The sequence below is a fragment of the Paenibacillus xylanexedens genome (genome assembly GCF_007676705.1).
Classification (GTDB): domain Bacteria; phylum Bacillota; class Bacilli; order Paenibacillales; family Paenibacillaceae; genus Paenibacillus; species Paenibacillus xylanexedens_C.
In genome coordinates this window covers 57,672-115,342 of record NZ_VEBF01000010.1, presented here as the reverse complement: position 1 = coordinate 115,342, position 57,671 = coordinate 57,672, and the positions used below count along the sequence as shown (strand labels likewise).

The window sequence follows — 57,671 nt, the reverse complement described above, 5'->3', positions numbered from 1 at the left end:
CTTCTTTGCGTATGAGCAACACATTTAGGTGTTGATTAGTACGTTAAATGTTGATTGCGTTAACGCAGACCGTGGTCTACTAGCAATTAGATGCCTTGTGAACCTACCTTTTCGAGAACCTTATCAATGATACCATATTCTGCCGCTTCAGCAGCACTCATGAAGTAGTCACGATCTGTATCTTTCTCGATCCGCTCTAGTGGTTGACCAGAACGTTCAGCAATGATGCGGTTCAATGTATCACGCATTTTCAGGATACGGCGAGCACGGATTTCGATGTCCGACGCTTGACCTTGAGCACCACCAAGAGGTTGGTGAATCATGACTTCGCTGTTAGGCAACGCAAAACGTTTACCTTTTGCACCGGCATTCAACAAGAATGCACCCATGGAAGCCGCCATACCTACACAGATGGTAGATACATCCGGTTTGATGAATTGCATTGTATCGTAAATGGCCATACCAGCTGTAATCGATCCGCCTGGGCTGTTGATGTATAAGTGAATGTCTTTCTCCGGATCTTCCGCAGCTAGGAACAACATCTGTGCCATGATGGCATTCGCCACAACGTCATTAACATCGCTACCAAGGAAAATAATACGATCCTTCAGCAATCTGGAGTAGATGTCGTAGGCGCGCTCACCCCTGTTGCTCTGTTCAACGACCATAGGAATAAAACTCACGTGAAAAACCTCCTCGGAAATGTAAATGTTATTGGTGTTTCTACTTAAACTGTTACCGTATTACCCACATAATAAACAATTCCAAACAAAAAGTCAAAGAAAGTCAAACTAACTTACAAAAAAAAGAAACCTTTCCGGTTTCATTGGTTAAAAGGGTTATGAGCTGTTAAATAAAAATGGCGCGCCCGCCAAGAATCGAACTTGGATCTCAGGCTTCGGAGGCCTACGTCATATCCATTGGACCACGGGCGCACATTATGTGACAGCAATAATGATTATAGCTCATGAAAAATGTAATTGCAAGCAGTTCATTGTGGATGTGGTTTGGATTAGCCTAAAAATGATCATGATGAAGAAGAGTGGATAAAGAGTGTATTTAAGTAAATGCTATTAGAGGTTTTGGACATGCCGTATAAAATGTAATTCTGAGCGATATGTAGATGAGAAAAATGTATTCCTTCTATATATGGTATACGTGTGGCAGTCCTTGATCATGGAAGTCTAGGATTGTGAAAATAGGCGCGTACAAACGCTTGGAAGCGTGTCGAAATAACATGTTGAAACACTTGCATGTCACGTCAGTTTTAGGTAGAATAGACGTGGGACTTAAAAAGTTAACCCGGGACGTTTTAGGGCCACGAAAGAGAGCTTGGAACGAGAACTTGCGGGAGTGGAAAGCATGCGAACGATTTTAGAAGTACAAAAGCAGCTTCTGCCTGATCTCATGGATATCTTGAAAAAGAGGTATACGATTCTGCAACAGATCATGTTATCGGATGTGATCGGACGGAGAACGTTAGCTAATTCCATGCAGATGACCGAGCGGGTTCTGAGGGCTGAGACCGATCTGTTAAAGGCTCAGGGACTTATTGAAATTGACAGCGCAGGAATGAAGATCAGCGAGGCAGGGTATGATTTGCTGCAGCAGTTAGAGCCCGTAGCCAAAGAGTTGTTCGGATTATCCGAGCTGGAAGAGCGCATCAAGCAAGCCTACGGTCTGCAAAAGGTAGTTGTGGTTCCTGGTGATTCGGACGTATCTCCGTTTGCCAAAAGGGAACTGGGCAGAGCCGGAGCGAAGGCTCTCGGCAATATCATGAGTGACAACGACGTTGTCGCCGTTACTGGCGGATCAACAACGGCCGAAGTCGCAGAGCAACTTAATCCACCAACATCGCTCAAAGGTGTCTGGTTCGTACCGGCACGCGGTGGACTGGGAGAAAGCCTTGAAATTCAGGCGAATACGATCGCATCCACAATGGCAAAACGGGTAGGAGCGCAATACAAACTCCTGCATGTACCGGATTTGCTTAGTGATCATGCCTACGAATCATTGATCCAGGACCCCAGTGTTCAGGAGATTCTACAGCTGATCAGGCAATCACGGATTGTTATTCATGGAATTGGTGATGCCGTGGAGATGGCAACGAGACGCAAACTTGCAACGGAGATTATAGATGAACTTCAGGAGCAAGGGGCCGTATCTGAATCTTTCGGTTATTACTTTAATGATCAGGGTGAAGTGGTACATACCATGCTTACACTGGGTATGCGACTTCAGGATATTGAACGAACCGATGTCGTGATCGGAATTGCAGGTGGCAAAAGCAAAGCTGCTGCGATACACTCCGTGTTGCGATTTGGTCAGGAAGATATTCTGATTATTGATGAGGCTGCTGCCGAAGTCATCGTTGCCGAAATGGAATAAGAGTTTACTTTTCACCACAACCATTGTTGTCTTGACGGACTTTACCGTCTGTCTTGAATATATAAGTTTCATAAAAAAAATTAATCAAAACTTGGGAGGAACTTACTCATGATTAAAGTAGGTATTAACGGTTTTGGACGTATTGGACGCTTGGCATTCCGCCGTATTCAAAATGTAGCAGGCATCGAGGTAGTAGCAATCAACGACTTGACTGACGCTAAAATGCTGGCTCATTTGCTCAAATATGATACAACTCAAGGTCGCTTCGATGGCGATGTTGAAGTACACGATGGCTTCTTCAAAGTGAACGGCAAAGAAGTTAAAGTATTGGCTAACCGTAACCCGGAAGAACTTCCTTGGGGCGACCTGGGCGTAGATATCGTTCTGGAATGTACTGGTTTCTTCACAACAAAAGAAGCAGCTGAGAAACACTTGAAAGGTGGAGCTAAGAAAGTTGTTATCTCCGCACCAGCTACTGGCGACATGAAAACCATCGTTTACAACGTAAACCATGAAATCCTCGACGGTACTGAAACTGTAATCTCCGGCGCATCTTGCACAACGAACTGCCTGGCACCTATGGCAAAAACGCTGCAAGACAAATTCGGAATCGTTCAAGGTTTGATGACTACAATTCACGCTTACACTGGCGACCAAAACACGTTGGATGCTCCACACCCTAAAGGTGACTTCCGTCGTGCTCGCGCAGCAGCTGAAAACATCATCCCTAACACAACTGGTGCTGCTAAAGCAATCGGTCTGGTAATCCCAGAACTGCAAGGCATCCTTGATGGTGCAGCTCAACGTGTACCAGTAGCTACTGGTTCCCTGACTGAGCTCGTAACTGTTCTGAACAAAAAAGTAACAGCTGAAGAAGTTAACGCAGCAATGCAAGAAGCTTCCGATCCAGAAACTTTCGGATACACTGAAGACGAAATCGTATCTTCCGATATCCAAGGAATCACTTTCGGTTCCCTGTTTGATGCAACTCAAACTAAAGTTCTGACTGTTGGCGACCAACAATTGGTTAAAACTGTAGCTTGGTATGACAACGAAATGTCCTACACTGCTCAACTGGTTCGCACTTTGGAGCACTTTGCAAAAATGATTAAGTAATATCTGCAATAACATAGAGCGGAAACAGATGCTATTGTTTCCGCTCTTTATATATCTACATTTTGCAAATTTCTCAAAAACACCAGGATTGACAGGGGATTCTAGCTCTTGATTGGTCCACCAAATACATGGGTGCGGAGGAAATACAGATGAACAAAAAAAGTGTACGCGATATCGAATTGACAGGAAAACGGGCTTTTGTCCGTGTAGATTTCAATGTGCCGCTCGAAGATGGTAAAATTACAGATGACAAACGTATTCGTGCAACGCTTCCTACAATCAACTTCTTGATTGAAAAAGGCGCTAAAGTCATTTTGGCAAGCCACATGGGTCGTCCTAACGGCGAAGTGGTTGAATCCTTGCGTTTGACTCCAGCAGCTGAGCGTTTGTCTGAATTGCTTGGTAAAACAGTTGTTAAAGCTGACGATTCCGTTGGTGACGCTGTTAAAGCTCAAATCGCTGAACTGAACAACGGCGACGTATTGTTGCTTGAAAACGTTCGTTTCCACGCAGGCGAAGAGAAAAACGATTCGGAACTCGCAAAACAATTTGCTGAACTGGCTGATGTTTTCGTTAACGATGCGTTTGGCGCGGCTCACAGAGCACACGCTTCGACTGAAGGAATCGCTCACTTGCTTCCAGCAGTGTCCGGTTTGTTGATGGAGAAAGAACTTGAAGTGTTGGGTAAAGCAATCTCCAACCCTGAGCGTCCTTTCACAGCCATCATTGGTGGATCCAAAGTTAAGGACAAAATCGATGTAATCGACAACCTGCTGAACATTGCAGACAACGTGATCATCGGTGGCGGTCTGACTTACACGTTCTTCAAAGCACAAGGACATGAAATTGGACAATCCTTGCTGGATGATTCCAAACTTGATGTTGCTCTCGGTTTCATCGAAAAAGCGAAAAAACTGGGCAAAAACTTCTACCTGCCGGTAGATATCGTTGTGTCTGACGATTTTAGTGCGAAAGCAAACACACAAATCGTTGACATCGATGGCATCCCAGCAGATTGGGAAGGCATCGACATCGGTCCTAAAACACGTGAGATCTATGCTGATGTAATCAAAAACTCCAAATTGGTTGTATGGAACGGACCAATGGGCGTATTTGAAATCGAGCCATTCTCCCACGGTACTCGTGCAGTAGCAGAAGCTTGCGCAGAGACAGAAGCTTACACTGTAATTGGTGGCGGCGACTCCGCAGCAGCAGCAGAGAAGTTCAAATTGGCTGACAAAATGAACCACATCTCTACAGGTGGCGGTGCATCGCTCGAGTTCATGGAAGGTAAAGTACTTCCAGGCGTAGTGGCATTGAACGACAAGTAAGTTTTAGTAGTCTATAGCATGAAGGAGTTGAAACCCATGAGAACACCGATTATCGCAGGTAACTGGAAAATGTTCAAAACCGTTTCCGAATCCAATGACTTCATTCAGGAAGTTAAAGGAAAAGCGGAAGTTGAAGGCGTGGAGACTGTAATCTGCGCACCGTTTACAAATCTGCCATCCCTGGTAGAAGCCGTTAAAGGCACAAACATCAAAATTGGTGCACAAAATCTTCATTTTGAAGACAACGGTGCATTCACAGGTGAAATCAGCGGTGTAATGCTGAAAGACCTGGGTTTGGATTACGTCATTATTGGTCACTCGGAGCGCCGTCAATATTTTGCGGAAACCGATGAGACTGTCAATAAAAAGTTGCATGCAGCATTCCGTCACGGATTGACTCCAATCTTCTGTCTTGGTGAGACGCTTGAAGAGCGTGAAGCGAACCAAACAAAAGACGTATGCAAAGTGCAAACGGTAGCTGCTTTTGAAGGTCTGTCCGCAGAGCAAGCGGCACAAGTCGTTATCGCTTATGAGCCAATCTGGGCGATTGGCACAGGCAAATCCTCAACTTCCCAAGATGCGAATGAAGTTATTGCTTACATCCGTACGCTGGTGAAGGATCTGTACAACGAGACGGTTGCGAGTGCAGTTCGTATTCAATACGGCGGCAGTGTTAAACCAGAGAACGTAACAGAATACCTCGGACAAAGCGACATCGACGGCGCACTTGTTGGCGGTGCCAGCTTGCAGCCGGCTTCGTTCATCGCGCTTGTTGAGGGGGCGAAGTAAGATGACAGCTCCAAAACCTGTAGCATTGATCATCATGGATGGCTTTGGTCTGCGTAACACGGTGGAAGGCAACGCGGTAGCGCAAGCCAAGAAACCTAACTATGACCGTTTCATGAGCCAATTCCCACATACAACGCTCACTGCTTGCGGTGAGGCTGTAGGTTTGCCAGAAGGGCAAATGGGAAATTCCGAGGTAGGTCACCTGAACATTGGTGCCGGCCGGATCGTATACCAGGATTTGACCCGTATCTCCAAATCCATTCGTGACGGTGAGTTCTACGACAATGAAACACTTGTCAAAGCTGTTCGCGAAGCGAAACAAAGCGGTAAAAAACTTCATCTCTACGGTTTGTTGTCCGATGGCGGCGTACATAGTCACATCGACCACCTGTTTGCTATGCTGGATCTGGCCAAAAAAGAAGAAATGAACGATGTATATATTCATGCCTTCATGGATGGCCGTGATGTTATGCCAGACAGTGGTAGAGACTTCATGCAGAAGCTGATCGCCAAGATTGAAGAAGTTGGTGTAGGGAAAATCGCAACGGTTCAAGGTCGCTATTACGCGATGGACCGTGACAAACGTTGGGAACGGGTTGAGAAATCATACCGCGCCATCGTTTATGGAGATGGACCGAAATACACTGACCCACTCAAAGCGGTTGAAGAATCGTATGAGAAATCCGTATTTGATGAATTCGTTGAACCAACGGTTATCGTCAAAGCGGATGGTGAGCCGGTAGGTTTGGTGGAAAGCGGCGATTCCGTCATCTTCCTCAACTTCCGCCCTGACCGTGCGATCCAGTTGTCGCAAGTATTCACGAACCAAGATTTCCGCGGTTTCGATCGTGGTCCGAAGTTCCCTGTGGGCTTGCACTTTGTTTGCTTGACTTTGTTCAGCGAGACGGTTGAAGGTTATGTGGCTTATTCGCCGAAGAACCTCGACAATACGTTGGGTGAAGTTCTGGTACAGAACAACAAAAAACAACTGCGTATTGCAGAAACTGAGAAATACCCGCACGTTACCTTCTTCTTCAGCGGCGGTCGTGATGTGGAGCTTCCGGGCGAAACTCGCGTACTGATTAACTCACCAAAAGTTGCAACGTATGACCTGCAGCCGGAGATGAGCGCGTATGAAGTGGCTGATGCATGTGTTCGCGAGATTGAAGCAGACAAACATGATGCCATCATTCTGAACTTTGCTAACCCTGATATGGTTGGACACTCCGGCATGCTGGAGCCTACCATCAAAGCGGTTGAAGTAACAGATGAGTGCATGGGTCGTGTTGTAGATGCAGTACTTGCCAAAGGCGGCGTTGTACTGATCACGGCGGATCATGGTAACGCGGATATGGTGTTCGATGAGCAAGGACGTCCGTTCACAGCTCATACAACGAACCCAGTTCCATTCATCGTTACCGATGCAAATGTAACCCTGCGTGAAGGCGGAATCTTGGCGGATATCGCGCCAACGATCCTTGACCTGATGCAATTGCCTAAACCTGCTGAGATGACAGGTACATCCGTCATCGCTACCCGTAAATAAATTACGCAGCAACATATATAAATTGGACGGTTTGGCGTTTGCACATTGAACGAAGGCAACAGAAATAGTCTGAAGAAGCAACGCGTTCGCCTTTATCACATGATTTCAACTTATGAAAATAAGTTCAAAGGAATCAGGGGATAACAGCGATCGGAAGACGATTCTGTTGACGTAGTGAAATAAGGGCAAACACAAGTTGGTCCAAAATTAAATCCCAACTATAAAGGAGATTATCAAAAATGACTATTATTTCTGACGTGTACGCTCGCGAAGTCCTCGACTCCCGCGGTAACCCTACAGTAGAAGTTGAAGTATACCTGGAGTCCGGCGCAATCGGACGCGCAATCGTTCCATCCGGTGCATCCACTGGTGCCCACGAAGCAGTTGAGCTTCGCGATGGTGACAAATCCCGTTACCTCGGTAAAGGCGTTCTGCAAGCTGTTAAAAACGTAAACGAAACAATCGCTCCAGAAGTTATCGGTATGGATGCATTGGATCAACTGGGTATCGACAAATTGATGATCACTTTGGATGGTACGCCAAACAAAGGTAAACTGGGTGCTAACGCAATCCTGGCTGTATCCATGGCAGTAGCTCGCGCAGCTGCTGACGCTCTGGACCTGCCATTGTACGTTTACCTGGGCGGATTCAACGCTAAAGCATTGCCAGTTCCAATGATGAACATCATCAACGGTGGTGAGCATGCTGACAACAACATCGACGTTCAAGAGTTCATGGTTCTTCCAGTTGGAGCACCAAGCTTCAAAGAAGCTCTTCGCGTAGGTGCAGAGATCTTCCACAACTTGAAATCCGTATTGAGCTCAAAAGGATTGAACACAGCTGTAGGTGACGAAGGTGGTTTCGCACCGAACCTTGGTTCGAACGAAGAAGCAATCACTACAATCATCGAAGCAATTGAAAAAGCAGGTTACAAACCAGGTGTTGACGTATTCCTGGGTATGGACGTTGCTTCCACTGAGTTCTATAAAGATGGTAAGTACACACTTGCTGGCGAAGGTAAATCTTACACTTCCGCTGAGTATGTTGACCTTCTGGCTTCATGGGTTGAGAAATACCCAATCATCACAATCGAAGACGGTATGTCCGAAGATGACTGGGATGGTTGGAAATTGCTCACTGAGAAATTGGGAGACAAAGTACAACTCGTTGGTGATGACCTGTTCGTAACAAACACTGAGCGTCTGGGCAGAGGTATCGACGAAGGTATCGGTAACTCCATCTTGATCAAAGTTAACCAAATCGGTACATTGACTGAAACATTTGATGCAATCGAAATGGCTAAACGCGCAGGATACACAGCTGTAATCTCCCACCGTTCCGGTGAGTCCGAAGACAGCACAATCGCTGACATCGCTGTTGCAACTAACGCTGGTCAAATCAAAACGGGTGCTCCTTCCCGTACAGACCGTATCGCGAAGTACAACCAATTGCTCCGCATTGAGGATCAACTGGGTGAACTGGCTCAATACAATGGTCTTAAAGGGTTCTACAACCTTAAAAAATAAGCTGGATATCCAGCTTTTACGGGCAAGCCGGGTAACCGGCTTGTCTTTTTTATTAAAACACAGTAATGCTATACCGTATGGATCGGGTAGATGGTGAAATTTAGGGAATTGCTTGAACTGCAATACTTGTATCACAACAATAGCTATGTTACAATTAAAGTAACTGTTTTTATGGTGAGATGTTATGCCCACATGGGTAGGAGGTGGAAAGAATGGATATTGCTTTGAAACTGCTGCTCGTTGTCTTCTCGATCGGTCTAATCACTGTAGTATTGCTGCAGCACGGGAAAAGCGCTGGTTTGGCGGGTGCCATCTCCGGTGGTGCGGAACATCTTTTCGGTAAAACGAAAGCGCGCGGATTGGATCTCTTCCTGCAACGTGCAACGGTGGTACTGGGTGCAGGATTTATGATTTTGTCTATTATTGTTACGGTTGTTTCCAAATAAGAATTGGATCAGCACGGCAATGAATAGCTTTTAAGCTAATGGCTTAATTGATAAACCTTCGTTTCGTGGAGAAACGGGGGTTTTTTAATAAATTCTTACGCGTCCAAACTTTTCCAATGACTAATAGACTCCATGATTTCGGTCTTCTTCTCAACTTCTGTTCAGAATTCCTTCCTTAGCGTGAAACACCCCTATCATGCATGGTATGTCCCTCGCTTATTCGTTACGCGAATTCACTCCTTATAATGAATGTCATGTGTACAGAAAACTTTTCGGGTCTAGTCCTTTTCCAGATGCGTACTGTATATGTGCCGCATAAAATGTCTGTAGAGATATGTGAAAGCGTGATTATAGCGGAGTGTCAGGCCACTGTGGTTTTTTTGCGAGGTACGGATGGTCCGGATTGAATTCGTGTATACTAGGGTATGAGATAGTATGGTTGCACTACTACACTCTACACGAGAATGGCAATATGTATCATGAAAATGGTAAGAATTCCGATACATAAAGAGATGAGACTTGATTACACTTTTATGTTTCCCGAGGTGAATATATTAATGATAACAGAACAACAATTGCTCGACTTCATGCGGGAGACCGCTTATAAACCCATGACTTACCAGGAGTTGGAACAGCACTTCGCGATCGAAGATGCAGCTGATTTCAAAGCCTTTTTGATTATGCTTAATACGCTGGAGGAATCCGGTAAAGTTTTGCTGACCCGTAACAATCGCTATGGTATGCCAGAGCGCATGGACTTGGTACGTGGACGTTTACAGGCTCATGCCAAAGGGTTCGCTTTCCTCATTCCTGAGGATCGGGAGCACCCGGATGTGTACATTCACGCCAATGATATGAAGAGTGCGATGAATGGTGACACGGTATTGGTTAAAGTCACGTCTCAAGGACCTTCTGGCGGTCGCCTTGAAGGTGAAATCGTTCGCATTGTTACTCGCGCTGTGACACAAGTCGTTGGTGTGTTCCAAAGCCATGAAGTGTACGGTTTCGTTATTCCGGATGACAAACGGATTAATCGCGATATTTTCATCCCGCGCACTAACTTTGCAGGGGCTGTTGATGGACAGAAAGTCGTAGCAAAGATCGTCAGCTATCCGGAGGGCCGTGCTGCAGCTGAGGGTGAAGTAATTGAGATCCTCGGTCATAAGGATGAGCCGGGTATCGATATTTTGTCCGTTATTCGCAAGCATCAGCTGCCCGAAGCTTTCCCGGACGAAGTGGTCCATGAAGCTGAGAAAGCTCCAGACTCCATCACCGATGAAGAGATTGTCCAACAGGGCCGTCGAGATCTGCGTGGACTTAACATTGTCACAATTGATGGTGAAGATGCCAAGGACTTGGATGATGCTGTTAACGTAGAGAAACTGCCTAATGGCAACTATCGTCTGGGAGTACACATTGCCGACGTTGGCTATTATGTGCAGGAGAATTCTCTGTTGGATCAGGAAGCATACAACCGCGGATGCAGTGTATATCTGGTGGACCGGGTTATTCCAATGCTTCCACAGCGTCTGTCCAACGGGATCTGTAGTTTGAACCCGCAGGTAGACCGTTTGACCCTGTCTTGTGAGATGGAGTTCAACGACCAGATGAAGGTCGTGAAACATGACATCTTTACGAGTGTAATTAAAACCAAAGAACGTATGACGTATTCTAACGTTCGTAAAATCCTTGAAGGTGAAGAGCCGGAATTGCTCGAGCGTTATAAGGATCTGGTGGATGATTTCCATCTGATGAAAGAGATTGCTTTGAAACTGCGTGCTATGCGTATGCGTCGCGGCGCGGTTGACTTTGATTTTGAAGAATCCAAAATCATTGTGGACGCCGAATGCAAACCGGTCGATATCGTAAAACGGGAGCGTTCAATTGCGGAGCAAATCATTGAGGAATTCATGCTTGCGGCCAATGAAACGGTAGCAGAGCATTTCCACTGGTTGAAGGTTCCTTTCATTTATCGTGTGCATGAAGACCCAGATCAGGAAAAACTGCAAAATTTCCTCGCCTTTGCGGCGAATTTCGGACATCAGGTCAAAGGACGTGGCAACGCGATTCATCCACGGGCACTTCAGTCGTTGTTGGAGGATATTAACGGTACGAAAGAACAGACCGTGATCAGCACGATGATGTTGCGTTCCATGAAACAGGCGAAGTATGATTCCGAAATGTCGGGTCACTTTGGCCTTGCAGCAGAATTCTACAGTCACTTTACGTCTCCGATTCGTCGTTATCCCGATCTCGTGATTCACCGGGTGATTCGCGAAGTCATTGAGAACAAAGGCGCTTTGCCGGAGAACCGTCAGGAGTATCTGGCTGGACGCATGTCCGATATTGCCCAGCAGTCTTCGGAACGTGAACGTGTGGCCGTAGAAGCTGAGCGGGATACAGAGAAAATGAAGAAAGCCGAGTACATGCTCGATAAAGTAGGCGAAGAGTTCGAAGGCATGATCAGCAGTGTGACCAGTTTCGGTATGTTTATTGAGTTGGAAAACACGGTTGAAGGCCTGATTCGACTGAGCGCGCTCACGGACGACTATTACCATTTTGACGATCAGCATATGGCTCTGATTGGTGAACGTACCTCGAAAGTTTTCCGCATCGGTGATGAAGTGAAGATCCGTGTGGCACGTGTAAGCATGGAAGAGTATACGATTGATTTTGAAATGGTGGATATGAAACCTCGCGGTGAACGTCCTGGCGGCTTCGGTGGCGGACGTGGCGGTAAAGGTGGACGTCCTAGTAGCGGCGGCGGACGCGGCGGTGCCAAGGGTGGACCAGGTGGATTCAGCGGTTCGCGTGGCGGCAAAGGCGGCTCATCCGGTGCTGGAGGAAACCGTGTTGGCAGATCACCAGAAGATAGCAGCAAAGGTGGACGTGGCGGTCGCAGTGGTGCTGCGAGTGCAGGAGCCGGCGCAGGCTCATCGGGTGGCTATGCTGGTAAAGCCGGAGGCAAACCGAAGGGTGAGCGTCGTGCTGGTGAAGCTGGCGGATCGACTGGCCGGGGCAAAGGCGCGGTAAGTTTTGGTTTTGGCTCAGGTAAAGGTGGTTATAGCTCTACAGCGGGTGGACCGGATAGTGGTTCAGCGGGTGGACAAGGAAGTGGTCTGAACAGCGGCAGCGGTCGTGGTGAAGGAAGCTTCAAGTCCGGCAAGGGCGGCGGTAAAGGTGGCAAAGGCGGAAGTGGACGCAAGAACACTTCACCAAGCGGCGTGTTTATCGGAGAAGCAGCAACACCTGGTGGCGCTCAGGAAGGCGGAGCACCACGTCGCAAGCGTAAGAAGAGCAAAGGTGCAGCTGGTAACGGCACCGCAGCTTTTGTACGGAAAAAGAAAAAATAAAGCTAACGTAACTTGGAGAGATGGATGGTTCCTCCAAGTTAAGTGTGAGAGAGATAATCACTTCAGTTGTGTGTTGTTTCGCACAGTTCGAAAGTGGTGTAATTAGGAGGGGCGGCAGAGGCCGCCTCTTTCTTGATTTTAACAGCCGTACTTGCTACAATTAAGGTCTGGCATGTGGTACCTTGGTGCAACATTGGGTGCGCTGCTATAGAGCATGGTACCGGCATATTTTACGGAGAAGGAGTGAGGACATGGGCAAGAATGATGGACAGAGTAAAGTGCTCGCACAGAATAAAAAGGCTTCCCATGACTACTTCATTGAAGATACGTATGAAGCGGGCATGGTGCTTACCGGAACGGAGATCAAATCTCTTCGCAACGGCCGTGCGAATATTGGTGATGCATTTGCCACAATTCGGAACGGTGAGATTCATATTCACAATATGCATATTAGTCCTTTTGAACAAGGAAACCGAAATAATCCACTCGATCCAACACGTACGCGCAAGTTGCTGATGCATAAAGTGCAGATTCACAAGCTGCTCGGTCTGTCGAAACAGGATGGATACAGCATTGTGCCGCTGAAGATCTATATCCGCAACGGGTATGCGAAGCTGCTGCTTGGACTGGGTAAAGGTAAGAAACAGTTCGACAAACGGGAGACTGCAGCCAAGCGGGATGCACAACGTGATATCCAACGGGCAATGCGCGAGAAGCAGAAGATTGCACGTTGATTGGATCCCTTGGCGTGAAAAGCTGCATCTTAGGCATATAAGATAGTTTCCGTGATGGAGCTAGGAAGAATGATGTACGAGGTAAGGAGTCTCAAGTTTTGTCCTGTAAGGGGCAAGATTGAGGCTTTTTTTATTTGTTTTGGGGAAGGTACTGTTATGTGAGTTGCTGAAGTGTACTGTGGTGAATTTGGCTGTTATGCATTGGAGGACTAGAAGCATGAGCTTGGTAGGTGCTGAAATATGAAATATCAGACTGTTGCGTAGTTTACTTTAATCATGGGTAAGTTACTTAGGTGCAGTTGTTCGTGATCTGATCTGGGTAAACTTTACTTCCGATTGGTGACGAGGTATAATATGTAGACGATTGAGCCATCTGTTGCATTGGATATACTTGCACAGTTGCTCACCTGTTGGAACGTCTTCCAGCAATCTGTACTATTTCGGTGATGTGTCCTGTGTTATGATTACTCATGTAGCAGACAGGAATGCCGAGTTTGAAAGAAGCATCTTTTTACCTTGGAGGAAAAAGATGTGCAGCACCTTTGCTCCGTATTCACGGATTAATCCTGGAGCCCTTCTTAATTGAGGGGGCGTTTATGGATTCGACGGGGATAGTTCGAGCATGGGTAGCGGGTAGTGGGGACGCGTCCGCTTCATCAACGCTAAAGCCTATTAAACGGCAAACAACAAACAAACTACGCTTTCGCAGCCTAAGAAACTGTGTGCGTGCTTCTAACCTGCATCGCCCATGTGACAGGATTAGGGGCTAACAAGTAGTGGGATACGCTGTCACATCTCCGCCTGGGGTGTGCTGAAGAAGACAATCAGGCTGACCCAACGTATAGCCGGTTACGGGGCGATACTCGGGTGACATCAAAACTGTGACTACACCCGTAGAAGCTTATGTGTCGTTATCTTCGGACAGGGGTTCGACTCCCCTCGCCTCCATTAGTAAGCAAAAACCACCAACCAGTGTTCTGGTTGGTGGTTTTTCAGTTTATGATATAATAAGCATAAATTTAGATTGGGGGACTCAAGATGTTTGAAAATCGAGAACAGCTCCAAGCAATTTTAAAAAAAGCAAATCAACATGCAAGGAAGCAGGCTAAAGAGTCTGGTGCTTCTATTTATTATATAAAGAATAACAAACGCGTTCGTGAGGATGCTGAAGGTAATAAATTCGAAATTATATTCGATGCTACTGGGAAACGCCAGGAGTTTGATTATCATGAGTGAAACGAAACCAGTCATGACTGTGTTTGCTGGGACCAATGGAGCAGGGAAAAGTACACTCAGCATGCAAATGAGAGAGTGGCTCGGTGAACTGGTTGATCCTGATCAGATTGCACGGGAGTTGAAGCCAGAGGACCCACGTAGTGCTGACCTGTCTGCTGGAAGGGAAGCTGTGAAAAGAATCCGATCACTCATAAAAAATGGTGAAAACTTCGCTATTGAAACGACATTATCTGGATCATTTGTTTTGAAACACATGCAAATTGCAAAAGAAAACAGTTACGAAATTGTCGTATACTATATCGGCCTTGAGGACGTTCAAATGCATATAGATCGTGTTGCATCTCGTGTTGAACAAGGTGGACATTGGATTGCAGAAGAGGACATTCGTTATCGATATGGTCAGTCGTTGAAGAACCTTAAACCTGCTCTATCCATCGCAGACCAGGTTATCATCATTGATAATACATATGAGCCTTTAATTGTTGCCGAAATCACGCAGGGTAACTTGATCTATTGTGTTGAGTCAATACCTAGTTGGTCTAATCCTGTTCTTGTTGGATACTGATACTCGGGTGATATTAAAACTGTGACTATGCCTATTGAGGATTATATGTCGTTATCTTCGGGTCAAGGGTTCTATGCCCCTCGCCTCCATTAGAGTCAAGAAACCATCAATCAGTAATCTGGTTGGTGGTTTTTTTGTTTATGCTATAATCTTTTTAAATTATGCTGATGGAAGCCGTAATTACTCCGTAATCTCCCAAAGGAGGCAAAGAAACATGAGCCAAACACAGCAACAGATCCGCGAGTTTGTTGCAGGGATACAAGCATATGTCTCGCCAGTAAATGTGATTAATCCTTGGAGAGATTATGTGACGGGCTATGATATCGGCCCCGAAGCGGTGAAGATTCGTTCTGAACATTTGGTCAGGTATTTGGAACCAAGAATGTCCAAGGCTCGGTACATTTTTATTGCTGAAGCCGTGGGCTATCAAGGGGCGAGGTTCTCTGGCGTACCTTTGACGTCCGAGCGAATGGTTACCGGGAATCACTTGCTGGTGGATCACCAAATGATTTTTCCAGGCGAGCCTGGTGTCCGGACAAGTCTTCCCAATATCGCTAAACCTAACCGGAGTCAGGCACAGTATGGATTCGCAGAACCAACAGCATCCATTATATGGGATGTAGTTCTATCCGGTCAGAAGTGGAAGCCAACAGACTTTATATTTTGGAACATGTATCCCTTTCACCCTTATCAATCTTCTCAAAACATGATGACGAATCGAACGCCGACTTCTGCAGAGTTAGAGGATGGTCTGCTATATGCTAGGGAGCTTATCGGACTGAATCCTGATGCTCAGATTGTGGCTATTGGCAGAAAATCAGCAGACACGTTAAGTCTCTATCGAATCAAGCATGACCATGTTCCACATCCTGCGAATGGAAGGGCAGTATTATTTCGAGAAGCAGTGCGGATGATTATTTAGTCCTAGTCCTTTTTTCGAAACTGGAGAGAACTTCATTTATACCTTGGCTGGTGAAGCGGACTGCTGCCATTGTTTATTCTTTTAAAGAATCTGAGCTTGTTGAACAGCTACTGGTCACTGATCATTCCCTATGTGGCATTCGGCATCATTGGTGCGGGACTGATGATTACGACGGTGCCAACGGTGGTCATCTATCTGCTGCTAAATAAACAGGTGCAGAAGAGCATGATCGCAGGTGCGATCAAAGGTTAGATTAGAAGGCGATGAAGTTATGATCACTGGACTAGACCGGAGCCTACGTCCATGGAATAATAAGAGGGTAACAGCCAGATCGTTGCAGAGAGGAGTCATGATTTCATGGTCAATATCGCGTTGGTAGAGCAGGAATCTGTTCAAGAAAAGGTTGTGGCGTTCACATTTGATGATGGTCCACATCCGGTGTATACACATCAAGTGCTTGAGATTTTCCGCCGTGCCGGTGGGAGGGCAACATTTTTCATGATTGGCAAAGAGATGGAGGCCCACCCGGAGATTGCGGCGGAGGTGCACCGTGAAGGGCATGAGATCGCCAACCATACATATACGCATCCGGATCTGACCAAGCTGACACTGGAGGAGGCAGGGGGCGAGCTGCAACGTGCGGAAAACCTTGTTCAAGAAGTCACGGGACAACCTGCCCGCTGCTTTCGCCCGCCGTATTTTGGTGTAAATGATGATATTCTATCTCTGGCGGCGGAGCGTGGATATCGAACGATTGGTGCGGTGAACGGTGAAGCGAAAGATTGGGACAATCCCGGCGTTGAGCATATTTTGGAGCATAGCCGATCTGCGGTGAAACCCGGTAGCGTGTTAATATTTCATGATGGGTACGGGGATCGTTCCCTGACGGTGGAGGCGGTTCGTGTGCTGGTGGATGAAATGGTTGCGGAAGGATATCGTTTGGTGACGGTGAGTGAGTTGTTGGAACTAGCTGAGGACATGCAATAAAATCAAATGAGATTAAATAGAACGGGCCTATCATTCTGTGGAATGACAAGGTCCTTTTTTGTTTGGGAGAAGTGTAGTGGCTTAGTAAGCAGATATCCTCCCAAGCATAATATTACGAGAACATTATCCTAGTCATCCTGCAAATATCGAATTTGGTAACAGGAAATATTACAGAAGAGAAAATCATATAATTAGTAAGCGGTATGATCGATTTTAGTTAAGTTTTCTATCTATGACGGGGATCGAGAAAACTAAGAGTTCTACTGCGTATTTTGCTTACCATCCTAATCTACTTTATAATAATAGGCTAAACTAGACGATGTCAGGAGGAAACAATGGACTTTATCAGAAATCAACTAGAGGGAATGGGCATGAGTGAGCCAACCATTGGATATCTTTCGAATATAATTATGGTTATTTTTATAGCGGTGATCTCGGTGTTGGCGAATTTTATAGCCAAAAAAATTGTGCTGAAGACAATTAATCATATCGTCAATAACAATCGGTACAAGTGGGGCAACATCATTGTAGAGAAAAAATTGTTCCACAAGCTGTCGCATCTCGTGCCAGCGATTATCATCTATTATTCTGCTTATATTTTCCCGTCCTATCAGGCCTTGATTGAAAAGGCTGCGATGACATACATGATCGTTATCATGATCACAGTGCTTAACGCACTACTCAATGTGTTTGATGATATTTATCGTACCTATGATGTCTCCAAGATCAGACCGATCAAGGGATACATTCAAGTCGCGAAAATTGTGCTATACATCATTGGTGGCATTGTCGTCATTTCCAACATGATCGGACAGAATCCGTTGATTATTCTCAGTGGACTTGGTGCGTTATCGGCTGTACTGATGCTGGTATTCAAGGATTCCATATTGGGTCTGGTGGCCGGCGTTCAACTATCTTCGAATGATATGGTACGTGTAGGTGATTGGATTGAAATGCCGAAATATAATGCAGACGGTGACGTTATCGACATTACACTAAACACGGTAAAGGTTATGAATTTCGATAAGACCATTACGATGATTCCAAGCTACGCCCTGATTTCCGATTCCTTCAGAAACTGGAGAAGTATGCAGGTATCTGGTGGCAGAAGGATTAAGCGAAGCATCTATATTGATATTAGCAGTATCCGTTTTTGTACGGAGGAGATGGTGGCGGAATTTGAGAAGATTCACTACCTGACTGATTATGTCACGGCAAAAACAAAAGAAATTCATGCATACAACATAGAGCATCAGGTGAATACAGAAAGCAATGTGAACGGAAGACAACTCACGAATGTGGGTGTGTTCAGGGAATATATTCATCAGTATTTGAGAAATCATCCAAAAATTCATAAGGATATGACGCTCATTGTCAGACAACTGGCGCCGGGAGATAACGGGCTGCCCCTGGAGATCTACGCTTTTAGCAATGATACTGCCTGGGGAGTATATGAATCGATCCAAGCGGATATCTTTGATCATATCTTTGCGGTTGCTTCGACATTTGGGCTTCGTGCGTTCCAGAATCCAACCGGACATGATATTGTGCAACTGAAAGAGGATAAACAATATTCGAGCGGATATTGAGATCCGAAGCACCGTAAAGGTGCTTTTTTTTTGTTTAAAAAGTGACATATGTACCATTTACAAAAATGGAAATTATTAATAGTATATCTATATGGGTTTGATTTCCATATTCTATTTTTTCTTTATCTTCTCAATCATATGGATATACAATGCACAGCTTTGATTATTGGAAAATTTGATGGAGGTGAGCTTCGTGGCACGTGTGTTAGTTGTGATGATGCCTGCAGAAGGGCATATCAATCCGTCGCTCGGGTTAATCAAGGAGTTGATAGAGAGCGGAGATGAGGTCGTCTATTGTTGTACTGAAAAATACCGGACGAAGATTGAAGCGTTAGGTGCTCAATTTAAAGCTTACTCCTTCAACGAGGCAACCCTGCTCAACAACCCCAATATGAAGCCATTTGAAATCAAGCATCCGTACCAATTCTTATATATGATTTTGAAAAAAATAATTCAACGGTTTATTCCGGATGTTCTGAATCTGATCGAAAATGAAACCTATGACTATTTAATTTTTGATTCCTTAATCGGCTGGGGCGGACAAATTTTGGGCGAAAAGCTGGGGATACCCACGATCTGCTCGACCAGTACCTTTGTTTTTGTAGAGCCTCTCGGGTCAGGTAGTCATAATCTGAAGGATGACAATGAGGAGGTCCAGGAGCTATATAACGGCATTATGGAAATGTCTCAACAATTAGCTTCCCGGTTCAATGTGGCTGCGCCTTCTCTGGCGGAACTTTCAGGGCATCCAGGACAACTGAAGATTGTCTATACAAGCCGCTATTTTCAACCCATGGGGGACAAGCTGGACGACAGCTTTGTGTTCACTGGCCCGTCCATTATTCCTCGTAAGGATGCGCCAGCTTTTGCAAATGAATCTCTGCATGCTCTTTATAAGCAGGTCGTTTATATTTCGATGGGAACCATTTTAAATAAAGATCTCGAGTTTTATAAGCTTTGCTTTACGGCCTTTCGTGATTTGCCTGTGCAGTTTATCTTGTCTTCTGGTAAGGATACCGATTTGGAGCCCATTGCTGATCTCATTCCTGATAATTTCATCATCAGGCCCTATGTCCCCCAACTGGAAGTGTTGCAGTGCGTAGATGCTTTCCTGACACATGCTGGCATGAACAGTGCAAGTGAGGCTTTGTATTACAATGTACCGATGATCATGCTCCCTTTAACCTCGGATCAGCCTCGTGTAGCAGGCCGGATACAGGAGTTGGGCGCGGGAGTAATCTTGGATAAAAATAACCTGACGCCTGACATACTGAGAACCGCGGTGTTAGAGGTGCTCGGCAATGATTCCTACAGGGAACATGCAGGAGTGATTGGGAACACACTGCGTGATGCTGGCGGGTATAAGCGGGCTGCTGCTGCCATCAAAGAATTTTTGGGCAATCGACCTTTATCAGCCACCTATCTCTTCCCTTGAATGAAGAGGCGACTTTCCTCTTATTAGAGAGGTTGACTTACCGTGTGAACAGAGCGAGAGGTCGAAGGGATTCTCGATGATGGTGTACAATTGATTCAAGCGCTTGAGGAAAGGTTAGAGATAACCGAGAGCACATGTCATTTTGTCGCATTAAAATAGGAAGCATACCTTTCACAAAGGAGAGTTCCCACATGAATCATACAATCCCTGAATACACATTGAACGATGGTTTGAAAGTACCTGCAATTGGATTTGGTACCTATAGTTTAAAAGGTGAAGAAGGCGTTAAATCGATCGCGTCCGCAATGGATGCGGGTTATCGATTAATTGATACGGCGTATAACTATGAGAATGAGGCAACAGTGGGCAAAGCTATCAAGCAAAGCTCCATCGCCAGAGAAGAACTGCTCATTTCCTCGAAGCTGCCGGGGCGTTATCACGCTCATGATAAAGCACTCGTGGCGATCCAGGAATCCCTGTACAGAGCGGATCTGGATTATTACGACCTGTATCTGATTCACTGGCCCAATCCGAAGAAGGACATGTATGTCGAGGCATGGCAAGCACTGATCGAAGCTAAAAAACGTGGATATATCCGATCCATTGGAGTCAGCAACTTCTTGCCTGAGCACAATGAACGGCTGATTAAGGAAACGGGAATAGCGCCGAGTCTGAATCAGATTGAGCTGCATCCATTCTTCGACCAGGCCGATCAGCGGGAACAGGATACGAAGCATGGCATCGTGAACGAATCCTGGAGTCCGATTGGACGTGGCAATGATGCCGTACAGGATATTCTGAAGGATGAGAACATTCTTCGGATCGCGGAGACGCATGGCAAAACGCCAACCCAGATCATTTTGCGCTGGCATGTTCAGCTGGGTTCCATTCCAATTCCGAAAGCTGGCTCCTTGCAGCATCAGCAGGAAAATATCGATATATTCGATTTCGAGTTGAGCACAGAAGAGATGCAGGTCATCTCTGCATTTAATCGTCCGGATGGACGGTTGTGGGATCAGGACCCAAGCGAGTATGAAGAATTTTAAAGAACGACAAATGAAGGGCTGCTCCCATGTCAGATATGACAGGAGGCAGCCCTTTATTGTTGAAGCATATTAAGCATTGTTGCAGTATTCCATGTTGCGTAATTTCTGTTTACTGTCCCGCAGGGATACGGAAAGTTAAAATTTCGTACGGTTTGATATCAAAAGAAATCCGGCCATTCTCCACGATGCATTCCGCTTCGTTATTTTCTAAGAGATCACAAGCATATGCTGTTGAGCCTGATCCCTCAGGCAACTGAAGTGAAGCCCGACTGCGGCGACCATGTGCTTCGTACATCCGGATGATCATATCATCGTTGTTCTCGGCTTTTTTGATAACCTCTAACACGACATTCTCCTGATCAACCGATGCGAGTGACCACACTCCAGGCAAAGTACCGGTTTGCGATGCGATTTCACGGGCAACCAAAGGGCGGTTGATATCATAAGCAGCTTGAATGACACGTCCCTCACGGAAATCTCCTTTGTGCGGATAGAGGGAGTACGTGAACATATGCTGCTCCTTATCGGCGTTCTCATTGGGATACGTGGCACTTTTGATCAAAGACAATCGCATGATGGAGTTGTGAATATCATATCCGTACTTGCAATCGTTCAACAGAGCAGCGCCGTATCCGTTCTCCGCCAGATCGGCCCACTTCTGTCCACACACTTCAAATCGTGCCTGATCCCAGCTTGTATTACGGTGGGTAGCACGCTCCACGTTGCCGTACTGGATTTCATAGACCGCTTTCTCACTCCAAATATCCAGTGGGAAGGCGGCCTTCAATAACAGGTGTTCCTGCTTCCAGTCTACAAACGTACGGAAATCGATCCGGCGCGTATGCGCATAGAAGATGATTGTCTGCTCAATAACAGATTCCAGGAACTGTCGCTTCACTTGAAGCACGGAACGCACTGGCCCACTTTCAATCCACTCCAGCGACTGCAGGTCATTAATCTCCCACATATGCTGTTCATAATAATCGTCAATGTTCCACGCCTCGTATTCCGCAGGTCGATCCTCGAATACTTGCAGCACGTTACCGCGCTTGCCAGACTGAAGCAGCTCACGGCCCTCCAGCTTGTCCCATACGGATATGAACTCGGCACTTTCATTCAGGTGAATGTCGTACCAAGGCGTCTGAATGTGGCGTTGTTCCGATTCCCACTGTGCAACTGACACGCCAGCACCCAGTTCGTCGGCTAGATCAGCCGTGATCCGGAAGGTTTTATATCCCGAAGCCGGTACATTTTCAGCGAGGAATACCAATCCACCATCCAGTGCACGCTGGCTCGGTACCGAACGATCACCATCATAGACGGTCACATTTCTCGCAAAAGAAGGCAGTTCAACCACATCCGTCCGCTCGAAGCCGGTCGTGTTGAATACCACAATGGCTTCAACGTCAGACGTAATGCTGCTTACAATGCCGTTCAGGGCGCTGTTCTTCAGCTCATCCGTAACATGAATGACCTCTTCATATTGCTCCTTCGAATCCACATAGACCTGCTCAATGGAGCTGCCTGGCAGAATATCATGGAACTGGTTCAGCATTGTCAGCTTCCATGCATGCTCCAGTGCTTCTGTTGGGTAAGCTGCTTGTGCATCCGCTTCCCGATGAATCATGGAATACAGTTCGGCATCGGCCAGGGCAAATTCACTATGCCGGTTATACCGTTTGTTGCGAGCCATGGACGTGTAAGTTCCCCGGTGGTATTCCAGATATAGCTCTCCCGACCAGCGTGGAACGGAATGAACATCGTCCAGATTCTGTTCCAGCTTCTCGAAGAACTCTCGTACAAACGTACGTTTCACGTCTGGTACGCCTGGCAACCCTTTTTCAAGCCGTCTGCCGTACTCCAGCATCTCCTCGGTTGGACCGCCGCCCCCATCGCCGAAGCCGTAGCACTGTAACACATCTGCATTGATATTTTTGTTCTGGTATCGCTGCCATGTCCCCTTGACTTGAGATGCATTGAATCGCCCGTTATAGGTTGTCTCGAAACGGCGCTGCCTGAAATCAGGATGCTTGTCATAGTCAGTCGCTGTGATGAAATGGGTTAACACCTCAGATCCGTCAATGCCTCTCCAGTACATGGTGTCGTTCGGAATCTGGTTCGTATCGTTCCAGGCAATTTTGGTTGTCATAAAATAATCAATGCCACTTTTGCGCATAATCTGCGGCATCGCCGCACTATAACCAAATACATCCGGCAGCCAGAGAACACGGTTCTCCACGCCGAATTCTTCCTTGAAGAAACGCTTTCCGTATATAATTTGACGGATCATGGATTCACCCGAGATCAGGTTACAATCGGCTTCCAGCCACATTGAACCTTCCGCTTCCCAGCGGCCTTCGGCTACCTTTTCCTTGATTTTCTCATATAGAGACGGGTAATCGGCTTTCAGGTATGCATACAGCTGAGGCTGTGAGGACATGAAGGTATATTCCGGGAACTTGTCCATCAAGTAGAGTACACTCGCAAAACTCCGGATGACCTTTTCCCGTGTCTGATCCAGTGTCCACAGCCATGCCACATCAATATGGGTATGACCGATGCAGTGAACGGTAGGGATGTGATCACCCGCAGGGCGAGTTTCACCGTAGATGTGATTTTGCATATAGAGGCGGGCTTCCAGTACGGATGCATGAAATGCAGCACTATTTTCCTGGCGTAGATCCAGTAAATTTACCGCCTGATTCAGATGTTCAATCAGCTTCAGTCGCTCCAGGTCATCCTCACGAAGCAGGTCGGCAGCATCCAGCGCAGCCTTGAGATCGTAATATAAGTCCGAGACAGGCTGATGATGCTCGGCAATATATACATTGAGAAAGACATCCGCTGCCGAAGTACTACAGTACGCATAGAGTGCCAGTTCGAATTCTTCACCTTTTACCGCAGCGGGTGTCAGGTCAATCTCCGTATGGTTAACGTCCAGACCGCAGATCAATTCCCCATTCAGAAATGCCAAGAATTGCGGATTATCATAGTTCCAGATATCATCAGCACCAGTGACGATGGTACAAACGACTTTTTTTCCTTCCATATGATCCGGGACGCGAATCCGGGTTTTGAAGCAGCTGTGTACATCCTTACCGCCCCAGCCATCCCCTTTACGAAACACGTTCCAGGAGGAAGGGTCCTCATGAACCAGTTCCCAGGAATGGTAACCACTTTCTTTATGATAAAGCTCGGGTATATATGTCTTGGAGGTCAGTCGTGCACGTCCCAAGTGTTTCACAATGGTATGGATTCGAGTATACAAGGAATTCATTTTCATGTTGGTTTCCCACCTCGGTTTATAGTAAGTACAGGCTGTAGTCGTTGTTGGATCAATGTTAATGCAAGCGCTAACATATTATCTTTATCATACCAAAAGAGAAATGGGCGAAACTACGTATTGTATGCTGAAAATAACGTCTTTTTATTGCATTTCATGCTAAAATAAACTCATTAGAATCGGGATAGGGGGCATGTCCATGACACAATCGGTTTTGGCATACGAGCAGGGATATGCGATCCATGTGAACGAGCCTGGAGATTCACTTTTTTATCATCTGGATTATGACGAACGCTCCCATGAACTGAATATGGAGTTTCAGCATTTCCACGATTTCTATGAAATCTGTATTCTTCTGGATCGCACGGCTGCACACATCATTGAAGGCAGTTTGTACGAGATTCAGCCTTATGATATTGTTCTGCTGCGGCCTTCCTTACTACACAAAACGCAATATCCCAAGGGAGTGCCACCCAAACGATTGATGATCACCTTTGCCATGCCACGTAATACTTCTGGTCTTGAGAGCGGTTACAAAGAACTGTTTTCGATTTTTGATGAACCAATCCCGATATTCCGATTTACAGAAGAACGGCGCCAGGCGGTAATGGCTCCTTTAAACGAAATCTTTGCTCTATCACAGAATCCCTCTGCACTTCAATCAGTTGCGATTCATAGCAAGTTCGTTGAGTTTCTATGTGTGATCCATCGATACTCAGCAGAGAATAGCTACGTTCGTGAAGAGACAGGTTCGTCCATATCGCAGCGGATGTATGCCATTGCATCGTATATTCACAGCCATTATCAGAATGAGCTGTCGCTTGAAGAGATCTCCAAACGGTTTTTCGTGAGTGCTCATCATCTATCCCGTCAGTTTAACAAAGTCACAGGCTTTACGTTTACCGAGTATATTCAGATGACCCGAATTCGCAACGCCCAACAAATGCTCCTGAACTCTAACCAAAAAATCACCGTAATTGCATCACAGTGTGGCTTCGCCAGCTTCTCTCAATTCAATCGCATTTTCAATAAGCTGAATGGCATGTCACCGAGTGCATATCGCCGAAGTAGACAGCTGCAGAGGGAAGATGCAGTGGCGAACATGATGAGTAAACCTGAGCGCTGAAATGAAGCGGGATGATCTGGAGATATCCGTGGAGATGTGCTGCATAAATCGCGACAGCCAAGGATGTGTAGAGGACATACAAAAAAGGCAAACCCTCTAAGTTACAAAGGGAGTGCCTTTTTCCTTCTATATAAAGATACGTTTACCTAGAAATGGTCTCACGACCAAACTCATTCTTGTGCTCTCATATGCGTATAAAGGCTACTCTTAAACTTGATCCTTTGGTGCCAGCTCAATAGCAGAGCGGATGGCAGCCAGCATGCTTTTATCATCGGCGATGTTTTTGCCGGCGATATCGAAGGCTGTACCGTGGTCGACAGACGTACGGATGATACCGCCTTTCAGGCCAACGGTGATGTTCACGCCTTCCTCGATGCCCATCACCTTGATCGGTGCGTGGCCTTGGTCGTGGTAGCAGGCTACGACGATATCGAAGTCGCCGCGACCAGCGCGGAAGAAGAGAGTGTCCGCCGGGAGTGGACCAACGACGTTAATGCCTTCCTGCTGCGCACGCTCAATGCCGGGCTGCAGTTTCTCTTCTTCTTCTCCATTACCGAACAAGCCGTTCTCCCCGGCATGAGGATTGATTCCGCATACGGCAACGCGCGGATTCTCAAAGCCTGCTTTTTTCAACGTATCATGAGCAAGCTTCACAACGGTGTAGGTTCTTTCCGGGTTAATACTCGCAATGGCATCGATCAGACCCATGTGTGTTGTCAGGTGAATAACGCGCAGATTCGGCGTGGTCAGCATCATCGAGAAGTCCTGCGTATCCGTCAGGTCCGCCAGAATCTCGGTGTGCCCCGGATACAGGTGCCCACCCTGATGCAGAGCTTCTTTGTTCAAAGGCGCGGTGCAGATGGAGTGAATCTGCTGTTTTTTGGCAAGATCAATGGCTTTGGCGAGAAACTGGAATGCTGCATCCCCAGCCACGGCAGATACTTTACCGTATTCCAGATCCGCAGGAACGAGGTTCAGATCAATCACATCTACAGTACCGAATTCATACTTGGCTTCAGAAGGCTCTTGAATCGCATTAACGTTCAGACTTGAGCCGATGACTGGCAACACACGCTCCAGAATCTTCGCATCACCGATAACGAGTGGATTGCACTGATCGTACATCTCTTGATGACCCAGTGCTTTCATAATAATCTCCGGTCCAATACCTGCTGCGTCGCCCATCGTAATTCCAATTGTAGGTTTCATACGAGAATACCCCCTTTTAATTTTTGAATCGCATGGATAAAGACATCCGGTTTACCGAATCCGCCTGCCTTGGTAATCACATGCAGATCATCAATCCCGATAAACTTGGAGATCGGCACGCCGATTTCAAGCTCATCCAGCAGCTCGAAGCCGCTAATATTCCATTTCAGACAGATTTGTTTAGCTGTATCGCCGCCGGTCATGGATACCCCTTTGAAAAGTCCCTCTTCCAGAAGTCTGGCACAGATCTCACCCATCGCAAGTACAATTTCATTGCTGACTTCCGTGTGATTGAGACCGCGAATTTCGCCCGTTGCCCGTGCCAGTTCAATATCCACCTGTTCAGCGGTGGAGTAGAGGACAACATCTTGTCCTTCCAGGGCTTTGTCTCGGACCTCGTTATAGACACGTTCCATCTCTTCCGCGCGGTCTGCGGTTGCGGATACCGCTTTGAAAGAATGGAAGGAGATTGAAGCTACGCGGGAATTGCGCATCAAGCGATGCAGCTGCTCGCGGGAGTTTTTGTTCACGCTGCCGACCACTGTTAAGATTGGACCGGAATTCTCCGGGATATCAAGTGACGCAGCCCTGGATTCCAACTCGTAATGTGCGGGGAGGTAATTGGCAATGCCCGCCGAACCTGCCCAAGTAAAGGTATACTCCAACTCGCGAGTCATCTGCAGAATCAGTTCCAGATGTCTTTCTTCGGTGGAGTCCACCATTACATACGGGATGTTATTTGTTTTCAAATGTTCTAGCTTGGTGCGAATATGATTCTGCCCAGCTTCCAGATCGGCGACGGTGATCTCGCCAACTTCGTACTTGGTCTGTTGTTTCAACAAGTCGGGAAGGTAGGAAATCGTTACAGGTGTCTTCGGATCATGGGCAATTTCAGTATCTGCCAGCGGAACGCCGTTCAGGTAATGAATTCCTTCCAATATCGTCCGGTTATTTTTTGGATAACCCGGGGCAATCATCATAAAGTCCGGCTTTACGACATCATATACAGCATCAATCTCGATGCCGATATTGCCACGCATGGTGGAGTCCATTTTTTTGAAAATCGTCTCATATCCGTTGTTCGTCAGCAATTCAGCAGCCCGATATACACGGTCATACGCTTCCTGCGAGGATATGGAACGACTATCTGTATCAAAGACGACGGCATCGTAACGTGTAAGAGGGCTTTCATCCATATTAAAAAGAACACTGGTCTTCAAGCCATGACGGGCAAGCTGCACCCCGCTGTCATTGGCACCGGTCAAATCATCTGCAATAATGGCTAATTTCATGCAGTCATCCCTCCTTGTAAGCACAATTTAATAAAAAGTCCGTTCAGATCATCCATTAAGCACAGATTAAGCAAATTAAATCAGGTGATACCCATTTATGTGGTTGGTCGTTGATTGTATTTCTCAACTCCACCTGATTTCTCCAGTCGTTTGGAGAGGAACCCGATGAAGATGGGCAACAGGATGGCTGTTGTTACAACGCTCGCTGCAATTTGCACAGTAGCAATCTCGGCAATCGGGCCAAATGAAGCATTAGCAGCCACGATGGCAGCAGGTGTACCTACGGCATTCCCGGCAGTTGAACCTTCGGAAGCACCAACGATGGGATTCCAGCCGATGGCTTTAAAGAGCAGGAAACCAATTCCGCCCGTTAATAACACGGTTAACACACCCAGTAAAATTCCGCTAAGACCACCTTGAATGATGGAGGAGAAGCTAATGTTCATACCCAGAGCAAATGCAAAGAACGGAACAAGTTTGTCACTGCCTTTATGCAGCCATTCCGCCAGATTGCGGTCCAGATTACCAATAATGACACCAACGATGAGCGGAAGCAATACTGCGACAAAGGCCATAGGGGAAAACATACCGTTCGCAAAACCCATCGCACCAAAGACGGAGAGCGCTACCATGGTCAGGAAAGGACCATCACTGAGTGCCAGGAAAGGGTAGGCTGCTTTGTCATCTTCTTTCCCGTATTGACCGGCGAGAGCAATGTACAAACCGCCGTTGGAGTTAGTCATCGCAGCAATAATGGCAAGCGGGGCAAGGCCGAGAAATAACCCGTTTGAATCCGCGAACAAAATAGCGATAAAACCAAGGGCTGCACCAATCACCCATTTGAACGTAAGCAAGGTCAAACCTTTGCCGACAGAAGAACCTGCTGTTTTAAACGTAATCTGTGTACCCGCAATCAATAGGAACAGCGCGATCAAGGTACTGGAACTGTTAACGAAGAGAGCTTCCGTGAATCCACCAATGCGCAAGGCATTCGGGAAGAATGTATTAATGGTTGCACCGAGTAACAGGGGAACGACCATCATACCGCCAGGGATGCGATCTAAAGTTGCTTTAATGTTCATAGTAGTAGCTCCTTATGAAGTAATCGTTTTTATGAAGCGCTTGCAGGGATTATGTTATCTCATATCGTTTAATATAGCAACAATAATTTATTGTAAATTTTAAATACTCGGTTAACTGTTTAAAAATGCAACACATAAAAGCGATAAAAAAGACGTAAACTTAAAGTTAATCTTTAAGTTTACGCCATAATGTGGCCCGGTTAATCCCAAGGCGCTCTGCGGCCTTCGATTGATTATTATTTTCCTCCTGAAGCACGAACTGAATAACTTCTTTCTCAATCTCCTTCAGCGTACCGTTCAACTTCATTGGGCTTGAAGAAGGTTGCTGATCCAGCAAGCGGGACAAGGTAGCCGTGGTGATGACATAATCCTGTTCATTGAGTGCAGCCTGCTTGATCAGATGCTTCAACTGGTTGACGTTCATATTCGTGATCTGATCCCGGATCAGCTGTAGTGCATCTTCTTTTATCCTCACCGCAGTAGTTCCGTATTTCTGGTAGTAATCCGTAAGGAAATGCTGCATCAGTGGAGCCAGATCCTCCGGTCTATCCGCAAGATTTGGCATCATGATTGTATTAAGCTCCAGATCGAGTGACCACTGCGGGTTCAATATCTGTTCCCCGAGTATAAACACCCCAATCTGGCTTTGAAGGCAGTTTTGGATAAAGGAGAGCAACTCCGAATCTTCCATACGTGCTTCCATATGATTAATCTCTACATTTCGAACCTTGGCGAGTGGTATCTTGTGCAAATGACCAGGCGGAACTTGCGTGAGATCGATCTGTAACAGCAGTCCGCCACTGGAGTACATTTGATGAATGTGTTTGACCAGAAAAGATTTACCGGAATCCGCTTCACCCCGCAGATAGATCGGTTCATGATTCTCGTAGAGTGCCCGAATGTTCTTCAATACCGCCTGCATGGCAGGGGATTCGGCAACAATGGGCTCCATCGATGCATCCGTAAAAGTTGTTATGCCGAATTGTGCAAAGGCATAGGGTTGTCCTTTTTCCAGCATATATACCTTGTAGCTCTTGTTGTTCAGAGTTGTTTCATAGGCGTTGACCGTGAGCTGGTAATCGTCCACCATGAACACATTTTGGATTTGGGATTGATGGAATTCCAGGCTGGTGTTGGTCAGATATATGTGATTATCGGTCAGTGGATTTTTCTCAAAATCGGTCAGGTTCTCGAACACCACTTCATTCCGTTCATTTAAAATAAGCAAATTCGGATGTTCCTGTGTAACCAGGTCATTCAGGATAATCGATATCGCATGATTTTTGCTCAAATAACGGTAGACCAACTGTGCATCCTCCATCGCTCTAAGGATGGATTCCTGGCCGGATTGGATCAACAATCCCTCCAGACCATAGGTCTTCGCGGTATTGACGGTGATTACATCTCCGACAATCTGACGGTACCCGGAAGCTTTCAACTCCAGGAGCAATCGAGCTACATCTTCCGAGCTATGTATGGTATAGACCTTGAGGGGCAGATCCATCAGATCAATAATGGATTGTGCACCAGAGGTGATGTTGGAGAAGCCAACGATGGCTGTCTGGCCGTTAAACTGGCTTGCCAGTGTAAGTGAACGAATCATATCATAGCCCGATAACTGCACATCAATGACGGGAATAGTCACTGCTTTCTTAATCAATTGAGCCGTTCCACCGCGGCTGATGATAATCTCTGCACCGTTTTTCTCAGCTTGAGTTGCTAATTCCACACCGTTTGCCAAATCGCCCACGTCCGTCTGAATGGCTAACTGGGGAAAGCGAGGAATGCACTCTTGTATGATAGGAATCATCGATTCGTAGGGAGCGATAAAGTGAACTCGTGTACGCATAATTTTCCTGCCTTTTATAGAAATCATTGATCCCCTTATTATAGCCAACTTGCGGAGGAATGGCACCTTTGGGGGGGAGCAACACGCTCATGTCTGCAGAATGCCTGCGTGGTATGTCACCATAACTCTTCGAGAAGAATGTGATGAAGTGCACTGAACCGAACCGTCATCTATTTCAAAATTAATGGATAATTGCACATGTTAAGTGCGGAGAAGTGAGGAGATTTCATATGGGAGACATTCATAATGTGGCTGAGCCAGATCACATCATTAAAGATATTGTTGGAAAGTTCCCGTGCAGGGCGCTGTGGAGTGAGGGCCGTCCATGTCTGGAGTATCAGAGGGAAGAGGATGTGGCGTTAATAACCGAGTACGTCCGTACAGTGTACAACGTTGAGCTATTGGATGTGTTTTTCACAGCGGTGGAGAGCCTTCCGGTGGAGCCATAGATTTAGGTAATGATTTAATAGAGCGCGATGAGAAAAGGATTAAATCTCATATAACTTCCAAAGTACGTGGTAAAATAAACAGAAGTGTACATCATGTTGGAGGGGAACCAATGAGAATTCTATTGAAGAGATTGGGGTATGGTGCCTTGGCAATATTGGGTGTCATGCTATTGTTCATTGTAATTAGTTTCACGAATCATACGATTAAACTCAAGAGTGAGTTGACTATTCTGTCGCCGCCAGGTGCAATGGTTAACGTGAATAATCACCAAATGCATGTCTATACAGAAGGTTCTGGGGCACAGACGCTAGTCTTTCTTTCAGGTGGGGGTACATCCGCTCCTGTATTGGATTTCAAGGCACTCTACTCCAGATTATCGGAACAATACAAAATTGCTGTAGTGGAGAAGGCAGGGTACGGCTTCAGTGAAACGGCCAAGGTGTCCCGCGATATCGATACGATATTGGAAGAAACCAGAACAGCACTGACTTTAGCAGGCCAGAGTCCACCGTATGTGTTGTTTCCACATTCCATGTCAGGTGTTGAAGCACTATATTGGGCACAACGGTATCCTAACGAAGTGAAGGCGATCATTGGATTAGACCCTGCCATTCCAGAAATATATGAAGCATACCCTTTGCCTTCGGGAGGCATGATGAGTCTGACAGGTTTGGGAGCCCACATGGGGATTACACGCTTTTTTCCCGGGATTGTAGATTCATCGGCTGCGATTAAGGAGAATCGATTGTCTCCTCATGAAGTGGAACTTTATCGGGCGTTGTTCTATAAGAACACGCAAACATCAAATATGAATGATGAAGTCAAAATGATTAAACAGAATGCAGCAAAAGTTGCCACACAGGGGATTCCGGATGTGCCGATGTATTTTTTCATATCTAATGGTGAAGAGTTACCGATTGAGAATTGGCAAACGTACCTAATACGTTATATCGAGTCTGTGAAGATGGGACAATATCAGATTTTAGATGGCGGTCATTACATACATAATACGGATCCAGATCGGATTGCAGAGGAAAGTGTGCTGTTCATTAAAGGACTGTGAACTAGGAAGAAAGTTACTGAGAATTAGGAGAGGATTTTTCGATTATAAGGCGACACTATAGGTGTTCGTCTTTTCTTTTATTACTCCATAATTAACCGACTTTGGAAAGGAGAGGCTCCACTTGCCATCGTGAAATGTGAAACGTATGTGGGCGTATTCATGTATTATAGTATACATATGAATTTTCGGAGGAGGAACAAGTAATGGGAATCTTATCGAGGTTTAGAGACGTGATGAAGGCGAATATTAACCACATGTTGTCTCGGGCGGAAGACCCGGAGAAGAGCGTGAATGAGTACATGCGCAGCTTGAATAGCGATCTGGGTCAGGTAAAAGCGGAGACGGCAGCGGTGCTGTCAGATGAGAGCCGGGCGAAGCGAGCATTCGATGAGTGCAGCGCCGAGGTCAAGAAATTGCAACGGTATGCGGAGAAATCAGCGGAGTCGGGAGACAAAGACAAGGCCCGTGGTTTTCTGGAGAAGAAAGTGAAGCTGGCTGACAAACTGAACGAATTACAGGCGGCTTATGAACGGGCTTCCGCCAAAGCGAAGATGATGAAGCATATGAATGATAAATTGGTTGCAGATCTGGGGCAACTGGAAGCACGGCATGCAGAACTGAAAGGTCGCATGGCAGATGCGAAGGCACAGCAACAGGCCAATGAACGGAGTGCATCTGCGGGCAGAACTGATGCTGCATTGAAGGCAATGGAAGACAAGACGAATCAGGCGTTGAATGAAGCAGCGGCTTTGGCAGAACTTCGCGCTGGAGCACAGGAAGATGATTTGGACGAATTAATTGCCCAATTGGAGAGGGACATGAACGCGGATGCGGGTAATAATGAAAATGCGTCGCCAAGTGCAGAGGAAGAACTCGCAGCGATTCAGGAGAAGTTGAAGAAGTGAGTTTAACTTGTACACTACAACGTAGAGGGCAGAAATAAGCTGAAGAAGCGGAGCTACAAGCTCTCTGAAAGAAAGCTGCATCGGAAGCAAACACTTTGCCTTTAAGAGCGATCGGAAGGTTGTTCTGCCAGCGACGTTATACAGTGTCAATTAGAATCATATTTCGTTAACATTGAGGTGAGCAGATGCCGGTTATTGAATATAAATGTCCGAACTGTGGCAGTGGCATGATCTTTGACAGTGTGTCAGGTGTATTATCCTGTCCAAGCTGCGGCCGTCAGGACAACATAGAGCAGATCCCAGATCCCTTGAAGAGACAAGTGTTCACGGAGAATGAGGTCAAGGAATACCACTGCAATAGCTGCGGAGCTGACATCGTGACGGAGCCGGAGACCAGTGCGACGACATGCAGTTTCTGCGGTGCAGCAGTTGTGCTGAGTGATCGGTTGACGGGCAATCTGGCCCCCGCAATGGTGATTCCCTTTTCTATTAATAAGGAGCAAGCCAAGCAGGCATTCAAAAAATGGTGCAGAAATGGCCTGTTAACGCCAAGTGGCTTCATGTCCGCCGATCGGATTCAGAGCATTACCGGCCTGTACGTGCCGTTCTGGTTGTACGAGTTACATAACAAAATCGAAGTGCATGGTCGTGGCACCAAGGTCAGATCCTACACCCAGGGCGACTACCATTACACGGAAACACAGCATTTCGATATATACCGCAGAATTCGGCTGAATTACGTGAATCTACCCATTGATGCATCGGAGAAAATGAAGGATGAACTGATGGATAAGCTGGAGCCTTTTCCATATAATCAGCTGAAATTGTTCAAGACCCCGTATCTGGCGGGGTATATTGCGGAAAAATACAGTTATACAGACGAGGAACTTTTCCCACGGGCCAAGGATAAGACAAGATCGTACATCGATTCTTATATCGCTTCAACCGTATCCGGTTATAGCAGTGTGAGCTACACGGACAAACAGATTGATACCACACTCAAAAATGCGGATTATGTGCTGCTCCCGGTATGGATGGTCAACTATGACTATAATCGTGCACAGTACACGTTTGCCATGAATGGTCAGACAGGTAAGGTGGTCGGCAAACCGCCGATCAGCAAAGCCAAAGTGGCTGGATGGTTCGCAGGGGTATCTGCGGTCTCGTTGTTGTCACTGAAGCTGGTTTCCTGGATGATGGGAGGTGGATTCTTATGAGAAAAAGAACCCCTCTAGCCGTGATGGCTACGCTCATTTTACTTATGATCACCCTTGTTGCTCCTTTGATTCCCATGTCATCGGCATCCGCAGCGGAAAGCAAAAATCTCATCTACGATGAGGCCAACCTGCTGAGTGAGCAGGAGAAAAGTGAATTGAATGCACTTGCGAATCAGTATGGTGCCGAACGGCAGACAGACTTTATTATTTTGACAACAAATAATGTTGAGAATCAGGATGTTATACTCTTAACTGAAGATTTTTATGATGAGCAGGGGCTAGGATACGATAAAGAACATGGTAATGCTGTCATATTGACGATGGACATGAATAATCGCGAAGTGTATCTGGCTGGATTTTATAAGGCAAAAGAATATCTGAGCGATCAGCGGCTTGATTCTATCCGTTCCCGAATTACCTCTGAATTGTCCAGTGGGAATTATAAACTCGCATTTGAGAAATATATTGAACTCTCTTACAAATATATGGGGTATGAACCCGGTGTGAATCCAAACAATATTTTGTTCAACGGCTGGTTTCAGTTAGGAGTATCGGTGGTTCTTGGGGGTATTGTTGTTGGTATTATGACCTATCGTTCCGGGGGACGTGTCACGGTCAATCGTGCGACTTATGAGGATTCAAGCAATTCCAGTGTAATTGATCGTCAGGATCGCTACATCCGTACAACTGTAACCAAGCGCAAGATCGAGAAGAACAATAACAATGGTGGCGGAGGAGGAGGCGGCGGTACCTCCCGAGGCGGTCACTCACACAGTGGAAGTAGAGGTTCGTTCTAGTCACTACTGAGTATACGGATTTTCTAATTAGAAGGGATGGGAATTAGTATGGGATTTTTCAGAAATCAGTTTTCGAATGTAGTGGAATGGGAAGAGTTCAGAGATGACATGATATTTTGGAAGTGGAGCAACCGGGAGATCAAGAAGGGGAGTAAACTGATCATCCGTTCGGGTCAAGACGCCATTTTCCTGAATAACGGTAAAGTGGAGGGGATTTTCGAGGACGAAGGATCGTTTAATATCGATTCTGAGATTATTCCATTCCTTTCTACATTAAAAGGATTCAAATTCGGATTCAACAGCGGCATGCGGGTCGAGGTATTGTTTGTAAACACAAAAGAGTTCACCGTGCGCTGGGGCACACAAAGTCCGGTGTTGATTCCAACACCACAGCTCCCGGGAGGAATGCCGATTCGGGCCAACGGCACATTTAATTTTAAAGTAAGTGATTATGTGACCCTGATTGATAAGATTGCAGGCATCAAACAGAGCTATCTGGTGGAGGATGTCAAAATCCGAATTACTTCCGTGCTGGATCAGCTTCTAATGAAGTGGATTAGCCGTGAAGGGAAGGATATGTTCAACCTGCAGGCCAATGCATCGGATATTGCCAAAGGTATTCAGGAAGATCTGGATATGCAGATGATGGACATCGGGATTGGGATTACCGGTTTTCAGGTGATGAGCTTCAATTATCCGAAAGAGATTCAGGATATGATTACGAAGACCGCTTCGCATGAGATGATTGGTAATCTGCAAAAGTATCAGCAGGTCAGCATGACAGACGGCATCGCATCCGGTAAAGTACAAGGCGGCGGCGCAGCTTCGGATATGGCGGGCATGATGATGGGCATGAACATGGCCAATGAAATGATGAAGAACATGAACCAGAACCAAGGCCAGAACCAGAACAATAATTCCAATTCGTCTCAGAATCAGAATGCCGACCAGAAGCCAGTGGGAAATAGCAACAGTGATTCAGGTAACTCTTCATCTACAGAAGGCAATAAGAAGCCAAACTTCTGCCCGAACTGTGGAGCCAAAAATGAAGGTGCCAACTTCTGTCCGAATTGTGGTCAGAAGCTGGGTTAATAAAATAAATACATGAAGGGCTAGTCCAGCAGTAGTTGAGATATTGCGGAGCTGGCCCTCTTTTGTTGTATAGTTAAAGCAACATGGCGTAGAGCAGAGGAGCAGGATCAATTATTTTAGTTTAGATAAAAGAGTTGACAACCGATCACAAATCATTTATCTTTAACTTAAGATATTTAATTTAAATATAAATAACAACCAAAACAAATATCTTTAATCCATTACACGAGGAGAGATCAAGATGATGATCCCAACATTGACCAGAATAAATGAACTTTCAAGAAAAGCCAAAGAGGGCGGATTGACGGAGATGGAGAAAGAGGAACAGGTTCGTCTTCGCCAGGAATATCTGCAAACTTTTCGCGGTTCGGTCAACGACATTCTGCTGAATGCAACCATCTATGATCCGAACGGCGATGACGTTACTCCTGATAAATTGAAACAAAAACAGGCCAATCAAAATAACGACTAGAATACAATTCGCTAGATCATATATCTTAATTTAAAGATAATACAAATTACTATAAATCAATCAACTAACTAAACTATCTCTAACACCTACTCAATTCAAAACATGCTTACCAAACCAAGGAGGAATTAATCATGACTATTCAAACAGCAGGTATTCACCATATTACAGCTTTCGCAGGAGATCCACAGGCCAACGTTGATTTTTATGCCGGAGTTCTGGGACTTCGTCTGGTGAAAAAAACAATCAACTTCGATGCACCTGATGTATATCATCTGTATTTTGGCGATGAACACGGAAGCCCAGGTACCATCATTACCTTCTTCCCATCCGCTGGATCACCACGGGGAAAAATTGGTGGAGGTCAGGTCGGCATCACTTCCTATGTCATTCCTCCTGGGTCGATTGGCTTCTGGCAGAATCGGCTGGAACAGTATAACATTGAGGTAACCAAAACAAGTCGTTTCAATGAAGACCTGCTTCAATTCGAAGATGGCGAAGGCCTGCGGCTTGAGCTTGTTGAACGGGAAGAGGGAGCAGCCAGCACTTGGGCACACGAAGGAATTCCAACAGATAAAGCGATCAAAGGCTTCGGCGGTGCTGTCCTGTTCAGTGTTAACCCGCAAAGAACGATGGATGCTCTTGAGAAAATCATGGGATTCGTTAGAGTGAGTGAAAATGAGGAGTATGCCCGTTTCCGGTCCAGCGGGGATATCGGTAATGTCGTAGATGTTCCGGTGACACGCATGGCTCTGGGTATGGGCGGCGCAGGAACCGTGCACCATATTGCATGGCGTGCCAAAGATGATGAGGAGCATGCACAGTGGAGTGAAGCTGTACGCGAGTATGGGTACCAACCAACTCCAGTTCGGGATCGTCAGTACTTTAACGCAATCTACTTCAGAGAAGCTGGCGGTATTCTGTTCGAAATTGCTACAGATCCTCCGGGCTTTGCCAAAGATGAACCTGCTGATTCGCTTGGACAAAAATTGATGCTGCCTGAGTGGTTCGAGAAATACCGCCCACAAATTGAGGACAATCTGCAACCAATCGTGGTAAGAACACTCGTACCTGCTACAGCTGCGAATTAATAAGAGTTCTATTACTATATAGGTTGAACTATCCATTTACACAATAACGGAGAGGACAGAAAAAAACTGAATTCAACTTATATAGCTGACGTTAGATTATGAGAAAAACCAAAGGAGCATGAAGGATGATGGAGAAAAAGGTTACCTGGCTGGAGCTGTTTTATGATTTGCTCTTCGTAGCAGCGGTCGCCAAAGCGGGTCATGTCCTGTTGCATGCCGAACACGGAGTAATTACGTTTGAATATCTAATGAAGTTTGTGCTTATTTTTATCCCTGTTTGGTGGGCATGGGTCGGTCAGACCTTGTTTATTAACCGCTATGGTCAAGACATCCTGATCCATAGAATATTTCTCATCCTTCAGCTCCTGTCCGTTATGGTTATGACGGCGAGTCTCTCTACCCATTTTGACCAATACTACCTGTCCTTCTTCATAGGATATATCGGTTCACGGGCGTTTACGGCCATTCAGTATCTGACGGCTCACAAGTCGAAAAGCGAGCATCAACAGCAAGCGGCCCGTTACTTGGGTATCTGTTTCCTCATTGGCATATTGATCTCATCAGGTTCGCTGTTTTTCGATTCCTGGCTGCGCTACGTGATTTTGTATGCGGGGATTGCCGTGGACATCGTACTTCCGTTGATCGGACGCAAAAATCTGGTAAAAGTACCGGTTCAGACCCATCACTTGTTGGAACGTTTTGCGCTCTTTACACTCATCCTGCTGGGTGAATCGGTAGTTAGTATTATCGCAGTGCTGCAAGCTGATCATTGGGATATGAAATCCATCTTGTTTGCTGCCTTTACGTCCATATTTGTCATTGCGATATGGTGGCAATACTTCGACAATGTGGAGAAAAAGGTCAGCAAAGAGATTCAGACTGCCGGGCAAGCGATCATATACGGCCATCTGTTCATCTACATCTCCATGAGCATGATCGCCGCGTCTATTCAGCTGTTGTACCAGAATCAGTTAAACTATGTGTTCATGCTGGGGTTTGTGTTTGGATCGGCGCTACTGTATTTCTTGTCGACCTCCCTTGTGTTCCATCGTTACAGACACGCACATCTACGACTCCGGCCACGTCATCTGGCGGTGATGGTAGGGCTGCTGGTGGCATTTGTCCTTGTTGACCTGATCTATCGGGTTCCGGGTTATGTCATCATGGGCGAAGAGATGTTATTCTTCCTGGTATATGCGAAACTTACAACTTGATATAGTGATCTAAAATGAAGAAAAGTCACGGACAACAGGCGTCCGTGGCTTTTTGTTATGCCATTAATCGTGGACAAGTTTTAATAATATAAATAAAGCACAAATCTAATTTAATTTCTTCTATAGAATCTGTTAATATGAGACTATGTACAAGTGAATCTACCAGATCATAGAATATCTTTTTTATAAAATGAGCGTAAGAAACAAACATGAAAACGGAGAGGGCAGAAATAACTTGAAGAAGCATACGCGTTCGCCTTTATCAACGGATTTCTCCCTTAGCAAAAGAGAATCAAGAAATCGGGGGATAAGAGTGATCGAAGGGTTGTTCTGTCATAGTAGTGGCCGAGTGTACGTTTTGTTAGTTCATTTTATATATAGCGATTCGTAGATATGGGGATGACAATCAGGAGGGAAATCATTGAGCACACATCAAATCGGAGTTCCATTGGAAGGGTTTGCAGAATTTAGTCGTACGGTTGCCGCAGAAGGAGCCGTTTTACTCAGAAATGAAGGCCAAGTGCTTCCACTTCGTGAAAACGAAAACGTTTCAGTTTTTGGTCGAATTCAAGTCAATTATTATCGCAGCGGCACGGGTTCAGGCGGTAGTGTTCATGTAGCCTACACAACGAATCTATTGGATGGTCTTCGCAGCAAAAAGAATATAACGGTCAATGAAGAGCTGGCAGCTGTCTATGAGAAGTGGATTGAGGAAAATCCATTCGATGATGGCGGAAAAGTATGGGCAGCCGAGCCATGGAATCAGAAAGAAATGCCTTTGACAGATGAACTGGTTGCACAGGCCAGAAGCAAGTCCAGCAAAGCAATTATCGTGATTGGACGTACAGCGGGAGAAGATCAGGATAATGCGGATGCGCCAGGAAGTTACCAACTAACAGAAGATGAGAAAGCGATGCTGAAACAAGTCACTTCGCAGTTCGAACACACAATTGTCGTGCTGAATGTCTCGAATATCATCGACATGAGCTGGTTAAATGAAACGTATCTACATCCGATCCAAGGCGTAATTTACTCTTGGCATGGTGGTATGGAGGGTGGCAATGCGATTGCTGATGTGCTGGCAGGCGACGTTACACCGAGTGGTAAACTAACAGATACGATTGCATATTCCATCGAAGATTACCCTTCGACCAGCAACTATGGCAATGAGTTCAAGAACCTGTATCAGGAAGATATCTATGTAGGTTATCGTTATTTCGAAACGTTTCGACCTGAGCGAGTACAATATGAATTCGGTTACGGCCTGTCTTATACGACGTTTTTGACCCAGCATGAAGAAGCGAAGTCAGTGTCCAAAGACGGCGAAACCTACATCGAAGTACGTGTGAATGTGACCAACTCAGGTACAACATATGCGGGCAAAGAGGTTGTACAGGTCTATTATGAAGCACCACAAGGCAAACTGGGACAACCGGTGAAGGCTTTGGTGGCTTTCGGCAAAACAGGATTGTTGCAGCCGGGCGAGTCAGAACTTCTGACGATCAGCTTCCCGATTCATGCCATGGCATCGTATGATGATGCGGGTGTTACAGGTCTTGCTTCCGCGTACGTATTGGAAGAAGGCACATACCGACTGCATGTAGGCACCAGCGTGAAACAAGTGCAACATATCAGCATCGATGGTCAGGATGGATATGTTATCGAATCCCTTCAATTGGTGGAGCAACTGCAAGAAGCGATGGCACCTACCGAAGACTTTACACGGATGAAGCCAGGTCTGCGCAAGGAAGATGGATCATATGAACTGACTTATGCTGAAGTGCCGAAGCGTAAAGTTTCCATGGCGAACCGGATTGAGCAGAATCTCCCGCAAACGCTGGAGCAGACGGGTAACCAGGGTTACAAGCTGAGTGACGTTAAGGCTGGCAAAGTGAGTCTGGAAGCCTTCATCGCTCAACTAAGTGATCAGGATCTGGCGGCAATTATCCGGGGCGAAGGCATGAGCAGCCCGCTCGTTACTTCCGGAACGGCATCCGCATTTGGTGGTGTCAGCGACAGCCTGTTTAACTACGGCATTCCGGTAGCATGTACGGCAGATGGTCCATCCGGTATTCGTATGGATAGTGGCGAGAAGGCAACACAGGTATCCATTGGTACGTTGCTTGCTGCGACATGGAACAAAGATCTCGTTGAAGAGTTGTATGTAATGGAAGGACAGGAACTGCTGAGAAATCAGGTGGATACCCTGCTCGGACCTGGACTCAATATCCGCCGGAGCCCGCTCAATGGCCGGAACTTTGAGTATTTCTCCGAAGATCCACTGATCTCGGGTGTATTTGCGGCAGCATGTACAAAAGGTATTATGAAGGGTGGTTCCAATGCCACACTGAAACACTTTGCCTGCAACAACCAGGAGAAACACCGTAGCAAAGTAGATGCCGTTGTCTCTGAGCGTGCACTGCGTGAAATTTACCTGAAAGGGTTCGAAATCGCTGTAAAAGAAGGCGGAGCGAACTCCATCATGACCTCCTACAACCCGGTTAACGGGCACTGGGCGGCATCCAATTACGACCTGAACACCACGATTTTGCGCGGAGAATGGAATTTTGAGGGTATCGTAATGACGGACTGGTGGGCCATTATGAATGATGTGACCGAAGGCGGAGAGGCTGATCGCAAATACACCAACTGGATGATCCGTGCCCAGAATGATCTCTACATGGTTGTACCGAACTACGGCGCAGAGATCAATGGCTGGGACGACAACACGATTGAATCTTTGGAAAATGGAACATTGACTCGTGGAGAGCTGCAACGCTCGGCGATTAATATCTGCAAGTTCATCATGAATGCACCGGTGTCCGGCAGAAAACATGAGATCGTGGAGAACGTCGCTTCGTTCCAAGCGAATGCCTCCCTATCTGCTGCACAAGCTCAGGCGCTGGTTGAGAACGCACAGGTAAAACCTGCGGTAGCTGAACCTGTCTACATGAAAGTGGACGAGGCAGGCCATTACCGGATTATCGTACAGATCATGTCCCCAGAGCCGGAACTCGCTCAAAGTGCATGTAACCTGCTCCTGAATGACCAGTTGGTGACTACCATCCAAACGAATGGTACGGAAGGCAAGTGGATCAGACAGAAACTTGTCAAAGTAGACCTTGAAGCAGGACTGTATGAATTGAAACTGGACTTCACGAAACCAGGCCTCCAGATTGACTGGATTGAATTCAAGCAGGTGTAGAAGATAATCGGAAATATCAGGTGATAACAGCAATCGAAAGGTTGTTCTGTCATCAAAAGTAGAATACGTTGGTATGACAAAGGACACTGTACGCGTGCGCGGGTGTCCTTTGTTGTAACACAGAATAGCTACTGTTATGATAGTGTTATGAGATTCGTAGTTCTGAACAATGGGGTCAGGGGTGTTGCGAAGAATGAGAAATTATAATTTTTTGAGTCCAATCCTGCTGGTTGTGGTGGCGCTGATTGTGAGAAGCCTAGTGACTAACCTGGGAGTTCTGTTCGGCTTATCACAAGAAGCAGCGAGTAATATTGCCATGATTGCCATGTTGATTGCTGCACTGATCATGTTTAATCGAATGACGAAGGCTCGGCGTAAAAAATAGAAAAAGCTCAGATAACCTAGAAGGTTATCTGAGATATGAAGACATCCTCCGGGTGTCTTTTTTTTGTATTGACGTTCTGATCCTAACGTTTTAGACTATTGCTAATAAATAATAACATTATAAATAACAAAACTAACAAAAATCAATCAGACAAGGTACTGATGTCCGTTGCACTCTCTATTTGCCAGCCCCATTCCGGTCACACAAAGGAGAATCCATTCATGAAGATCATTGCGGACAAACCATATATATTTCAGGAAGGTCAGCCTTTGCAGATTGCGATCTGGAAGCTGACCGTCGCCCATAGAGGACCGCAGGAGCACTGATGATGCGCTTTGTCGGTCCTTTATGTCATGGAGCAGTGTAGTGTACCAGTACGATGATGTGATATTCATGAATGCTGGAACGATCGGATGAGAAAGCAGGTTAAGCATTTCTGATGTGAGCACGTCTTATGATTAATATGGATGAAGGGAGCGATCCTTATGAAAAGACAGCCTGTATTGGAAGTCATCGCTGTGGATGCGGCAGATGCCAAGGCAGCTGAGGAGGGAGGAGCAGATCGGATTGAACTGGTGTCTGCGATGTCTGAAGGAGGGCTTACTCCCAGTTATAGCGTTATTGAGCATGTGGTGTCCCAAGTATCCATTCCGGTGTACGTCATGATTCGTCCTCATAGCCGCTCGTTCCGCTATAGCACAGATGACATCCACGTCATGACTCGGGATATACGCGTGGCGAGGGAACTTGGAGCTGCTGGCATCGTGATCGGTGCTCTTACAGAAGATACGGAAGTTGACCTCATAACCTTGCAATTATGTATGGCCGAAGCTCCGGGGTTGGGCGTTACATTTCATCGTGCAATTGATGTGAGCGCAAGCCCGGTAGCGGTGCTCAAGGCCATTAGCACATTGGGCACTGTGGAGCGAGCGCTTACATCGGGAGGGAAACGGACAGCGCCTGAAGCCATACTGGAACTGAAACAGCTTCAGGAACTAGGGCAAGCATTGAATATAACCGTTATGGCGGGGGCCGGGATCACTGTAGACGGGATACCGACTCTTGTAAAACAAACAGGTATCACAGAGATACATATGGGATCGGGCGTGCGGTACGAAGGCAGTTTCGAACAGCCCATTAATCCACAAATGGTCGCAGAAGCGAAGCATCAATTGTTACATGCCATTCAACCCTACGATTTGAAGGAGTGATACGCCATGAATCATGGATTGCAACCAGCCGATTGGATTAAGGCCGCAGCACAGGTCAGCCCATCCGAACGCCAATTGAGGTGGCAGGAGATGGAGTTCTATGCATTTATTCATTTTACGGTAAATACATTCACGGATCGCGAATGGGGAACTGGGGAGGAAGACCCGGCTATCTTCAATCCTTCTGGACTGAGCGCAGTGCAATGGGTGCATGCGTGCAAGGCTGCGGGGATGAATGGGCTGATTTTGACGTGCAAGCATCATGATGGATTTTGTTTGTGGCCAAGTCAGTATACAGAGCACACGGTTGCAGCCAGTCCGTGGAGGAACGGTGCGGGGGATTTGGTTCGGGAAGTCGCTGATGCCTGCCGTGAGGATGGATTGAAGTTTGGCGTGTACCTGTCTCCTTGGGATAGGCATGAAGCCTCCTACGGGGATTCGGAGAGGTATAACGAGTTTTTCCTCCAACAGTTACGCGAGCTGCTTACGAATTATGGCGACATCTTCTGTGTATGGTTCGATGGAGCGTGCGGAGAGGGACCTAATGGCAAAAGGCAGGTCTATGACTGGGATGCATACTACGCGCTTATTCGTGAACTTCAGCCTGAAGCTGTCATCTCGGTATGTGGTCCGGATGTTCGCTGGTGTGGCAATGAGGCGGGACACACACGGGAATCGGAATGGAGCGTTGTGCCAGCGCATATGCAGGATAATGAGAAGATTCAGGAGCAATCGCAGCAGGTGGATGATGGCGAGTTTGCCAGAAGGATAAACACGCAGGACAGTGATTTGGGGAGTCGAGAGATCATTAATTCCCAAGGTGACCCACTGATCTGGTACCCTGCCGAGGTGAATACCTCGATTCGCCCGGGATGGTTCTATCATGCCAGTGAAGATGATCAGGTCAAAACATTGGAAGAATTGCTTGCCGTCTATTACGGCGCAGTAGGGGGCAACGCCACCTTTTTACTCAATCTGCCACCGGATACGCGTGGTCTCATTCACGAACGTGATGTGGAGCGCCTACAGGAATTGGGAGATTCGTTGCGCACCATTTTTCAGGAAAATTTGGCCTTGCAGGCGCTGGTAAAAGCATCGGAGACGATGGATGAACAACATGCCATATCGGAAGTGCTGACGGAACGCCGGGAAACGTATTGGTGTCCTCACGAAGGAACGGAGCAGGCTTGGATCGAGCTGGATTTGCAGGAAGAAAGATCATTTGACCGGGTGGTGCTGATGGAACATATCCAGACAGGCCAACGGATTGAGCGTTTTACACTGGAGTCACTGAGGGCAGATGGTGGTTGGGAAGAGTTCTACAAGGGGACGGTGGTGGGGCATAAGCGAATTTGCTGTTTCCCACAGGTCACAGCGAGAAGGATGCGATTAACCATTCATGAATCCAGATGGTGCCCTACGTTGTCCGGGTTAGGCATATATCTGAGCGAACGGGGAGATGTGTAAAATGGCTCTGCTGACGTATAAAGGGTCTCAATTTATGTATGATGGCAAGCCTATTCGGATTATGTCGGGTGCCATCCATTATTTCAGAGTGGTCCCCGACTATTGGGAGGATCGGCTAATCAAGCTGAAAGCCTGCGGTTTCAATACGCTGGAAACGTATGTGCCATGGAATGTTCATGAGCCGCAGCCGGGCCAGTATTGTTTTGAAGGGATTGCTGATCTGGAGCGTTTTATTCGCATTGCAGGAGATGTGGGTCTGCATGTGATTGTTCGCCCAAGTCCTTATATATGTGCCGAGTGGGAGTTTGGCGGATTGCCCTCCTGGTTGCTCGCGGATGATGACATCCGTCTGCGGTGTAATGATACAAAATTTCTGGAGAATGTGGATCGTTATTATGATGTGCTTTTGCCCAAATTGAAACCCCTTCTTAGCACCAATGGCGGGCCGATCATCGCGATGCAGATTGAAAATGAGTACGGCAGCTTCGGGAATGACGCGAGTTACCTGCGATATTTACGTGATGGCATGGTGGAGCGCGGTATGGATGTGTTGTTATTTACTTCAGATGGACCGACAGACCACATGCTGCAAGCGGGATCAGTGCCAGGGCATCTGGCTACGGCTAATTTTGGATCAGGGACAGAGGGAGCGTTCAACAAGCTACGTGAATATCAGGCGGATGGACCTTTGATGTGCATGGAGTACTGGAACGGCTGGTTCGACCATTGGGGCGAGTCGCATCACACACGAGAAGCCGCAGATGTGGCTGGTGTGTTTGAGGAGATGCTCCGGGCAGGCGCTTCGGTTAACTTTTATATGTTCCACGGCGGAACGAACTTCGGATTTTACAACGGGGCGAACTGTCAGCAGAAGGATCAATACGAACCAACGATTACAAGTTACGACTACGATTCACTGCTTAGTGAATCCGGGGAGCCGACAGCAAAATTCCATGCGGTGCGTGATCTAATTGCTCGGTATAGCAATGAAGATCTGGGTGAGCTTGTGCTGCCAGAACCAAAGGAAACCATCGCCTATGGGCGAGTGGAGATGACTCAGCAGGCATCATTACTGGCGCAGATGGACCAGATATCAGTCCCGGTGCAGCGTACGAATCCGGAACCGATGGAGAAGCTGGGTCAGGCTTATGGCTTTATTGGTTATCAGACCCGGATATCCGGGCCCAGAGAGCGACAGGAACTGGTGGTTCAGGAGGTGCGCGACCGTGCGCTTGTGTTTGTGGATGGGCAATTTCAGGGCGTGCTCGAACGGGGAAATACAACATTATCGGTTTCCTTTGAAGTGCCGCCAGAGGGCGCACAACTATTGATCCTTGTTGAAAATATGGGGCGAATCAACTATGGCCCGTACCTGAGAGATCCGAAGGGGATTACGGAGGGGGTGCGGCATGGCTTTCAATTTTTATATGATTGGACGATTCACTGTCTTCCCTTAACGGATCTGTCGGGCTTGCAATTCAGCGATGTGATTAGCGAAGCAATTAACGAAGCACAGGGACCGACATTTTATCGAGGAGAGTTTGATATCAAGGATGTAAGAGATACTTTTCTTCGACTGGATAGCTGGACCAAAGGGATTGTATTTGTAAACGGATTCAACCTGGGGCGCTACTGGAATAAAGGACCGCAAAAAACGTTGTATGTACCAGCCCCGCTCCTTCATGAAGGTGAGAATGAAATCATGGTATTCGAACTACATCAGACGGATGATCAGGCCGTAACGTTCGTGGATACACCGGATTTGGGCTAGAAAAGGAAAAAAGTAGAGCCAAACGATTATTGGCAATTGTCGTGTCCGCCGGAAAAAGGTATACGTTGGGTATGGACATCGACTACAGGAGAGGATGAGGGGAAATGAAAGTTGGACTCAGCACCTACAGTCTTCAACAAGCACTGGATCGCAAAGAATTAACCGTGCCGGATGCCATTCGTTGGATCGCCGATCAGGGCGGGGAACATGTGGAGATTGTTCCGATGGGATTCAGTCTGATTGATAATCCGGAGTTGATTGATGAGATTAAAGCTGTGGCAAAAGAGGTCGGGATCGACATTTCTAATTATGCCATCGGCGCTAACTTTGCTGTGCAGGAGGACGCTGAAGCGTTGGAGCAAGAGATCCAAAATGTGATGCGACATGTGGATGTGGCTGCTGCGTTGGGAGTAAAGCTGATGCGTCATGACGTGGCTTTCCGCCCTGCACCAGAGGGAACCGTAGCACAGTTCGAGGTTGACCTACCCGTACTGGTGAAGGCCTGTCAGCGGATAGCTGATTATGCAGCGGATTTTGGAATTACAACAAGCGTGGAGAACCATGGGTACTATGTGCAGTCGAGTGAGCGAATTCAGCGTTTGCTACACGAAACAGCGCGGAGCAACTTCAAGACCACACTGGATGTCGGCAATTTCCTCTGTGTGGATGAAGATCCGGTGAGTGCCGTAAAAAATAATATTCCGTACGCGTCGATCGTGCACGCCAAAGACTTCTACTGGAGACCTTCCTACCGGAATCCCGGTGAAGGCTGGTTCCAAACCTCGCATGGCAATTACCTGCGTGGTGCCATTGTGGGCCAAGGCGATATCGACATGCCGGAGGTATTCCGTGTGTTGAAACAATCCGGGTATGACGGATATATCTCGGTTGAATTTGAAGGCATGGAGGATTGCAAAACCGCCTCACGCATTGCCATGGATAACGTCCGCCGCTTATGGGAAGAGGCATAGGGCTGCGTACTTGTTTTAAATGAAATATGACTTGTTACTTATGGCTCAAACAGAAAGTTAGTTCAGTCAGGAAAAGTAGTGGAGGGGGCGAGATCGATTCTGAAGAAACGAAGTTAAAAGCTTTCTGTAAGAAAGCTACTTCGTAAGCATTAACTTGCCTTTATCACCGGATTTCCCCTTTGGAATAAGGGGATTAAAGAAATCTGGGGATAAGAGCGATCGGAAGAACGATTCGCAACCGGAACGTCTACCCGCTGGACGTCAATTATTTTATTTATGGAGGAATCAGCACTATGTCCAAATTGAAAGTCGCCGTCATCGGTGCCGGATCCATATCCGATTGCCATTTGCAAGCCTATGCCAGTAACCCGGACGTTGAAATATACGCTATTTGCGACCTGAATGCAGAACGTGCCGCAGAAGTGGCGAAGCAATATAATGCACCTCATGTGTTTACCGATTACAAGGAATTGCTCGCACTGCCTGAGATTCATTCCGTCAGCATCTGCACATGGAACGACTCGCATGCCGAGATTAGCATTGCTGCTCTCGACGCGGGCAAAAATGTGCTATGTGAGAAACCACTCTGCCAAACGGTGGAGGATGCGCTCGAGGTAGAGAAGGCCGTTCATCGCAGCGGAAAGCTGCTGCAGGTCGGTTTTGTTCGCCGATATAGCGACAATGCACAGATTCTGAAGAAGTTTATCGACGAGGGTGAACTGGGCGAGATCTATTATGCCAAAGCCTCCAGTCTGCGTCGTCTGGGCAATCCAGGTGGCTGGTTCTCGGATATCAACCGCTCCGGCGGCGGCCCGCTGATTGATATCGGGGTGCATGTAATCGATATCTGCTGGTATCTGATGGGCAGACCGAAGGTGAAGTCCGTCTCCGCTAACGTGTCCAACCGGTTGGGGAACCGCTCCAACATTAACAATCTGTCGTTCTACAAAGCAGCGGACTATGATGCGAAGCAGAACACCGTTGAGGACATGGCGAATGCCCTGATTCGTTTCGAGAACGGAGCGAGCCTGCTCGTAGATGTCAGCTTTACACTTCATGCCAAAGCGGATGAGACCTCGGTCAAACTATATGGCGACAAAGGCGGTGCCGAGCTGGAGCCGGAGATTTCGATTATTGGCGAGAAATTCAACACTATCTTGAACATGACGCCACAGGTGGATTTCAAATCATTCGATTTTATGGGCTCATTCCGAAATGAAATCAACCATTTTATCGACAGCACACAAGGCCGCAAAGAAACCCTTAGCCCCGTCGAGGACGGCGTCGAAGTGATGAAAATGCTCTGCGCCATCTACGAATCAGCACGCCAAGGCCGCGAAATCACGCTGTAAAAGGAGCATTGCAATACGGAGATATTGACTACGCCCCCGAATAGTTACACGAACCGTTTACGCCAAAACGGAAGGTACAGAACCTATCCGAAGCAGCAAAGCTAAAAGCTTCGGAAGATCCTACTACATTAAAAGCGACAGGATTTACGATGTCCTTCTTAGTTGAATTGAACATTTACACGATAACGGAGAGGGCAGAAGAAATCTGAAGAAGCGGAGCGCTCGCCTTTATCCCCGGATTTTCCCTCTAGGGAAACAATCATAAAAATCTGGGGATAACAGCGATCGGAAGATTATTCTGACCGCGCAGTGGGCGAGTGTAAAGCTATGTATCCAACGTGAGACATCTAATCCAAAGGAGATGAATCAGATGAGCGAAGCCAAAGAAACCGTACTGGAGCAGGAAGAACAGATCGTGGAAGCTGGCGTGCACAATTTTAGCAAAGAGGAAGAGTGGATCAAACCGGAAGATCCACTGCTGAATGAGCGGCTGGAGTGGTTCAAGGACCAGAAGCTGGGGCTGATGATGCACTGGGGGCCGTATTCCCAGCTTGGTCTCGTGGAGTCCTGGGCACTGAGCGACGAGGATGGCGATTGGTCGCGCGATGACATCGACTGGACGGATGACATGGAAGATTTCAAACGGGAATATTTCGATCTGAACAAAACCTTCAATCCGATTCGCTTCCAGCCCGAGGAATGGGCACAGATGGCGGCAGACAACGGGTTCAAATACTTCCTGTTCACCACCAAACACCATGACGGTTTCTGCATGTGGGATACCAAGACGACGGATTACCGGATTACGGGCAAGGACACGCCTTTTCATACCCATAAGTATGCGGACATCTGTCGAGCGCTATTTGACGCTTTCCGGGCCAAAGGACTCGGCATCTCAGCGTACTTCTCCAAAGCGGACTGGCATACCCCGTATTACTGGGCACCGGGCATGGAACGTGGTCGTCATATGTGGCGCGGGCCCTCGTATGATCCCCATAAGTATCCGTGGCTGTGGGAGAAATTCGTAGAGTTCACACATGAGCAGATCATGGAGCTGCTGACGAATTACGGACGGATCGAATGTCTGTGGCTGGATGCCGGCTGGGTGCGCGAAGGTCGCCACGGTCAGGATATCAGGCTTGGTGAAGTCGTGGAACGGGCGCGTCAGACCACACAGCCGTGGCTTCTGTCCGCAGATCGCACCGTGGGTGGGCCGTATGAGAATATCGTTACCCCCGAGCAGACCATACCGGAACATCCGATGAACATTCCGTGGGAGAGCTGTATTACCGTGGGCAACTCCTTTGCTTTTGGATTCGATGATCAGTATAAAACGGGGAGACAGCTGGCACATATTCTACTCGAAGTCGTGTCCAAGGGGGGTAACCTGGCACTGAATATAGGACCGCAACCAGATGGCCGTCTGCCAAAAGGGGCAATTCGAGGCATCAAGGGCCTCGGTGAATGGCTGAGTACTCACGGAGAAGGTGTTTATGGAACCCGGATATGTGGGCCTTATTTTACGAAAGATTGGGCTTTCACGCAGAAAGAAGAGATCAACACCGTATATGCCTTCCGTATATACCGAAACGAGAATGAGACCGTACAACCACAGCTAATCATTCCTTATCTGGAAAAGGTAGAGCGGATCGAACTCATCGGTAGCGATGACGTACTTTCGTATCAGCAGACAGAAGAAGGACTTCTCGTGGAACTGCCACAATCCGCTACAACCAGTGCAGCACCCATCACACATACGTTCAGGCTGGTCACAAGCGCATAGAATGCCATGTCAATTCCGGGGGAGATATAACCACCTCCGGGATTTTTATATTCATACATAAGGGACACAATTCCCAATAGAAATGGCCTGAAATCCCTTGCCACATAAGGGTTTTTAGAATAAAGAGAAGTCGGAGAAAATTGCAAATTGATAAAAGATTACTGTACGAGGTACTATCAAATCAAGAAAGCGCTACCTGATATGAATGTTTACATCGTATTTGTTAAACAAGGAACTAGGAACAGAAAAAAGGATGTTTAAGGGATGTAAATGTAATGTATTATTACACTTGAGGTGTAGAAGGAGTGACGCAAATGAGTCGAGCTACGGAAAGCATACCCGCCAAGATGGAACTCCAGCAGAGGAAACATGTGGAGCCCAAGCGGCAGCATCCATTCATCAAAAGCCTCAAGAAGCACTGGGAGTTATACCTGCTCGTGCTGCCCCCGGTGTTGTACCTGTTGATCTTCAAGTACATTCCTATGGTGGGTGTCCAGATCGCCTTCAAGGACTTCAGTGTAGTCAAAGGAATCTGGGGAAGCCCGTGGGTCGGATTCAAACACTTTGAAGCCTTCTTCCAATCTCCAAATTTCTGGCTGCTGATCAAGAATACGATAGGTATCAGCTTTTATTCCTTAATTGCGGGTTTCCCCATTCCGATTCTGCTGGCCCTAGCGCTGAATGAGATTCGAACGGGTTACTTTAAGAAGACCGTACAGATGGTTACCTACGCTCCGCATTTTATCTCAACGGTTGTCATGGTATCCATTATCATTCTGATGCTCTCCCCGCATGTGGGCGTGGTAGACAAGCTGTTCACACTGCTCGGCTTCCCGATGACCAACTTCATGGGTATTCCAGAATACTTCAAATCGATATATGTCTGGTCAGGTGTCTGGCAGGGCATGGGATATTCATCAATCATATACATTGCCGCCCTTGCTGGTGTTGATCCATCTCTCTATGAAGCAGCAAAGATGGACGGCGCATCAAGGCTTCGAAAAATCTGGCACATCGACCTTCCAACACTCGTTCCAGTCACCGTCATCATGCTGATTCTAAGTCTGGGAAGCATTATGGGCGTGGGCTTCGAGAAAATATACTTGATGCAGAATCCGCTCAACACAAGCGCTTCGGAGGTCATCTCCACGTATGTGTACAAGGTCGGTCTGATCGGGGCGAATTTCAGCTTCTCCTCGGCAGTAGGGTTCTTCAACTCCATTATCAACCTGATCCTGCTGGTTATCGTCAACGGCATATCCCGCAAAGTATCCCAGAACAGCTTGTGGTAAAGGAGGAGCTTATCCATGTTCAACCTGATTAATCGTAACCGGATCAAGGACCCGCTCGGTGATCGCATTTTCATGACATTCAACTATATCTTTCTGTTCGCCATACTGCTAACGGTGTTTTACCCGCTCTTGTATATCATCAGTTCTTCGTTTAGCTCTTCACGAGCCGTGACCTCCGGTCAGGTGTGGCTGTTCCCGGTCGATTTTAATATCAAGGCGTACATCTCCATTTTCAAAAGCCAACAGCTTATGCTCGGTTTCTATAACACGATCATCTACACCGTAGTAGGTACGTTCATTAACGTGGCACTGACCGTCATGCTGGCGTATCCCCTCTCACGCAAATCGTTCTACGGACGAGGGGTCATCATCGTTTTCATGATGATCACGATGTTCTTTGATGGCGGTCTGATTCCCACCTACCTGTTGATGAAGGACTTGCATCTGCTCGATACACGCTGGGCGATGTGGCTGCCCGGGGCGCTCGCGGTGTTCCAGGTCATCGTGGCGAGAACATTCTTCCAGTCTTCCATCCCGGAAGAGCTTGGAGAGGCCGCGGAAATGGACGGTTGTCGGGATATCCGATATCTGGTCAGTGTGGTTCTTCCCCTATCGAAGCCTATACTGGCAGTCATGACACTCATGTATGCCGTAGGTCACTGGAATGCGTACTTTGATGCACTGATCTACCTGCGTTCCGAGAAGTTGTTCCCTCTGCAATACGTGCTTCGCAATCTGCTTATCCTGAACGCGGCTGATCCGGCGATGCTCGCCAATACCAGCCAGCAGATGCGGGATCAAGGGTTCGAGCAGGTGTTGAAATATGCGCTGATCGTTGTTGCGAGTATCCCAATTCTAATCATGTATCCATTTGTACAGAAGCATTTTGTCAAAGGGGTCATGGTTGGTTCCCTCAAAGGTTAATCCTTGTGAATTAAGCCCGGTTGCCTCTTGAAAGGAGGTGGAGTGAACACGCCGGCTTCCGGGGTCGATTTTATATGCTTGCACTACAACCCAATCATTTGCCGTTATGAATAAAAAGGAGGAGTCAGATTGAGAAAATCTTGGATTTCGATGTTGTTTCTGGTCTTTGCTTCGATGGCTTTGTTGTCCGCATGCAGTTCATCCGAGGAATCGGGTGGTAGCGACGGTAGCGGTGAGAGCGGCGGTCCTGTCACAATGACCTTCTTTGCTCCGCAAGGCAAAGCGTCCATGGAAGAGAATGAATTTACCCAATTTATCGAAGACAAGTTCGACGTGACCCTGAAATGGGATCTGGCCCCAACAGACGCTTTGCAGGATCGCAGACAATTGCTGCTGGCTAGTGGTGATTATCCCGAAGTGTTTCTTCACGGCAAGTTCACCACCTCAGACCTTCAAACCTATGGAAAACAGGGCGTGTTTCTTCCGCTACAAGATCTAATTCAGAAGTATGGTCCGAATCTGACCAAGATTATGGAAGAGAAACCTTACTTCAAAGAAGCCATCACGGCACCGGATGGCAACATCTATGCGCTGCCGATCTTCAATGAATGTTACCACTGTACGTATGCACAGAAATACTGGATCAACACGGAGTGGCTCGATAATCTGGGTCTGAAAATGCCAACCACAACAGATGAACTGTATACCGTTCTGAAGGCGTTTAAGACACAAGATCCGAATGGTAACGGGAAAGCGGACGAGATTCCACTTACAGGTGCACCGAACAAGTATGTATGGAATGGCAACATTGATGCCTACCTGATGAATAGCTTTATCTACAATGATAACGACAAGTACCTGATCGTGAACGATGGCAAGGTGAGTTTTGCCGCCAATCAGGAAGGCTGGAAGAAAGGGCTGGAGTACATGAACAAGCTGTACGCAGATGGCCTGATTGATCCGGCTTCCTTTACACAGAACGATCAGGCCATCGGACAACTGGGCAACAAGGAAGGCGATGAAGTGGTCGGCTCCATTACGACGGCGCTGGTCAGCTATCTCGTGAATACCTATGACAAAGATATCACCCGTCACCAGCACTGGGAGATCGTTCCTCCATTAAAAGGACCGGATGGAGTGCAGACGACAGGCGCCACACAGAGCGTAGGTGAGTTTGAGTTTGCCATCACGAACAAAGCGACAGAAGCACAGCAGATTGCTGCCATCAAAATTGTCGACTACATGTTCAGTGAGGAAGGTGCGCTGTATGCGGAGTATGGTCCAACCGAAGGCAAGGGCTGGAAGAAGGCGGATGCCGATGAGAAAAACATCAATGGCGAGCCGGCTAAATACAGCTACTACAACCTGCCTGAGCGTGATCCGAACGTCGTTGTGAACGAGAGCTGGTCACAGATCGGAGCGCATGACTTGTCCAACACGTTCCGTAATCTGTTTGCAGAAGGACAGAATCCATTAGAAGCAGAGGGTTACGGTACACGTCTGGCTCAAGCAACCAATGTGTATGAACCTTATGCACCCAAAGAAGTGTACCCTGCGAACGTATTTATCCGTCCGGAGGATACGGAATCAGCTGCACAACTGACTACCGCGATCAAGGATTATGTGCAGACGAATATGGCACAGTTCATTATTGGCAGCAAGAGCATCGATAAGGAATGGGATTCGTATGTCAAAGGCTTCGAGGGCCTTGGACTGAGTAATTACCTTGAGATCTATCAGCGTGCCATTGAGAAGAATCAATAATTGTTGAAGGAATCAATATAGAGGCTGTCCCGTCTGTCACCCGTGACCGGGATGGTCTTCTCCTATGACAACCCCACGTCATCCAATATCATTTACTGAATATTTATGGGAAAATGAACAACCAACGCGAGTAATTGTGATTGTCATCATGCGTATAAACAGTTGTGGGGGGATCTCGGAGATGAACAACAATTGGTTTAGGCGTTTGCTGTTATCGTATCTGCCTGTTTTCTTTATTGTGACGACCATTCTATTCTTCATTTTCTTCCAAGTATTCAATGAACAGAATCGTAGAGAAGCACTCAAGGCCAATGAATTCCTGGCCTCACAGGTTACGCAATATCTGGACAACTCCCTGCGTTCCATCGACTTCAAGGTACTGCGTGAGATTTTGACCAACCCTAACTTGAAGAATTATTTCTCGGTATCTGGCAGCGAAGATGTGTATGCTGGCATTCAGGCGGTCCAGGTGGTTGATGAATTGAAAATAGAGTATCCACTGATTGATTCGATTTATCTCGTCCGGTATGGGGATGGCACGGTCTTCAGTAACGGGAAGGCTGTCCCGATTGAAGAGTTCCCGGATGCAGACTTTATTGCAGACAGCCGGTCAAGGGATGAACAGAAGTGGGCAGGAGCACGAGCGTTCCGGGCTTTTCCTTCGCAAGCAGCTGAGCAAGTGATTACGATTGTGCGAAGTGTAGGAAACGGCAAAGGACTTGTGGTCACGAACGTGGACCTGAGTACCTTAAGGAAATCCATCATGCAGATGTATGATCCGGAATTTACGTTCGTGAACATCTTCAACCGTTCGGGCGGCAATCTGTGGGATAGCAGCATGCCAGAAGGGGTTACAGCTTCCACTAAAACCACGTCGGGAGAAGTCTTCTCCGAATTTACGTCGAGCTATAGCGGTTGGAAGGTGCAGACAGGTCTCAATAATGGCAAAATCGTCAAATTGGCTCTGCAATTTTATAATATCTGGTTTGCCTTTGCGGTAGTGGTTGTGTTGATCGGGGTGGTGTGGGTGATCTACGTGACTCGCAGAAACTATAAGCCAATTCAGCAGATTGTCACGTTAATTCAGACCGTCTCCTCACAGAAGCAATCCGGACTGAACTATGGCAAGGAAAATGAGTTCCGATTCATCCATACGACGCTGGAACGCATGATTGATCAGACGAGGCAGTATCAGGAGGAGCATGAAGAGAATCTGATTTTGCAGAAAAAAATGTTCTTTCAGGAACTCTTGGAAGGCACACGAGACTTTACGGGCAGCGAGCTGACAGCAGAGATGAAGAAGTTCAAACTGCCTGAGTTGGAGCATCGTTGGGCCGTCATGATAGTCGAGATGGATCGGTATGATGCATTTGTGACAGAGTATCATCACCAGGACCAATCCCTCCTGAAATTCGTGTTATCCAGTATTCTGCAGGAGAGTGCACGTCATGAAGGAACAGAAGTATGGGCTGAATGGATCTCCGATCAGCGTCTGTACGCCATTCTCTGGATTCCGGAAATGGAACAGGCTGAGGAGACCGAACATCAATTGCTCACTGGTTATCTGGATAGAATCGATCAGTATCTGAACTTCACTGTGACCATCGGTGTTGGTCGGGTTGCCGTCGATATTCGGGGACTGAGAGCTTCATTGAAAGAGGCTGTGCACGCACTGGAGTACAAGGCTGTACTGGGGATGAATCGCATCATTCCCTGTAATGATGTGCCGAATTCGACCAATGATGTGTATGAGTTCCTGAAGACCATCTCATTGCTAGTACAGGCAATGCGCTTATCGGACGATGTTTGGGAAAAGCATTTTGAAAGGCTATTTGAACAGATTAGTGAGTCTGTCCTGTCCCGTCAGGAGATTATGAATACGATCCAATTGTTATTTCAACATTATAATCGGGAATTCGCTGAACTTCCACGAGAGTATCAGGAGTCGTGGGCATCGATATTCACTCCACTTCTTCCAAGGCTTGAGGGCTGGGAGACGTTAGACGATCTGCGTGAGCTGTGCTGGGAAGGATTCCGGGAACTGGCGCTGCAGATGCAGACGCTGCATTGTTCCCGAAAACACAGATCACATATTCTGGAGATTCGCAAATACATTGAAGAGCATTACAACAATCCCGATCTGTCACTGAACTACCTTAGTGATCTATTCGATATTAATCCGAAGTATCTGAGCAAGCTTTTCAAGGATGAGATTGGGGAGAAGTTTGTGGATCTGCTCATTAGTCATCGCATCGAAAAAGCCAAGCTGCTCATGCAGGAGACGGATAAGGCTATTCAGGAGATCAGTGAGGAAGTGGGATACACGAACTATAATTCCTTCAACCGGGCTTTCAAGAACGTGGTGGGTGTGGCACCAAGTGACTACCGCAAAGCCATG

Annotated in this window: 45 protein-coding genes, 1 tRNA gene and 1 other RNA gene (1 of these 47 only partly in view); 40 read left to right on the top strand and 7 right to left on the bottom strand. The window is 46.9% G+C overall.

The features are described from left to right. Positions 1–86 precede the first annotated feature (86 nt). Entirely contained in the window at positions 87–683 is a 597-nt protein-coding gene (gene clpP, locus FS628_RS28250) for an ATP-dependent Clp endopeptidase proteolytic subunit ClpP (RefSeq protein ID WP_145326390.1), read from the bottom strand. A gap of 177 nt (positions 684–860) precedes the next feature. Beyond that, positions 861–935: transfer RNA gene (locus FS628_RS28245), tRNA-Arg, on the bottom strand. 427 nt (positions 936–1,362) lie between these two features. Between FS628_RS28245 and FS628_RS28240 the strand changes: the two genes are divergently transcribed. The 18 genes from FS628_RS28240 (at position 1,363) to FS628_RS28155 (ending at position 21,009) form a co-directional block, all read left to right on the top strand. Further along, positions 1,363–2,388: a sugar-binding transcriptional regulator gene (locus tag FS628_RS28240; RefSeq protein ID WP_145326389.1), complete on the top strand. Its 1,026-nt coding sequence runs from the start codon at positions 1,363–1,365 to the stop codon at positions 2,386–2,388. Positions 2,389–2,496: 108 nt separating this feature from the next. Further along, positions 2,497–3,504, top strand: coding sequence for a type I glyceraldehyde-3-phosphate dehydrogenase (gene gap / locus FS628_RS28235; RefSeq protein WP_017691243.1), 1,008 nt, complete (start codon positions 2,497–2,499; stop codon positions 3,502–3,504). 149 nt (positions 3,505–3,653) lie between these two features. Then, positions 3,654–4,835 (top strand): phosphoglycerate kinase, encoded by a 1,182-nt coding sequence (locus tag FS628_RS28230; RefSeq protein ID WP_076216887.1) that lies wholly within the window; start codon positions 3,654–3,656, stop codon positions 4,833–4,835. A gap of 36 nt (positions 4,836–4,871) precedes the next feature. Next, positions 4,872–5,624 carry a triose-phosphate isomerase gene (gene tpiA, locus FS628_RS28225; RefSeq protein WP_145326388.1) on the top strand — a complete coding sequence of 251 codons (753 nt, stop codon included), beginning with the start codon at positions 4,872–4,874 and terminating at the stop codon, positions 5,622–5,624. A 1-nt stretch (position 5,625) separates the two neighbouring features. Next, positions 5,626–7,170: a 2,3-bisphosphoglycerate-independent phosphoglycerate mutase gene (gpmI, locus tag FS628_RS28220; RefSeq protein ID WP_145326387.1), complete on the top strand. Its 1,545-nt coding sequence runs from the start codon at positions 5,626–5,628 to the stop codon at positions 7,168–7,170. A 239-nt stretch (positions 7,171–7,409) separates the two neighbouring features. After that, positions 7,410–8,696: a phosphopyruvate hydratase gene (eno, locus tag FS628_RS28215; RefSeq protein ID WP_062837741.1), complete on the top strand. Its 1,287-nt coding sequence runs from the start codon at positions 7,410–7,412 to the stop codon at positions 8,694–8,696. A 212-nt stretch (positions 8,697–8,908) separates the two neighbouring features. Continuing rightward, positions 8,909–9,142 carry a preprotein translocase subunit SecG gene (secG, locus tag FS628_RS28210; RefSeq protein ID WP_062837740.1) on the top strand — a complete coding sequence of 78 codons (234 nt, stop codon included), beginning with the start codon at positions 8,909–8,911 and terminating at the stop codon, positions 9,140–9,142. Positions 9,143–9,699: 557 nt separating this feature from the next. Further along, positions 9,700–12,495, top strand: coding sequence for a ribonuclease R (gene rnr / locus FS628_RS28205; RefSeq protein WP_145326386.1), 2,796 nt, complete (start codon positions 9,700–9,702; stop codon positions 12,493–12,495). 251 nt (positions 12,496–12,746) lie between these two features. Beyond that, entirely contained in the window at positions 12,747–13,229 is a 483-nt protein-coding gene (gene smpB, locus FS628_RS28200; protein ID WP_145326385.1) for an SsrA-binding protein SmpB, read from the top strand. Positions 13,230–13,815: 586 nt separating this feature from the next. Next, positions 13,816–14,180: a transfer-messenger RNA gene (gene ssrA, locus FS628_RS28195) on the top strand. Between the two features lie 87 nt (positions 14,181–14,267). Then, positions 14,268–14,465 carry a hypothetical protein gene (locus FS628_RS28190; RefSeq protein ID WP_105602288.1) on the top strand — a complete coding sequence of 66 codons (198 nt, stop codon included), beginning with the start codon at positions 14,268–14,270 and terminating at the stop codon, positions 14,463–14,465. Beyond that, positions 14,458–15,030, top strand: a complete 573-nt coding sequence (locus tag FS628_RS28185) for a zeta toxin family protein (RefSeq protein ID WP_145326384.1) — start codon at positions 14,458–14,460, stop codon at positions 15,028–15,030. Before FS628_RS28190 ends, FS628_RS28185 begins: the two co-directional genes overlap by 8 nt. A gap of 214 nt (positions 15,031–15,244) precedes the next feature. Then, complete coding sequence (locus FS628_RS28180) at positions 15,245–15,952, top strand: uracil-DNA glycosylase (RefSeq protein WP_222125300.1); 708 nt, start codon at positions 15,245–15,247, stop codon at positions 15,950–15,952. A 69-nt stretch (positions 15,953–16,021) separates the two neighbouring features. Then, a complete protein-coding gene (locus FS628_RS28175) occupies positions 16,022–16,204 on the top strand; it encodes a hypothetical protein (RefSeq protein ID WP_260871227.1) in 183 nt (60 codons plus the stop codon). A gap of 105 nt (positions 16,205–16,309) precedes the next feature. Further along, positions 16,310–16,939: a polysaccharide deacetylase family protein gene (locus FS628_RS28170; RefSeq protein ID WP_145326383.1), complete on the top strand. Its 630-nt coding sequence runs from the start codon at positions 16,310–16,312 to the stop codon at positions 16,937–16,939. Positions 16,940–17,274: 335 nt separating this feature from the next. After that, complete coding sequence (locus FS628_RS28165) at positions 17,275–18,528, top strand: mechanosensitive ion channel family protein (RefSeq protein ID WP_145326382.1); 1,254 nt, start codon at positions 17,275–17,277, stop codon at positions 18,526–18,528. A gap of 193 nt (positions 18,529–18,721) precedes the next feature. Then, entirely contained in the window at positions 18,722–19,963 is a 1,242-nt protein-coding gene (locus FS628_RS28160; protein WP_145326381.1) for a macrolide family glycosyltransferase, read from the top strand. Between the two features lie 191 nt (positions 19,964–20,154). After that, the gene (locus tag FS628_RS28155; RefSeq protein WP_145326380.1) at positions 20,155–21,009 is read left to right on the top strand and encodes an aldo/keto reductase; all 855 of its coding nucleotides are present in this window, start codon (positions 20,155–20,157) and stop codon (positions 21,007–21,009) included. 109 nt (positions 21,010–21,118) lie between these two features. Here FS628_RS28155 and FS628_RS28150 read toward each other — a convergent pair whose 3' ends face one another. Beyond that, on the bottom strand, positions 21,119–24,292 hold the full coding sequence (locus tag FS628_RS28150) for an alpha-mannosidase (protein ID WP_145326379.1): 3,174 nt from the start codon (positions 24,290–24,292) through the stop codon (positions 21,119–21,121). A gap of 199 nt (positions 24,293–24,491) precedes the next feature. Here FS628_RS28150 and FS628_RS28145 point away from each other — a divergent pair, with 199 nt between their 5' ends. Beyond that, positions 24,492–25,418: a helix-turn-helix transcriptional regulator gene (locus FS628_RS28145; protein WP_145326378.1), complete on the top strand. Its 927-nt coding sequence runs from the start codon at positions 24,492–24,494 to the stop codon at positions 25,416–25,418. Between the two features lie 207 nt (positions 25,419–25,625). Here the strand turns inward: FS628_RS28145 and pdxA are convergent, their stop codons facing one another. From pdxA to FS628_RS28125, 4 genes are all read right to left on the bottom strand, one after another. Continuing rightward, positions 25,626–26,627, bottom strand: a complete 1,002-nt coding sequence (gene pdxA / locus FS628_RS28140) for a 4-hydroxythreonine-4-phosphate dehydrogenase PdxA (protein ID WP_062837729.1) — start codon at positions 26,625–26,627, stop codon at positions 25,626–25,628. After that, positions 26,624–27,919, bottom strand: coding sequence for a four-carbon acid sugar kinase family protein (locus tag FS628_RS28135; RefSeq protein WP_145326377.1), 1,296 nt, complete (start codon positions 27,917–27,919; stop codon positions 26,624–26,626). The genes pdxA and FS628_RS28135 overlap by 4 nt, the downstream gene beginning before the upstream one ends. A 95-nt stretch (positions 27,920–28,014) precedes the next feature. After that, complete coding sequence (locus tag FS628_RS28130; RefSeq protein WP_145326376.1) at positions 28,015–29,001, bottom strand: 2-keto-3-deoxygluconate permease; 987 nt, start codon at positions 28,999–29,001, stop codon at positions 28,015–28,017. 166 nt (positions 29,002–29,167) lie between these two features. Then, positions 29,168–30,850: a sigma-54-dependent transcriptional regulator gene (locus tag FS628_RS28125; RefSeq protein WP_145326375.1), complete on the bottom strand. Its 1,683-nt coding sequence runs from the start codon at positions 30,848–30,850 to the stop codon at positions 29,168–29,170. Positions 30,851–31,080: 230 nt separating this feature from the next. Between FS628_RS28125 and FS628_RS28120 the strand changes: the two genes are divergently transcribed. The 21 genes from FS628_RS28120 to FS628_RS28020 all read left to right on the top strand — a co-directional run. Further along, positions 31,081–31,299, top strand: coding sequence for a hypothetical protein (locus FS628_RS28120; RefSeq protein WP_145326374.1), 219 nt, complete (start codon positions 31,081–31,083; stop codon positions 31,297–31,299). Positions 31,300–31,409: 110 nt separating this feature from the next. Then, positions 31,410–32,363: an alpha/beta hydrolase gene (locus tag FS628_RS28115; protein ID WP_145326373.1), complete on the top strand. Its 954-nt coding sequence runs from the start codon at positions 31,410–31,412 to the stop codon at positions 32,361–32,363. 203 nt (positions 32,364–32,566) lie between these two features. Further along, the gene (locus tag FS628_RS28110) at positions 32,567–33,268 is read left to right on the top strand and encodes a PspA/IM30 family protein (RefSeq protein WP_145326372.1); all 702 of its coding nucleotides are present in this window, start codon (positions 32,567–32,569) and stop codon (positions 33,266–33,268) included. Between the two features lie 185 nt (positions 33,269–33,453). Next, positions 33,454–34,485: a TFIIB-type zinc ribbon-containing protein gene (locus FS628_RS28105; RefSeq protein ID WP_145326371.1), complete on the top strand. Its 1,032-nt coding sequence runs from the start codon at positions 33,454–33,456 to the stop codon at positions 34,483–34,485. Beyond that, positions 34,482–35,282, top strand: coding sequence for a TPM domain-containing protein (locus FS628_RS28100; protein WP_145326370.1), 801 nt, complete (start codon positions 34,482–34,484; stop codon positions 35,280–35,282). Before FS628_RS28105 ends, FS628_RS28100 begins: the two co-directional genes overlap by 4 nt. Before the next feature lie 48 nt (positions 35,283–35,330). Continuing rightward, on the top strand, positions 35,331–36,374 hold the full coding sequence (locus FS628_RS28095) for an SPFH domain-containing protein (RefSeq protein WP_145326369.1): 1,044 nt from the start codon (positions 35,331–35,333) through the stop codon (positions 36,372–36,374). Positions 36,375–36,618: 244 nt separating this feature from the next. Continuing rightward, positions 36,619–36,846 carry a DUF896 domain-containing protein gene (locus FS628_RS28090; protein ID WP_145326414.1) on the top strand — a complete coding sequence of 76 codons (228 nt, stop codon included), beginning with the start codon at positions 36,619–36,621 and terminating at the stop codon, positions 36,844–36,846. 131 nt (positions 36,847–36,977) lie between these two features. After that, positions 36,978–37,934, top strand: a complete 957-nt coding sequence (locus FS628_RS28085; protein ID WP_145326368.1) for a ring-cleaving dioxygenase — start codon at positions 36,978–36,980, stop codon at positions 37,932–37,934. Between the two features lie 125 nt (positions 37,935–38,059). Then, entirely contained in the window at positions 38,060–39,148 is a 1,089-nt protein-coding gene (locus FS628_RS28080) for a low temperature requirement protein A (RefSeq protein WP_145326367.1), read from the top strand. Between the two features lie 421 nt (positions 39,149–39,569). Then, complete coding sequence (locus tag FS628_RS28075) at positions 39,570–42,353, top strand: glycoside hydrolase family 3 C-terminal domain-containing protein (RefSeq protein ID WP_145326366.1); 2,784 nt, start codon at positions 39,570–39,572, stop codon at positions 42,351–42,353. Between the two features lie 193 nt (positions 42,354–42,546). After that, complete coding sequence (locus FS628_RS28070) at positions 42,547–42,738, top strand: hypothetical protein (protein ID WP_145326365.1); 192 nt, start codon at positions 42,547–42,549, stop codon at positions 42,736–42,738. A 485-nt stretch (positions 42,739–43,223) separates the two neighbouring features. Then, positions 43,224–43,949: a copper homeostasis protein CutC gene (locus FS628_RS28065; RefSeq protein WP_186328002.1), complete on the top strand. Its 726-nt coding sequence runs from the start codon at positions 43,224–43,226 to the stop codon at positions 43,947–43,949. A gap of 6 nt (positions 43,950–43,955) precedes the next feature. After that, the gene (locus FS628_RS28060; protein WP_145326363.1) at positions 43,956–45,416 is read left to right on the top strand and encodes an alpha-L-fucosidase; all 1,461 of its coding nucleotides are present in this window, start codon (positions 43,956–43,958) and stop codon (positions 45,414–45,416) included. A gap of 1 nt (position 45,417) precedes the next feature. After that, complete coding sequence (locus FS628_RS28055; RefSeq protein WP_145326362.1) at positions 45,418–47,187, top strand: glycoside hydrolase family 35 protein; 1,770 nt, start codon at positions 45,418–45,420, stop codon at positions 47,185–47,187. Positions 47,188–47,291: 104 nt separating this feature from the next. Continuing rightward, positions 47,292–48,158 (top strand): sugar phosphate isomerase/epimerase family protein, encoded by an 867-nt coding sequence (locus FS628_RS28050; protein WP_145326361.1) that lies wholly within the window; start codon positions 47,292–47,294, stop codon positions 48,156–48,158. Between the two features lie 293 nt (positions 48,159–48,451). Further along, positions 48,452–49,510: a Gfo/Idh/MocA family protein gene (locus FS628_RS28045; protein ID WP_145326360.1), complete on the top strand. Its 1,059-nt coding sequence runs from the start codon at positions 48,452–48,454 to the stop codon at positions 49,508–49,510. Positions 49,511–49,880: 370 nt separating this feature from the next. Continuing rightward, positions 49,881–51,293 carry an alpha-L-fucosidase gene (locus FS628_RS28040; protein WP_145326359.1) on the top strand — a complete coding sequence of 471 codons (1,413 nt, stop codon included), beginning with the start codon at positions 49,881–49,883 and terminating at the stop codon, positions 51,291–51,293. Positions 51,294–51,607: 314 nt separating this feature from the next. Beyond that, positions 51,608–52,585, top strand: coding sequence for an ABC transporter permease (locus FS628_RS28035; protein ID WP_105602244.1), 978 nt, complete (start codon positions 51,608–51,610; stop codon positions 52,583–52,585). A 15-nt stretch (positions 52,586–52,600) separates the two neighbouring features. Then, positions 52,601–53,509, top strand: a complete 909-nt coding sequence (locus FS628_RS28030; protein ID WP_145326358.1) for a carbohydrate ABC transporter permease — start codon at positions 52,601–52,603, stop codon at positions 53,507–53,509. A 129-nt stretch (positions 53,510–53,638) separates the two neighbouring features. Then, entirely contained in the window at positions 53,639–55,273 is a 1,635-nt protein-coding gene (locus tag FS628_RS28025) for an extracellular solute-binding protein (protein WP_145326357.1), read from the top strand. A gap of 181 nt (positions 55,274–55,454) precedes the next feature. Then, positions 55,455–57,671, top strand: the 5' portion of a protein-coding gene (locus FS628_RS28020; protein WP_186328001.1) for a helix-turn-helix domain-containing protein. It continues 3 nt past the right edge of the window; 2,217 of the gene's 2,220 nt are visible here — the first part of the coding sequence; its start codon is at positions 55,455–55,457; its stop codon lies beyond the right edge, outside the window.

Bases quoted from the DNA above. Each gene is read 5' to 3' on its own strand.
- FS628_RS28105 (WP_145326371.1), top strand. From the start codon at position 33,454: ATGCCGGTTATTGAATATAAATGTCCGAACTGTGGCAGTGGCATGATC.
- FS628_RS28080 (WP_145326367.1), top strand. From the start codon at position 38,060: ATGATGGAGAAAAAGGTTACCTGGCTGGAGCTGTTTTATGATTTGCTC.
- FS628_RS28135 (WP_145326377.1), bottom strand. From the start codon at position 27,919: ATGAAATTAGCCATTATTGCAGATGATTTGACCGGTGCCAATGACAGC.
- FS628_RS28110 (WP_145326372.1), top strand. From the start codon at position 32,567: ATGGGAATCTTATCGAGGTTTAGAGACGTGATGAAGGCGAATATTAAC.
- FS628_RS28055 (WP_145326362.1), top strand. From the start codon at position 45,418: ATGGCTCTGCTGACGTATAAAGGGTCTCAATTTATGTATGATGGCAAG.
- FS628_RS28035 (WP_105602244.1), top strand. From the start codon at position 51,608: ATGAGTCGAGCTACGGAAAGCATACCCGCCAAGATGGAACTCCAGCAG.
- pdxA (WP_062837729.1), bottom strand. From the start codon at position 26,627: ATGAAACCTACAATTGGAATTACGATGGGCGACGCAGCAGGTATTGGA.
- eno (WP_062837741.1), top strand. From the start codon at position 7,410: ATGACTATTATTTCTGACGTGTACGCTCGCGAAGTCCTCGACTCCCGC.
- secG (WP_062837740.1), top strand. From the start codon at position 8,909: ATGGATATTGCTTTGAAACTGCTGCTCGTTGTCTTCTCGATCGGTCTA.
- FS628_RS28240 (WP_145326389.1), top strand. From the start codon at position 1,363: ATGCGAACGATTTTAGAAGTACAAAAGCAGCTTCTGCCTGATCTCATG.
- FS628_RS28145 (WP_145326378.1), top strand. From the start codon at position 24,492: ATGACACAATCGGTTTTGGCATACGAGCAGGGATATGCGATCCATGTG.
- FS628_RS28100 (WP_145326370.1), top strand. From the start codon at position 34,482: ATGAGAAAAAGAACCCCTCTAGCCGTGATGGCTACGCTCATTTTACTT.
- tpiA (WP_145326388.1), top strand. From the start codon at position 4,872: ATGAGAACACCGATTATCGCAGGTAACTGGAAAATGTTCAAAACCGTT.
- FS628_RS28120 (WP_145326374.1), top strand. From the start codon at position 31,081: ATGGGAGACATTCATAATGTGGCTGAGCCAGATCACATCATTAAAGAT.
- FS628_RS28115 (WP_145326373.1), top strand. From the start codon at position 31,410: ATGAGAATTCTATTGAAGAGATTGGGGTATGGTGCCTTGGCAATATTG.
- FS628_RS28130 (WP_145326376.1), bottom strand. From the start codon at position 29,001: ATGAACATTAAAGCAACTTTAGATCGCATCCCTGGCGGTATGATGGTC.
- FS628_RS28050 (WP_145326361.1), top strand. From the start codon at position 47,292: ATGAAAGTTGGACTCAGCACCTACAGTCTTCAACAAGCACTGGATCGC.
- FS628_RS28165 (WP_145326382.1), top strand. From the start codon at position 17,275: ATGGACTTTATCAGAAATCAACTAGAGGGAATGGGCATGAGTGAGCCA.
- FS628_RS28180 (WP_222125300.1), top strand. From the start codon at position 15,245: ATGAGCCAAACACAGCAACAGATCCGCGAGTTTGTTGCAGGGATACAA.
- FS628_RS28185 (WP_145326384.1), top strand. From the start codon at position 14,458: ATGAGTGAAACGAAACCAGTCATGACTGTGTTTGCTGGGACCAATGGA.
- FS628_RS28090 (WP_145326414.1), top strand. From the start codon at position 36,619: ATGATCCCAACATTGACCAGAATAAATGAACTTTCAAGAAAAGCCAAA.
- FS628_RS28230 (WP_076216887.1), top strand. From the start codon at position 3,654: ATGAACAAAAAAAGTGTACGCGATATCGAATTGACAGGAAAACGGGCT.
- FS628_RS28125 (WP_145326375.1), bottom strand. From the start codon at position 30,850: ATGCGTACACGAGTTCACTTTATCGCTCCCTACGAATCGATGATTCCT.
- FS628_RS28095 (WP_145326369.1), top strand. From the start codon at position 35,331: ATGGGATTTTTCAGAAATCAGTTTTCGAATGTAGTGGAATGGGAAGAG.
- FS628_RS28170 (WP_145326383.1), top strand. From the start codon at position 16,310: ATGGTCAATATCGCGTTGGTAGAGCAGGAATCTGTTCAAGAAAAGGTT.
- FS628_RS28070 (WP_145326365.1), top strand. From the start codon at position 42,547: ATGAGAAATTATAATTTTTTGAGTCCAATCCTGCTGGTTGTGGTGGCG.
- FS628_RS28060 (WP_145326363.1), top strand. From the start codon at position 43,956: ATGAATCATGGATTGCAACCAGCCGATTGGATTAAGGCCGCAGCACAG.
- gap (WP_017691243.1), top strand. From the start codon at position 2,497: ATGATTAAAGTAGGTATTAACGGTTTTGGACGTATTGGACGCTTGGCA.
- rnr (WP_145326386.1), top strand. From the start codon at position 9,700: ATGATAACAGAACAACAATTGCTCGACTTCATGCGGGAGACCGCTTAT.
- FS628_RS28045 (WP_145326360.1), top strand. From the start codon at position 48,452: ATGTCCAAATTGAAAGTCGCCGTCATCGGTGCCGGATCCATATCCGAT.
- smpB (WP_145326385.1), top strand. From the start codon at position 12,747: ATGGGCAAGAATGATGGACAGAGTAAAGTGCTCGCACAGAATAAAAAG.
- FS628_RS28030 (WP_145326358.1), top strand. From the start codon at position 52,601: ATGTTCAACCTGATTAATCGTAACCGGATCAAGGACCCGCTCGGTGAT.
- FS628_RS28065 (WP_186328002.1), top strand. From the start codon at position 43,224: ATGAAAAGACAGCCTGTATTGGAAGTCATCGCTGTGGATGCGGCAGAT.
- gpmI (WP_145326387.1), top strand. From the start codon at position 5,626: ATGACAGCTCCAAAACCTGTAGCATTGATCATCATGGATGGCTTTGGT.
- FS628_RS28040 (WP_145326359.1), top strand. From the start codon at position 49,881: ATGAGCGAAGCCAAAGAAACCGTACTGGAGCAGGAAGAACAGATCGTG.
- FS628_RS28085 (WP_145326368.1), top strand. From the start codon at position 36,978: ATGACTATTCAAACAGCAGGTATTCACCATATTACAGCTTTCGCAGGA.
- FS628_RS28155 (WP_145326380.1), top strand. From the start codon at position 20,155: ATGAATCATACAATCCCTGAATACACATTGAACGATGGTTTGAAAGTA.
- FS628_RS28190 (WP_105602288.1), top strand. From the start codon at position 14,268: ATGTTTGAAAATCGAGAACAGCTCCAAGCAATTTTAAAAAAAGCAAAT.
- FS628_RS28150 (WP_145326379.1), bottom strand. From the start codon at position 24,292: ATGAAAATGAATTCCTTGTATACTCGAATCCATACCATTGTGAAACAC.